The following is a 57,245-nucleotide window of genomic DNA, read 5'->3' on the forward strand; positions in this document are numbered from 1 at the left end:
CCCTCGAAGGCGGGATCGACCTCGGTGTGCGTGAACCGGATCTCGCCGGGACGGCGGTCGAACTCGGCGAAACCGGCGAGCGTGCCGTCGTGGTGGATCTCGTAGCGGGACGCGTCGTCGTTGCGGGTCACGGTGATGTCTGCCAAGGCGGCTCCTTCCGGCGTACGCGTCCAACCTACGCCCGCACACGGCGGCCCGGGCTGTGGAGAGCGGGTCCCGGCGTCGTCGGCGATGGTTAGGGTGGAGGGATGCCGCAGGCCTCCCGCGATCCGTACGAGGATCTGCCGTACGACGACGAGCCGTGGGGCGATCCCCTCCTTGATCCGTATCAGGGCGCGCCCGAGCCCATGGACTGGGTTCCGCCGGACGACGGATACGCGCCCCCGCTCGACTGGGGCGCGCCCCCGGCGCCCGCCGCCGCGGCGACCCGCGTCGTTGCCGCGCCCGCCCGCGACGTGCCGCAGACTCCGACGGCCGCACCCGCCCGGTACGCCACGCCGCTCGAGGCGCTGCGCACGGTGTTCGGGTACGACGAGTTCCGCGGCGACCAGGCCGCCATCGTGGACCAGGTCGTCGCCGGCGGCGACGCCGTCGTGCTCATGCCGACCGGCGGTGGCAAGAGCGTCACGTACCAGGTGCCCGCGCTGGTCCGGCCGGGCACCGGTCTCGTGATCAGCCCGTTGATCGCGCTCATGCACGACCAGGTCGACGCGCTACGCGCGAACGGCGTGAACGCGGCGTACCTGAACTCCACCCAGTCGCCGCAGGAACGGGCGGACACCGAGCGCGCCTATCTCGCCGGCGAGCTGGACCTGCTCTACGTCGCCCCCGAGCGTCTGTCCAGCCCGCAGACGACGCGCCTGCTGCAGCGCGGAGTGCTCAGCCTCATCGCCATCGACGAGGCGCACTGCGTGTCGCAGTGGGGGCACGACTTCCGCCCCGACTACCTCGCGCTCGGCGATCTCGCCGAGCGCTTCCCCGGGGTGCCGCGGATGGCGCTCACGGCGACGGCGACCAAGGCCACACACCGCGAGATCACCGAGCGCCTGCAGCTCGGCGACGCGAAGCATTTCGTGGCGAGCTTCGACCGGCCCAACATCCAGTACCGGATCGTGCCGAAGGTCGACCCCCGGCGTCAGCTGCTGTCGTTCATCCGGAGCGTGCCCGAACTGCTGCCCGACGCGCCGGCGGGGGCCGCGCCGTCCGGAATCGTCTACGCGCTCAGCCGCAAGTCGGTCGAGCAGACCGCCGATCACCTCGTCGCGCAGGGGGTCGACGCGCTGCCGTACCACGCCGGGCTCCCGGCCGAGGTGCGGGCGGCGAACCAGGCGCGGTTCCTCCGCGAGGACGGCGTGGTCATGGTCGCGACGATCGCCTTCGGCATGGGCATCGACAAACCCGACGTCCGGTTCGTCGCTCACATCGACCTGCCGAAGTCCGTCGAGGGCTACTACCAGGAGACCGGACGCGCCGGCCGCGACGGCGAGCCGTCCATCGCCTGGATGGCGTACGGCCTCGGCGACGTCGTGCAGCAGCGGCGGCTCATCGACCAGAGCCCGGGCGACCGCACCTTCAAGATGCGGATGGGCCAGCACCTGGACGCCATGCTCGCACTGTGCGAGACGGTGCAGTGCCGCCGGCAGAACCTGCTGAACTACTTCGGGCAGAGCCTGGACCGAACCCGATCCGCGGGCGAAGGCGCCGACGCCGTCGACCGCTGTGGGAACTGCGACACCTGCCTCGAGCCGCCGGAGACGTTCGACGGCCTCATCCCCGCCCAGAAGCTGCTCTCCACGATCGTGCGGCTCAAGCGCGAGCGCAATCAGGCCTTCGGCGCCGGCCACCTGATCGACATCCTGCGCGGCTCGTCCACCGACCGCATCCGCAAGATGGGGCACGAGCGGATCGCCACCTACGGCATCGGCGCCGACTTGTCCGAGCAGGACTGGCGCAGCGTCATCCGGCAGCTGCTCGCCCGCGGCATCCTCGTCGCGCAGGGAGAGTACGGCACGCTCGCGCCCGGCGAGGGCGCGGCCGGCGTGCTGCGCGGGGAGACGGCGGTGCCGCTGCGGCGCGACTCGATCGGCCGGGTGAGCGCGGGACGCGTGCGCGAGGCGTCGGCGGCGGACACGGTGGATGCGGCGGACCGCGGCGTGTTCGAGGCGCTGCGCGCCTGGCGTGCCGAGACCGCGCGCGAGCAGGGCGTCCCCGCGTACATCGTGTTCGGGGATGCCACGCTGCGCGCGCTCGCCGCGCACCGGCCGGCGTCCGTCGCCGAGCTCTCCGGGATCACGGGCATCGGCGAGAAGAAGCGCGAGGCCTACGGCGAGGCGGTGCTCGCCGTCATCGCCGGCGCGGGCGCCTGACCTGGCCGCATCCGCGGCAGGCTCCGCGCCGCCGAAGCGCTCCGGCATCCGTGTTTCGCGATGTGACATCCCGCGCGGCGAGATGTCATGACAGGCCGTAGTGTGGGCGCACATGAGCAACGCCGAGCCCATGAGTACCCGCGCGACCGTCACCGCGCCGACCGTCATCCGCACCTCCCGCGACGTGCACGCCCTGCTCGCCGAGAAGGGATCGCAGGGCACGCGGACCAAGGCGATCATCATCCTCGCCCTGGGCGGCATCTTCATGGACGCCTACGACTTCTCCTCCCTCGCCTTCGGCATCACGGCCGTCAAGGAGGAGTTCGGCCTCGACCCGCTGATGACCGGCTTCGTGAACGCCGCGATCATGGTCGGCTCCGTCGTCGGCGCGGTCTTCGGCGGGATGCTCGTGGACCGCTTCGGCTCGCGGCCGATCCTGACGAATGACCGGCCGGGTCACCGCGCGAGCGCGGCGGGGAGGAGCGGGGGTGCTCCCATGACGAGGCGACGGGACGCCGCGAGTCGGTGGCCGGACATCCGCGTCTCATGGACACGTGTGCGGCGAGGCCGGTTCGCTCCGTCGCGTAGCGAAAACCGTAGCAACTGCGGTCCGTCGCTCACAAGCGCGGGAGCACGTCGTCGAGGTGCGCGCGCAGGTGGGCGGCGACGTCCACGGCGTCCCGGTCGTACAGCCAGCGGTACTGCAGGCCGTCCCACAGCGCCACCAGCCACACCGCCTCCTGCTCCGGGTCGCGGTGCGAGGGCAGGTCGCCGTCCCGCTGGGCGAGCCGGAACAGCTCGGCGAAGTGCTCGATCGTGCGGGTGAACCGCCCGGCGAAGTAGTCGTGCGCCGGATGCCCGGCGGGCACCGCCTCACAGGACAGCACGGCGTACACCTCGATCAGCCCCGCCTCGCTCGCCGCGTTCTCCTCGGCGTCCGCGGGCAGCTCGCGCAGCGCGTCGGCGGCGCGGTCCGGATGCGCGCGCTCGGCCTGTTCGAGAATCCGTACGTGGACGAGGACGCCGCGGATGCGATCGTCGGGCGCGCCGACTTCCGCGCCGCCGGCGAGGCCGCGCAGCGCGCCTCGATCACGGTGCTCACCAACGACGGCGTGCTCCCCGCAGCTCGCGGGCGCCGCCTGTACGTCGAGGGGATCGAGCCCGAGGTGGCGGCCGCGTACGGCGAGGTCGTCTCCTCCCCGGCGGATGCCGACCTCGCGGTGATCCGGCTGCACGCGCCGTACGAGCAGCGTGCGACGGCGTTCGAGAACTTCTTCCACGCGGGCTCGCTGGACTTCCCCGAGGACGTCGTCGCCCACGTGCGCGCGGTGGCCGACCAGGTCGCCACCGTGGTCGACGTGCTGTGCGACCGCCCGGCGATCCTCACGCCGTTCGTCAGCTCCGCCTCCGCGATCACCGTCAACTGGGGGGCGTCCGGTGCGGCCCTGCTCGACGTGCTCACCGGCGCGGCCGAGGCGAAGGGACGACTGCCCTTCGACCTGCCGCGGTCCATGGCGGCGGTCGAAGAGTCCCGGCCCGACGTGCCGTTCGACACCGCCGACCCGCTGTTCCGGTTCGGGCACGGCCTGAGCATCTGACCCGGAGGGCTGTGGAGTCGCGACAATCGCGGCGGAGGAGGTCCCTCCCCGCGGTTGGCGCGACTCCACAGTCGACTTCGACGGCCGTTGTGGCAGTCCTACCATGAGGGTGTCCCGACATCCTTCGAGAGGAACCGCCATGGTCGACGCCGCCGTCCGCCCCGATCCGGCATCCGCCGAGTACGACGACATCCGCATCGACGTCGCTCAGGTCACCGAGCGCCTCCTCGGCACGTGGGCCGACACCCGCCGCAAGGCCCGCGAGATGATCAAGGACCCGGCGTTCTGGCGCGACGACGCGCTCGGCAAGGACGAGCACCGCGAGCGCGTGCTGTCGCAGCTGCACCTGCTGGTGCAGAACAACGCCGTGCACCGGGCCTTCCCGAAGGCGTTCGGCGGCGAGGAGGACAACGGCGGCAACATCGCCGGCTTCGAGGAGCTCGTCGTCGCCGACCCCAGCCTGCAGATCAAGTCCGGGGTGCAGTGGGGCCTGTTCGGCTCCGCCGTCCTGCAGCTGGGCACGGAGGAGCACCACCGGCGGTGGCTGCCGGGCATCATGGACCTCTCCATCCCCGGCGCGTTCGCGATGACCGAGATCGGGCACGGCTCGGACGTGGCATCCATCGGCACCACCGCGACCTACGACCCGGAGACGGAGGAGTTCGTCATCCACACGCCGTTCCGCGGCGCGACCAAGGAGTACCTCGGCAACGCGGCCCTGCATGGCGTGGCCGCCACGGTGTTCGCGCAGCTGATCACGAACGGCGTGAACCACGGCGTGCACTGCTTCTACGTGCCGCTGCGCGGTGAGGACGGCACGGACCTGCCCGGCATCGGCCGTGAGGATGACGGGCTCAAGGGCGGCCTGAACGGCATCGACAACGGCCGGCTCAGCTTCGACCACGTGCGCATCCCGCGCACCAACCTGCTGAACCGCTACGGCGACGTCGCCCCCGACGGCACCTACTCGAGCGCGATCGACAGCCCGGGCCGCCGCTTCTTCACCATGCTCGGCACGCTCGTGCAGGGCCGCGTATCGCTCGACGGCGCCGCGTCCTGGGCATCCGCTCTCGGCCTGCACATCGCGATCACCTACGCCACGCAGCGCCGCCAGTTCGACGGCGCCGACGGGCAGGAGACGGTGCTGCTCGACTACGGCAAGCACCAGCGGCGCCTGCTGCCGCGCCTCGCGACGACCTACGCGCAGATCTTCGCGCACGACGAGTTCCTGCAGAAGTTCGACGGCGTGTTCTCCGGCCGCACCGACACCCCCGACGACCGCGAGGACCTCGAGACGCTCGCCGCCGCGCTCAAGCCGCTGTCCACCTGGCATGCCCTCGACACGCTGCAGGAGTGCCGCGAGGCGTGCGGCGGCGCCGGGTTCATGTTCGAGAACCGGCTGGTCGGGTTGCGGCAGGACCTCGACATCTACGTCACCTTCGAGGGCGACAACAACGTGCTGCTGCAGCTGGTCGGCAAGCGGCTGCTCTCCGACTTCGCGGCGCAGTTCAAGGGGAAGGATGCCCGGGCGCTCGCCGCCTACGCGGTCGGGCAGACCGCCGGCAAGGTGTTCCACGGTGCCGGGCTCCGCGCGCTCGGCCAGGCCGTGGCGGACCTGGGCCAGGTGTCGCGCTCGGTGGAGCTCGGGCTGCGCGAGGAGCAGCAGCACGAGCTGCTCACCGAGCGCGTGCAGCAGATGGTCGCCGACATCGCCGGCCGGCTGCGCGCGGCCGGCAAGGACAGGGTGCTCGGCGAGAGGCTGTTCAACGAGAACCAGGCCGAGCTCATCGAGGCCGCCCGCGCGCACGGCGAGCTGCTGCAGTGGGAGGCGTTCACCGATGTCGTGCACCAGACGACGGATGCCGGCACGAAGCAGGTGCTGACCTGGCTGCGGGATCTGTTCGGGCTGCACGTCATCGAGAAGCACCTGGCCTGGTACCTCATCAACGGGCGGCTGTCGACGCAGCGGGCAGCCGCCGTGTCGCGGTACATCGACCGGCTGTGTGCCCGGCTGCGTCCGCACGCGCTGGATCTGGTGGCCGCGTTCGGCTACGAGCCCGAGCACGTCCGCGCCCCGATCGCGTCCGGCATCGAGGAGCAGCGGCAGGACGAGGCGCGCGCCCACTACGCCGCTCTCCGCGCCTCCGGCAACGCCCCGATCACCGAGAAGCAGCTGAAGAAGCGTCTTTCCGGTCGTTGAGCGAGGCGGCGAAGCCGACCGAGACGAAACGCACTGCTCCGTGGGGCGTTTCGTCTCGCTTCGCTCGCTCAACGACCGGGGGTGGCGCGCCCCTTCTCCGTCGGGGCGTTTCGTCTCGCTTCGCTCGCTCAACGACCGGGGGGCGCCGGCGCTAGCGTGGCGGGATGGAATCCCTCCGCACCGGCCCCGATGCCCGCGCCCGCTGCGCCTGGGTGGGCGACGACGCCGAGTACCGTCGGTACCACGACGAGGAGTGGGGCACCCCGCTGCACGGCGACCGGGCACTGTTCGAGAAGATGGCGCTCGAGGGCTTCCAGGCGGGGCTGTCCTGGATCACGATCCTCCGCAAGCGCCCGCGCTTCCGTGAGGCGTTCGCCGGTTTCGACCCGGTCGCCGTCGCCGCCTTCGGCGCGGACGACGTCGAACGGATGATGACGGATGCCGGCATCATCCGCAACCGGGCGAAGATCGAGGCCACCATCGCCAACGCCTCCCTCGTCGCCGGCATGGCGGAGGGGGAGCTCGACGCGCTGATGTGGTCGTTCGCCCCCGACCCCTCGGAGCGGCCGCGGCCGCGCACGCTCGCCGACGTGCCCGCCGTCACCCCGGCATCCGACGCCCTCAGCCGCGAGCTGCGCCGCCGCGGCTTCCGGTTCGTCGGCCCGACCACGATGTACGCCCTGATGCAGTCGGCCGGCATGGTCGACGACCACGTCGAAGGGTGCTGGCGGGCGGCCGCGGCCGGCTGACATCGGTGCACAGTTCCTCTTCACTGCACCCTTGCTTCACTGCACCGTTCCTTCACTGCACCGTTCCTTCACTGTGCCGTCACCGCGCGACGACCGGCCCCGGTGACTTCCGCGCGAACATCCGCGCGGGAAGTTGTCTGCACTTCTCACCGCCTCGCATGCTCGAAGGCGACGCATTCCCCTTCACTCCCAGGAAGAAGTGATGGCACCCAGACGCACCCTTGGCGCGATCTCCGCATCCGCCGCCCTGCTCGTCACCGCCGTGATCTCGCCCGCGGCCGCGGCGGCCGGCACCGATCCGACCGCCGCGTCCCGCGTCACGACCGAGCGGCTCGTCTGGTTCGACGGCTTCGACGGCGCCACCGACCCGTGGACGGTCGACGGCGCCTGGCAGCGCTCCACCCTCTCCGAGGTGGTCGCCGCTCACGGCACCGACCGCCGGCAGGCGTTCACCCGGGCATCCGGCACCATCGCGGTGGCCGAGGCGACGGATGCCGCGCTCGCCGGCTCGCTGACGAGCAGCCCCATCGCCGTCGAAGGCGGCGACGAGCTGGAGCTGCGCTTCGACAGCCACTACCGTGCCCGCGGCGCGGCGCAGACCGGCACGGTGACCGTCGCCTTCGACCGCGGTGCCCCGGTCGTGCTGCGCCAGTATGCCGGCAGCGACGAGGAGTCCGCGCAGCCGCGGCTCCGCGTCGTCGTCCCGGCCGGTGCGAAGTCGATGACGATCCGCTTCGAGCTGCGCACCGAGGGCGCCGCCGGGTCGTGGATGATCGACGACGTCCAGGTGGTCCGTCCCCTCCGGCCCCTGGCCGACGACGAGGCGCCGAAGGCGACCGTCGACGTGTTCAGCGACATCCAGGGCGCGACGACCCGGATGCGCGACCTCGTGCTTCCCGGGCTGCGGTCGCTGCCGCATCCGGCCGACACCCTCGTCGTGAACGGCGACCTCGTCAGCAACGGCGCGACCGCGAACTACGACGCCTATCTGAGCGCGTTCCGCGCGGGCGGTGGCGACGAGTACGGAACGGTCGTCTCGACCGCCGGGAACCACGAGTTCTACGGCTGGGAGGGGTCGGACGTATACCTCGACCGGTTCCTGGACCGCACCGGCATGCGCGGGGTAGGCGGCCAGGGCGGACTCTGGGGCGAGGTGCTCGTCGACGGCGAACTGCCGCTACTCTGGATCGGCAGCGAGTTCTACGACTACGCCGCCAAGACCGGCGCCGGGCCGTTCGTGGAGCTGTCCGACGAGCAGTTCGCCTGGCTCGAGGGTCGACTCGCGCACTGGCGCGAGCAGGGCAAGCCCGTGCTCCTCTTCTCCCATCACGTGCTGCCGTACTCGGTGTCGGGCACCTATGCCCGCTTCTACGCGAACGACTTCGGCGCCGACACCGAGCGGTTCGCGGCGCTGGTGGCGGAGAACCCGAACGTCGTCATGCTGAACAGCCACACGCACTGGTCCGCGCAGCTGAACGACTGGAGCGTCGAGCAGCGTCCCGACCCGGTGCTCGCGCGCGGCGCAACGATCGTGAACACCGCCGCCGTCACGACCATGTACGGACCGAGCGGGGATTGGGGCATATCTCCCCATCGGCGCCCGGCGAACGCCCCGGTTAGGATGTTCCGGTGCGTCGTGGGCCCATCCTCGGGGCGGCGTGAACTCCGATGAAGAGCGATCCCACAGGGGGAACCGGGAATGAAGGCGATGTCGTGGCTGCGGGCGCGCCCGAAGACGCTCGCGTCCGCCGCGGGCGTGACGGCGGGCGTGGTCGCGATCACGACGATGGCGTTCAGCTATGACGGGTTCCCGACGACGAAGGTGGATCTGCACGATGGCGGTGTGTGGATCACGAAGTCGTCGAGCCTGCTGGTGGGGCATTTCAACAACGAGTCGACGGTGCTCGACGGGGGTCTGCGGACCTCGGGTGAGGACTTCGACATCCTGCAGGACGGCACCAATGTGGTGGTCGTCGACAAGGGCAATGCCGCGATCACGGCCGTGGATCCGGCGCGGGTCGCGCTCGGTGACAGCACGGGGGTCCCCGGGTCTGCGGAGGTGGCGCTGGGCAACGAGACCGTGGCCGTGCTGGACCGCAGGTCGGGCGAGCTCTGGGTGGTGCCGGTGAAGGGCATCGCGGGCTTCGAGATCGAGGGCGCCGAGCCGGTGGCCGAGTTGGGCGAGGTTTCGGATGTCGTGGTGGCGCGGGATGGCACGGTGTTCGGGGTGTCGGGGTCGCGCGGTGAGGTCGTCACGGTGCCGGTGGATGCGGAGGGTGCTCCGTTGGAGCCGGCCGTGTCGTCGGTGGGGGAGCTTGAGGGCCCGGTGCAGGTGACGGCCGTGGGTCGGGTGCCGGTGGTGTTGGATGCGGCGGGTGTGGTGACCACGCCGGGTGGGTTCCGGACGGAGATCGGTGCGGCGGAGGATGCGGTGTTGCAGTACGCGTCGGCGCCGGGGGATGCGGTGGCGGTGGCGACGGGGTCGTCGTTGGTGCGGGTGCCGTTGGATGGCGGGGAGCCGCAGGTGACGGATGCCGGGGGGTCGGGGTCGCCGGCGGTGCCGGTGTCGTTGCGGGGCTGCGTGTATGGGGCGTGGGCCGGGTCGGCGATGTTCGTGCGGGAGTGCCCGGGGGAGTCCAGTGATGTGGTCGCGGGGATCGAGGGCGCGGAGGGGGCGTCGTCGCTGACGTTCCGGGTGAATCGGGATGTGATCATCCTGAACGATGCGGTCGGTGGTGCGGCGTGGACGGCGGATGAGAGTCTGCAGCGGGTCGACAACTGGAATGACATCACTCCGCCGGAGGGGGAGACGGAGAACGAGGAGGAGACCACCGAGGAGACGGTGGAGACCACTCTTCCTGAGCGCAGTGAGGTGAACACTCCGCCGGTGGCGGAGGATGATTCGTTCGGGGTGCGTCCGGGGGGCACGGCGGTGCTGCCGGTGCTGGATAACGACAACGATCCGGATGGTGACGTGCTGGTGGCGACGGTGACGGGGGAGGGGCCGTCGCTGGGGTCGGTGCAGCCGATCCATAACGGGGCGTCGTTGCAGATGGCGGTGGAGGAGGATGCGTCGGGGTCGGCGTCGTTCGGGTACGAGGCTGATGATGGTCGGGGTGGGAAGGACACCGCGACGGTGACGGTCTCGGTGCACGACTGGGATCAGAACGGTGCACCGGTTCCGAAGCGGAAGACCACGCTGGCGGTGGAGTCGGGTGGGACGGTGTCGTACAACATCCTTCCGGACTGGATCGATCCGGACGGCGACGACATCTATCTGAAGGAGGTCATCGCCGCTCCCGGCGACGAGGTCGACTTCACCACCGACGGCCAGATCACCTACCACGCCGTGGCCAGCCTGCAGGGCCGGAAGGATGTCCAGGTGACCGTGGCGGACGGTCTCGGCGAGACGGCCACCGGCACGATCGTCCTCGACGTCCGCCCGCCCGGGACGACCGACCCGAAGACGAACGCGGACCACGTGGTGACCCGCGTCGGCGAGCAGGTGACGATCTCGCCGCTCGCGAACGACACCAGCAGCGGCCGCGAACCCCTCCGCCTCGCCCGCGTCGACGAGGTCCCCGGTGCCACCGTGCAGGCCGACTTCGCCAACAAGACCTTCACCTTCAGCGCCCCCGCACCCGGCGTCTACTACGTGCAGTATCTCGTCACGGCGGGGGCGAAGAACGGCCGCGGCATCGTCCGGGTCGACGTCACCGAGGCCGCCGACAAGACCCAGCCCCCGGTCGCGGTGCGCGACGTGGCCCTGCTGCCCATCGGCGGCGACGTCCTCATCGGGGTGCTCGGCAACGACACCGACCCGGCGGGCGGCATCCTCGTCGTCCAGTCCGTGACGGTCGAACCGGGTAGCGGCATCTCGGTCTCGGTGCTGAACCACGAGACCCTGCGCATCACCGACCAGGGTGCGCTCGACGAGCAGGTGCGGCTGACCTACCGCATCTCGAACGGCGCCCAGTCGGCCGAGGGCGAGGTGGTGGTCATCCCGATCCCCGCGCCCGACGAGATCCTGCCGCCGGTCGCCAACGACGACCAGGTCGTCGTCCGTGCCGGGGACGTCGTGACGATCCCCGTGCTCGACAACGACACCCACCCGAACGACGACGCGATGCACGTCGCCCCCGAGCTGATCGAACCGCTCGTCGACCCGGAGGACGGCGAGGCGTTCGTCTCGCAGGACACCGTGCGATTCAAGGCGGGCCCCGAGGCGAAGACGGTCTACGCCACGTACGAGGTCGTCGACTCGCGGCAGCAGAAGGATGCCGGCTACATCACCATCCAGATCCTCCCGGTGAACGAGGAGAAGAACGCCGCTCCCCGGCCGCGGGACATCACCGCGCGCGCCCTCGCCGGCACCGAGGTGAACATCGCCGTGCCGCTGGACGGCATCGATGAGGACGGCGACTCGGTCGAACTGCTCGGCCTGGCCTCCAGCCCCACCAAGGGCCGCATCACCGAGACCGCCCAGAACTACTTCAGCTACGAGGCCTTCGACGACTCCAGCGGCGTCGACACGTTCACCTACCGCGTCCGCGACCGGCTCGGCAAGGAGGGCACCGCGACCATCCGGGTCGGCATCGCTCCGGCCGAGCAGGCGAATCAGGCGCCGTACGCGGTGAAGGATGCCGTGGTGGTGCGCCCTGGCCGGGAGATCGCGGTGCCGGTGCTGGAGAACGACTCCGACCCCGAGGGCGATCAGGTCGCGCTCGTGAAGAACGGCCTGGAGACGCCGGAGGTCGGCGGCCTGTCGGCGCGCGTCTCGGGCGACCGGGTCCTGGTGCAGGCACCGGACCGCGCCGTCGAGACGTCGCTGCAGTACACGATCACCGACAGCCGGGGTGCCACCGCCACCGCCGTGCTGCAGATCACCGTCGACGAGGACGTGCCGCTGCAGGCGCCCATCGCCCGTGACGATCGCGTCCTGCCCACGGACATCGCCGAGGACTCACTCGTCGCCGAGATCGACATCCTCGGCAACGACGAGGACCCCGACGGCACCACCGAGGCGCTGGAACTCGAGGTGGGCGAGGGCGCGACGGTGCAGAAGAACGGCACGGTGCGCGTCACCGTCCGCGAGGAGATGCAGTTGATCCGCTACACCCTCACCGATCAGGACGGGCTGGCGGCATCCGCGTTCATCTTCGTCCCCGCGGTGGACGGGCTGCGTCCCACGCTCACCTCGACGAAGCCGGTGGAGGTGGTCAGCGGCGAGACGAAGGAGCTGCCGCTGGATGACTACGTCACCGTCGCCGGGGGCGGGTCCGTGGTGATCACCGAGCACGCGAAAGTGACCGCCGCGCACGCGGACGGCTCGAACCTCGTCAAAGACGAACGCACCCTCGTCTACACCTCCGCGCCCGGATACTTCGGCGAAGACGGTCTGACCTTCGAGGTGACCGACGGCACCGGGCCCGACGACCCCGAGGGGCGCAAGGCGACCCTGACCATCCCGATCACCGTGCTGCCGCCGGACAACCAGCAGCCGACGTTCGTCTCGGGCGAGGTGAACGTGTCGCCGGGCGAGGACGCCACCGTGCTCGACCTCGGCAAGCTCACCACCGACCCCGACCCGGAGGACGCCGGCAAGCACCGCTACACGCTGGTCGACGGCGAGGGCAGCGGCGTCTCGGCGAGCATCGACGGAGACAAGCTGTCGGTCCAGGCATCCTCGAACGCCCGCAAGGGCACCGGCGTCACCCTGACGCTGCGCATCAGCGACGGCGAGACCGAGCCGATCGAGGGCACCGTCACCGTGCGGGTGACAGCCTCGAACCGTGCCATGCCGGCGGCCAACACCGACACCATCGCCGAGGCCGACCAGGGGGAGTCCATCACCGTCCCCGTCCTCGCGAACGACTTCAACCCGTTCCCGGAGACGCCGCTGAAGATCCTGTCGGCCGCGACGGAATCCGGCGAGGGCCGGGTCGACGTGCGCGGTGACGAGGTTGTCGTCACGCCGGGCGCGAAGTTCGTGGGCACGCTGGTCGTCGCCTACCGCATCCAGGATGCGACCGAGGACCCCGACCGCGAGGCGAACGGCAAGATCGTGGTCACGGTGCAGGGCGTGCCGGAGGCTCCCGGCACCCCGTCGGTCACCAGCGTGCAGGACCGCACCGTGGTCGTCTCGTTCACGCCGCCGTCCAACAACGGCGCCGAGATCACCCACTACACGGTGCGCTCGGTGCAGGGGAACCCCTACTCGAAGCAGTGTTCCTCGACGACATGCACCCTGGACGGGCTCACCAACAACGTCGAGTACGCCTTCCAGGTGACGGCCACCAACCGCGTCGGCGAGTCGGAGCCGTCGGGCACATCCGAACCGGCCCGCCCGGATGCCCGGCCGGACACCCCGAACCCGCCCACCCTGGCGTTCGGCGACAAGTCGCTGAAGGTGGCCTGGACCACCCCGACCACTCCGGGGTCGCCGGTGGATCGGTACACGCTCGAGATCTCCCCGGTGCCGCCGTCCGGCATCGCGCAGAAGGAGACCACCGGCAACTCGCTGGTCTGGGAGGGTCTGGAGAACGGCACCAGCTACAAGGTGCGCGTGCAGGCGCACAACCGCGCCCCCGAGCCCTCCAGCTGGAGCGCCTGGTCGACCGCGGAGATCCCCGCGGGGCCGCCGCTGCAGCCCGCCGCGCCCACCACGCAGGAGCTCGCGCCGGTCGGCGACCGCGCCCAGATGCAGGTCAACTGGGTCGCTCCGAACAGCAACGGCGATGCGATCGACGGCTACCAGCTGGATGTGCTCCGCGGCGGCACCGTGGTGGACACGCTCTATCCGGCGGCCGGGGCGACCAGCCAGGCGGTCGTGGTCGACACCTCCGAGACGGCGTACACCTACCGCATCCGCGCGCAGAACAAGGCGGGCTGGGGCGAGTTCAGCCCGCCGTCCGCGGAGCGCCGCGGCGTGATCGCACCCGACCCGCCGAGGCTCACGGCCGTGCACGCCCGTGACCGCGCTCTCGGCATCGAATACACCCCCGGCGACCGCAACGGCGCCCGGACGACCGAGGTCAGCTACCAGTACCGCCTCAACGGCGGCGGCTGGGCGGGCCTGCCCGGGAACCAGGTGATCGGCGGCCTGACCAACGGCACCCGGTACACGGTTGAGCTGCGCGCGGTGTCGAACGTCGGCGGATCGGCGTACGCCAGCGGGCCCTCGAACGCCATCTCCGAGATCCCGTACGGTCCGCCGCACGCTCCGGTCGCCCGAGCCCGGAACCTCGGTACCAGCGTCGAACTGAGCTGGAACGCCCGGGTCTCCGACAACGGCCGTGCGATCGTGCTCACCCAGATCAACATCAACGGCAACGGCTGGCGCGACGCCGCGATCGAGGGGTCCGTCGTCCGCGGCAACGGCTACAACGAGACCCACAGCATCCAGGTGCGCGCGCAGGACGCCGCTGGCCAGTGGACGCCGGTCGCGTCGGCATCCGCCACCACCAATGCCCCGCCCGCCCCCGAGGTGTGGGTCACGCAGGGCGACCCCGCGCCCGAGAGCTGCGTGAACGGATGCCGGATGTTCGTCGTGAACTGGAAGAACCTGAACATCGGGTCCAAGCAGGTGTGGTGCAAGTCCAGCGCCTACGGCACCATCGGCAGCAGCTCGCACACCGTCAACTTCGACGGCAGCGGATCCACGCAGATCTCCTGCTGGCAGGGTCGCGACGGCGTGGACGTCTGGGTCGACATCGCCGGCTGGGGGGACGACGTCGACACCGAGAAGAGATTCTGGCCACGGCCCTAGCCGTGCCCAGCAGACGGACGGAACACACAAGAGGAATGAACCGATGACGATGACACCCGAACAGGCCGCCTGGTTCCAGGGGACCTTCCACCGCCTCGTCGACAACGTCGACAAGGCCGTGCAGGGCAAGCGCGACGTGGTGAGCCTGGTGCTCGCGTCGATGCTCGCCGAGGGGCACGTGCTGCTCGAGGACGCCCCGGGCACCGGGAAGACGAGCCTGGCGAAGGCGCTGGCGGCCACCGTGCAGGGCACGAGCTCCCGCATCCAGTTCACGCCCGACCTGCTGCCGTCCGACGTCACCGGCGTCACGATCTACGACCAGCAGTCGCACCGCTTCCAGTTCCACAAGGGCCCGATCTTCGCGTCGATCGTGCTCGCCGACGAGATCAACCGCGCCTCGCCGAAGACCCAGTCGGCGCTGCTCGAGGTGATGGAGGAATCCCGCGTCACCGTCGACGGCGTCACCCACGAGACCGGACGTCCGTTCCTGGTGATCGCCACGCAGAACCCCATCGAGCAGGCCGGCACGTACAAGCTGCCGGAGGCTCAGCTGGACCGCTTCCTCATCAAGACCTCGATCGGCTACCCCGACCTCGAGGTGACCGAGAGCATCCTTCGGGGCGCGTCGCACCGCAACCCGTCCGCATCCCTGTCGGCGATCATCACCACCAGCGCCGTCGCCGACATGGCCGACCTCGGCGCCACCACACACGTCGAGGCAGCGGTGCTGCGGTACGTCGCCGAGCTCGCCGAGGCCACCCGCACCGATCCCGCCATCCGCCTGGGCGTCTCCGTCCGCGGGGCGATCGCGATGATCCGCATCGCGAAGGTGTGGGCCGCCGCGCACGGACGGCACTATGTGCTGCCCGACGACATCAAGGCCCTCGCCCGCCCGGTCTGGCAGCACCGCCTGCTGCTGGACGCTGAGGCGGAGTTCGCCGGCACGACGGCCGACGCCGTCATCGCCCGTGTGCTCGACGGCGTCGCCGCACCGCAGGCCCGAGCGGCGGCCTGATGACGGCGGAGACGCTTCCGGCGGCTCCCGCGACCACGGAGCGAGACGCCGGGTGGCGTGACATCGCGGCCGTCATCGGGGTGCGCGTCCTCGAGCGTCTCCGCCGCATCGCCGCGGTGATCCGTCCGCTGGCGTGGGTGCTGATCGGCACCACGGCGCTGTTCTGGATCACCGGGCAGCTGCTCGGATGGGTCGAGCTCACCGTCGCCGCGGCCGTCATGGCCATCGTCCTCGTGCTGTGCTCCTTGTTCCTCATCGGGCGCACCGAGTACGACGTGTCCCTCGACCTCGCGCGCACCCGCGTCGTGGTGGGGGAGCGCGCCGTCGGCGCCCTGACCCTCGCCAACCGCGGCACCCGGGCGATCCTGCCCTCCCGCGTCGTGCTGCCCGTCGGGTCGGGACGCGGCGAGTTCGGCATCGGCCGCCTCGCCCCCGGCGAGGAGGCCGAGGAGCTGTTCGCCATCCCGACGCAGAGGCGCGGCGTGGTCAAGGTCGGGCCGGTGAGCGTCGTGCGCGGCGATCCGCTCGGCCTCTTCGAACGCGCCCACCGCCGCGACGATCCGGTCGACCTGTACGTGCACCCGCGGACGATCCTGTTCGAGGGGCAGTCCCTCGGCTACCTGCGCGATCTGGAGGGGCTGCCGGCCACCGACCTGTCCCGCGACGACGTGTCCTTCCACGCGCTCAACGAATACCAGCCGGGCGATGACCTCCGCCATGTGCACTGGCGCTCGACGGCGCGCACCGGCGTGATGATGGTGCGCCAGTTCGAGGAGACCCGGCGCTCGCACTTCGTGATCGGCCTGTCCCGCTCCACCGGCGACTACGCCTCCGATGACGACTTCGAGCTCGGCATCTCGGCCGCCGGGTCGATCGGCCTGCGCGCCCTCCGCGACTCCCAGCGCGTGGACCTGCGCGTGCAGGGCCGGGAGCTGCCCGCTCGCACCGGCAAGCAGATGCTCGACTCGCTCTCCGCGCTGGAGAGCAGCAGGCCGCGCGAGGGCGGTGTCGCCGAGCTGGCCGGCGTCGTCGCCGCGACGATGCCCCTGGCCAGCGTGGTGGTGCTCGTCTGCGGGTCGAAGGTGTCCCCGGACGACCTCCGCCTCGCCTGCTCGCGGCTGCCGTTCGGCGCCCGCGTGATGGTCGTCGTCGCCGACACGTCGGTCGACCTGCCCGCCCTGCGCCGCATCGGCGATGCCGACGTCGTCTCCGTCGGTGCGCTCGAGCAGATCCCGCTCGCCCTGCGGAAGGTGCTCGCATGACTCTCGCCCCGCGCCGCTGGATCCTCGATCTCGGCATGACCGCGCTGCTCATCGGCGTCGCGATGGTCGGCTTCCTGCCCACGTTCGCGGGGCCGTCCTACCTGCCGGCCGCGGTCGGCGGCATCCTGCTCGGCCTCGCCATCGCCGCCGTCTGCACCCTCCGCCGATGGGGCGTGCTCATCGTCACCGGGCTGGTCATCGCCGCCTACTTCGTGTTCGGCGGCGCGCTCGCCCTGCCGCACACCGCCCTCCTCGGGTTCCTCCCCAGCCTGGAGACGCTGCGGCTGCTGGCGCTCGGCGTGGTGACCTCCTGGAAGCAGCTCCTCACCACGGTGGCTCCGGTGTCGGCCGCCGACGGTCACCTCATCGTGCCGTTCCTGCTCGCGCTCGTCGCGAGCTCCGTCACCGCGTCCCTCGCGCTGCGCCTGGAGCGCGTCGTGTGGGCCCTCCTGCCCGTCGCGGCGACGCTCGCGCTGGTCATCGCCCTCGGCACCCCGGAGCCGGCGATGCCGGTGGCGCAGGGGCTCCTCGTGGCCGTCCTCTCCATCGTCTGGCTCGCCGTGCGGCAGATCTGGGCGCCGCGCAACGCCGCCGTGTCGGTGGGCGAGGTCGACCCGGCGCGCGCCGCGCACATGCGGATGCGGCGGATCGTCGCCGGCGCCGCGGTGCTCGTCATCGCCGGCGGCGCCGGCGTCGCCACGAGCGCGTTCGCGACCCCGCAGCAGCCCCGGCACGTGTTCCGGGACGTGATCATCCCGCCGTTCGACATCCGCGACTACCCCAGCCCGCTGCAGTCGTTCCGCAAGCACGTCCGCGACCACAAGAACAAGACGCTGTTCACCGTGCGCGGACTCCCCGAGGACGCCCGCATCCGCATCGGCACCATGGATCAGTTCGACGGCATGGTCTACAACGTCACCGACGGGGGACCGGGATCCTCGAGCGCGTTCACGCCGCTGCGCTCGAACATGGCGCCGGATGCGGAGGGCGTGCCCGCCACGCTGAAGATCGAGATCGCGGAGTACAACGCCGTGTGGGTGCCGGATGCCGGGCACGTCTCGGCGATCCGCTTCCAGGGCGACCGCGCCGAGGAGCTGCGCCGCAGCACCTACTACAACCCCGCCACCGGCACCGCGGTGGCCACCTCGAAGCTCGCCCGCGGCGACGCCTACACGGTGGAGACGATCATCCCGGCCACTCCCGACGACGACCGGCTGGGCGACGCGGACTTCGGCAAGGTGCCGATGCCCAAGCAGAGCAACGTCCCGCAGGAGCTCTCCGCCCTGGCATCCGAGATCGTCGCCGGCGCCGAGACGCCCATCGAGCAGGTGCGGGCGCTGGAGACCTTCCTCGCCGAGGGTGGCTTCTTCAGCCACGGCCTCGAGGGTGAGGTGATCTCGCGGGCCGGCCACACCTCCGAGCGCATCTCCACCCTCCTCGGCGGGGACCAGATGATCGGCGACGACGAGCAGTACGCCGTCGCGATGGCGCTGCTCGCGCGCGAGGTCGGCATCCCGGCGCGCGTCGTGATGGGCTTCTACCCGGACGAGGAGCAGAAGGACCAGGCTGTCTTCGAAGCCACCGGCGACACCCTGCACGCCTGGACCGAGATCAACTTCGCCGGCTTCGGATGGCTCACCTTCAACCCGACGCCGCCCGAGGACAAGGTGCCCAACGACCAGAACACCAAGCCTCGGGTGGACCCGAAGCCGCAGGTGCTGCAGCCGCCGCCCCCGCCGCAGGAGCCGGTCGACCTGCCGCCCACGCTGCCGGACGACCGCGAGTCCGAGGACGAGTCGCTGAACATCCTCGGCATCATCGGCACCATCCTGGCGATCACCGGGATCTCCTTCGCGATCCTCGCGCTGCTGGCATCCCCGTTCATCGTGATCGGCGCCTGGAAGGCGGCGAAGCGGCGCGCCCGCCGTGCGGCCGAGCGTACCGCCGACCGGATCAGCGGCGGCTGGGACGAGCTCACCGACCGCGCCATCGACTACGGCGCGCGCCTGCCTGCCGGCGCCACCCGCACCGAGGAGGCGGCCCGCGTCGCCGAGACATTCACCGTACCCGCCGTCACCGCGCTGGCCGACCGCGCCGACGCCGAGGTGTTCGGACCCGCCGAGCCCACGCCGGAGGAGGTCGACGCGTTCTGGAACGAGGTCGACGGAATCGTCGCCGGCCTTGGCGCGCAGGCCGGCTTCTGGAAGCGCACCAAGGCGCGGCTGAACCTGCGCTCGGTGCTCGGCGGCAGCGCGATCAGCGGGCGCCTGCAGGAGCTCAAGGACGCCGCGGCCGCGCGCGTGCGCGGCGGACGTGCCAGCATCGAGACCACCACATCCACCCCAGCGGAGAGCGAGACGACGTCATGACACAGGTTGCGTTCGGGCAGGTCGCCCCGGTTTCACGGCGCGCCGTGGCCTACGTCATCGACGCCCTGATCGCCGCCGGTCTCGGCATCGTCCTGGGGACGGTGCTGGTGGTCGCGGCCACGCTCTCCGGTTCGCCCGAGGGGATGCTGGCCACGCTCGCGCTCGGCGCCCCCCTGATCAGCCTGCTGATGCTCGGCTGGTTCGTCGTGTACACGCTGATGCAGTCCCGCTCGGGGTCGATCGGGATGCGGGCGCAGGGTCTGCGCCTGGTGCGCGCCGACGACGGCGGACCGCTGGGGTTCGGCCGTACGCTGCTGCGGAACGTCATCTTCGGCCTGGCGGCCTCGATCGTGGTCGGCTATTTCACGCCGCTGTTCGACGGCTCGGGCCGATTCCAGGGCTGGCACGACAAGGTGGCGGGCTCCCTCATGCTCGACGCCAGGACCGCGCGGACGCCCGACGCGATGACCGCGCCCGCGTCGCCGGCCCTTCCCCAGCCCGCGTTCGAGCGGACGCCCCCGCCCGGGTTCCCGACGCCGCCCTCCGCCGTACCGGCCCGCCCGGACCTGGCGAGCCCGGCCTCCCGGCAGCCCGCCGATCCGGCCCCGTCGGCGCTGGCGTTCCCGCAGCCGGCGTTCCCGCAGCCGGCGTTCCCCGCGCCGCCGCGCCCGCCGCTGCCAGAGCCGGCAGCCCCGGCCGCCGCAGCGCCGGTGAGCGACATCGAGGAGACGCAGCTGCAGCACCGTCCCGCGCCGAGCGCGGCGCCGGATGCCGGGCTGATCGCGTTCGTCCCCGGCGTCACCCAGGACGGCCCGCCGCAGCGCGCGGACGCCCCGCCGGCACCGCAGACACCCACCGGTCCTGCCGTGCCGCCGCCCGCCGCCCCGGCCGCCCCGGGGCCGGACCTGCCCGCCGTTCCGGCGCCCGCGCCGCCGGCATCCCCGGTGCCGGAACCCGCCACCCCGGCCGAGCCGGCGCCCGCGGTCGAGCCGCCCGCCGTGCCCGCGCCGGCCGTCGAACCTCCCGCGGTCCCGGCTCCGGCGGCCCCGGCATCCGCGGCGGATGCCGCCGACGACATCGAGGAGACGCGGATCAGCGTCCCCGGCCATCGCCTCGTCTTCACCTGGGACGACGGCACCCGCGTCACCGTCTCGCGGCGCACGGTGTTCGGCCGCAACCCGAACGCGGAGCCGGGGGCGCTGGCCGTCGCCGTCCGCGACGAGACCCTGTCGCTGTCGAAGACGCACTTCGAGGCGGCGGCCGAGGCATCCGGCGGGTGGGTGCGCGACCTGCACTCCACGAACGGCATGACGATCGTCCGCGACGGTCAGCGCATCGCCTGTCCGGCCGGGCAGCAGGTGCCGGTGCGGCTCGGCGACGCGATCGAGATCGGCGATCGCGTGGTGACGATCGGCGGTTACGCATGACACTTCCCCTCGTCGCCGCGCCCGGATCGGCGACCCACCCCGGCGTCCGCCGCTCCGTGAACGAGGATGCGCACCTGGCCAGCGCGCCGGTGTTCCTCGTCGCCGACGGCATGGGCGGACACGAGGCGGGCGCGCGTGCGAGCGCCACCGCGATCGCCGAGTTCCTCCCGTTCATCGGGCGCACCGCGCTCGAGCTCGACGACGTGCGGCTCGCCGTCGCCCGCGCGCACGCCGCCGTCGACAGCCTCTCCAGCGCCCTCGACGGCCGGGCCGGCACCACGCTGAGCGGAGTGGTGATCGCCTCCGTCGACGGGATGGGGTACTGGCTCGCGCTGAACATCGGCGACTCGCGCACCTACCGCCTCGCGGACGGCGAGCTCGAGCAGATCACGGTCGACCACTCCGTCGTGCAGGAGCTCATCGAGGCGGGCGAGATCACCGCCGAGGAGGCGCTCACCGACCGCCGCCGCAACATCATCACGCGGGCGATCGGCGCCAGCAGCACCGGCGAGGCGGACTACTGGCTGTTCCCCGCCGAGCTCGGCGACCGGATGCTGATCTGCTCGGACGGACTGTCGTCCGAGGTGCCGATCGCGAGGATCCGTGAGATCCTCTACGACGAGCCGGATCCTCAGGCCGCCGCACAGGCGCTGGTGGACGAGGCCCTGCGCGCGGGGGGACGGGACAACATCACCGTCGTGGTGGTGGACGCCGTCGCGGTCGCGTCGCGACCGGGAACGCCGATGCAGGCGGACGACGAGACGGACATCGACGCGGACACGCACCGGCGTGAGATCGCAGCAGGAGGGACCCGCTGATGCAGACGACCTACCGACCGGGATCGTGGTACCTGATCGCCATGCCGGGCGTGCTCGTGACCGTGCCCGCCGAGGCGGAGGGCGAGATCGTCCGCGCGCTGTGGGACCGGCTCGCCGAGAAGCCGAGCCTGGCGACCGCGATCGACGTGCTGGCGGGCGGCGCCGGATCGTTCACCGGCATGCCCTCGTTCGCCGCCGCGATCGCCGAGGGTGAGGATGTGCGCGTCGCCGTGCGCGGCGAGGTCGCGGTGACGGTCACCGCGGATGCCGGCAGCGAGACCGTGTCGGGAGCGGACGTCACCACCTGGAGCGAGCGCTTCGCCGCGAACGCGACGCGGGTCGAGATCGCCGCCGAGGAGCCCGCCTCGCCGGCCGCACTCCCGCTGCAGAGCGGCATCGTGCTCGCCGCCTCCGCCGAGGCGGACCTCCGCGCCGACTCCGACCCGCTCGCCCCGCCCGTCTTCCCCGCGACGGGCGCCGAGCCCCAGACGGACGCTGAGCCCGTCGAAGCGTCCCACCTTTCGACAAGCTCAGGGTCCGAGTCCCAGCCGGACGCTGAGCCCGTCGAAGCGTCCCCTGTTTCCCCGGAGCCTTCGACGAGCTCAGAGTCCGAGCCTGCGGCGCCCGCAGCCGACAACGGCGTGACCCTGCTGCCCACCGAGGTCACCTACGCCCCGGCGGAGGACGACTTCGACCAGCTCTTCGGCGCCACCGTGCACACCCCGCCGAAGCCGCCGGCGCCGCCCGCTCCCGTCTCGCCGGCTCCGGCACCGCCGGTCTTCGGCGACCACGACGGCGCCACCATCGCGGCATCCGAGCTCCGCAATCTGCGTCAGGCTCCGCCGGCCGCGCCGCCGGAGGCGCCCACCGCCGTCATCCCGGTCGCGCCGTCGGGCCGCATCCGGGTGTCCACCGGACAGGTCGTCACGCTCGACCGCACCGTGATCATCGGCCGCCGCCCGCGCTCCACCCGCGCGAGCGGGGCGAACATGCCGCACCTGGTGGCCGTGGAGAGCCCGCAGCAGGACATCTCCCGCAGCCACCTGGAGATCCGGCCCGAGGGCGACACGGTCGTGGTGGTCGACCTGCACACCACGAACGGCTCCACTCTGCTGCGCGCCGGCGCCGATCCGGTGCGTCTGCACCCGGGTGAGCCCACCATCGTGGTGTCCGGCGACGTGGTCGACCTCGGGGACGGCGTGACAGTCGCCTTCGAGGATCTGCCGTGAACCGGCCGCCCTCTCCGCCGCCGGACCTGCCCGGCTTCACCTACCTCGAGCCGCTCGGCACCGGCGGGTTCGCCGACGTCTTCCTGTACGAGCAGCACATGCCCCGCCGCCGCGTGGCGGTGAAGGTGCTGCTCGCCGAGCGGATCTCCAGCGGAGCCGCGCAGGAGTTCACCGACGAGGCGAACGTGATGGCCATGCTCTCCACGCATCCGGCCATCGTCACGATCTACCAGGCGGGCGTCGCGGCGGACGGCCGGCCGTACCTGGTGATGGAGTACTGCCCGCGCCCGAACCTGCAGATCCGTGCCCGTCGGGAGCCGTTCTCGGTGGCCGAGGCGCTGCGCGTGGGCATCCAGGTCGCGGGTGCCGTGGAGACGGCGCACCGCGCCGGGGTGCTGCACCGCGACATCAAGCCGGCCAACATCCTCGTCACCGAGTACAACCGGCCCGCGCTGACCGACTTCGGGATCGCCTCGACCACGGGCGCGACCGGCGAGGCATCCGGCATGTCCATCCCGTGGTCGCCGCCAGAGTCGTTCGCCGACCCGCCCACCAGCGGCCCGCGCACCGACGTCTGGGCGCTCGGCGCCACCCTGTACACCCTCCTCGCGGGACGCTCGCCGTTCGAGCGCCCCGGTGAGCGCAACACCAGCGCCGACCTCATCGAGCGCATCGAGCGCGCCGCGCTGCCGCGGCTGAACCGGGCCGACTCTCCGGACAGTCTGCAGGCCGTGCTCGAACGGTCGATGGCGAAGAATCCCGACGACCGCTATCCGAGCGCGGTCGCGTTCGCGCGGGCGCTGCAGAAGGTGCAGATCGAGCTGGCGCATTCGGTCACGCCGATCGACATCGTCGACGAGCATCCGCACCCGGACGAGGTCGAGGACGACGGCGACGGACTGACGCGGGTGCGGCAGGTGCAGTCGATCAGCCCGGAGGCGCAGACGGCGACGCGACCGTCCGCCGCGACGGAGCGGAAGCGGCCGGATGCCGGCCCCGGCGGCATTCCGCGCTTCGACGCGCCGCCGGCGTCCCCGCCGGCCGCCCCGCCGCCGTCGGATGCCCCGAGCCAGGCTCCCGCGCCGGCGGCCGAGGACGACCGCACCCTCCTGCGCCCGCCGACGATCCTCGCCCCCGAGGCCCCGGCGGCGCAGGCCGCGGCGGCCGCGACCGAGGCCGCGCCGGCGTCGGCATCCGTCGAGCACAAGCGCTCGAGGGGGATGCCCTGGTGGGGCTGGCTGATCACCGCCCTCGGCGTGCTGATGCTCGTCCTGGTGCTCTGGTTCAGCAGCTCCCTCGCCGACATGCTCGTGCCGGAACCGGCGGAGACCTCTGCCGAGCCGGTCGACCCGCAGGATCCGATCTCCGCGATCGTGCCCCCGGTGACCGAGCTGACCGGCAGCCGGAGCGGCGAGACCGTGAGCTTCCGCTGGACCAACCCCGATCCGCAGGAGGGCGACTCCTACATCTGGTACCAGGTGACGCTGGACGGGCCGGGGGATCCCGCGAACACCACCGAGAACACCGTCACGCTCCCCGGCGCGCACCCGGAGCGCACGTGCATCGAGGTCATCCTCAAGCGCGCCGACGGGCGGGCCTCACCGGAGAGCAGGGGATGCGTCGAGTGACTCAGGAGATCTGGGAGATCGACGAGAAGAAGCCGACGATCGAGGGCGTCGACGCGGCGGGACGACCCGACCCCGCGTACGCGGCTGCGCTCGGACTGCGGCGCGCGCCGTTCGGCCGCCGTGCCCTCGCCGCCGCCTGCGACGGCGCGATCTGGCTGCTGCTGCAGCTGCCGCTGTGGCTCGGCGGGGTCCCGCTGCTGCTCAAGCTCGCTACCGGAGCGGTCTCGCCGTACGGGTTCCTGAACCACCCGGACTTCACGCTCGCGGTCGTGATGGCCGCCATCACGGTGCTGCTCACCCTCGTCTTCGGCGTCGTGCAGCTGATCCTGCACGGCCGCAAGGGCGTGACCGTGGGCAAGGCCGTCGCCGGCATCCGGACGGTGAACGTGCGCACGCTGGAGCGTCCCGGCGTCGGCCCCGTGCTGCTGCGCTTCCTCATGGTCTCCGCGGCCGGGCTCATCCCGCTGCTGGCCCCCGCCTTCCTGATCTCGCCCACGTTCGATCCGCAGGGCCGCGGACGCGGCTGGCACGACAAGGCCACGAACGTGTGGCTCGTGGACGTGCGCAAGGGGCTGCACCCGTACGACGAGAAGCGGATGCGGGTGGCCCGCAAAGCCGTGAAGGCCGAACCGGTGCCGGAGCGCGCCCCGCTGCCCTCGCTCGCGACGCCGGTGGACCCGGGAGCGCAGCCCGAGTACCGGCCGGGCAGCCGGCTGAGCGCCGGGGTCGTCGGCGTGGCCCGGCCACATGACCCGCGCGCACGGGAGGCGTCCGACCGGCCGTCGGCTCCCGTGCCGTCGTCGTCCCCAGCATCGCCCGTGGTGCCGGTGGTGCCCGCCGCCCCGGCATCCGCGCCGGCGGCCGCACCCGTCGCCGCGCTGGCGCCGGCGCCGCAGCCGGCTCCCGCCGCCCAGCCCGCACCGGCAGCCCAGCCCGCCGTGGTACAGAGTCCCGCGTCGGCGCCCGCCCCCGCCCCGCAGCCGGCGCCCGCCCCCGCCCCGCAGCCGGCGCAGGCCCCCGCCCCGCAGCCGGCGCAGACTCCCGCCCCGCAAGGCGCGCCGGCCGTGCGCTTCGGGCTGCGGTTCGACACCGGCGACAGCATCCCGATCGCCGAGCCGGTCCTGCTCGGGCGCAACCCCGATGCGGCGCAGCACCCCGGCGCGCGCCCGATCCCGCTGCCCGACGAGACCCGCTCGCTCTCCAAGACGCACCTGCTGGTGCGGCCGGTGGAGGGCGGGCTCGAGGTCGTCGACTGCCGGTCCACGAACGGCTCGGGGCTCATCCGCGGCGGCACCGAGTACGGCATCGCGGCCGGCCGGCCGATCGTGACCACCGAGGGCGACATGATCCGCCTCGGCGACCGGGTCGCGGCGGTCGTGCGCATGAGCGCGGATGCGAGCGGCGGACGATGACGACGACGGACGAACAGAGCGTGACTGAGGACAACGGATGAGGCTGAAGCTGACCCTGCATCGCCAGGCGGGCGACCCTGTCGACATCGTGATCACGACCGACTCCACCGCCACGGCGGGGGATGTGGCGCGACACATCGCCGAGGCCGACCCGACGCGGTCGACGCCGGTGGCCGAGGGCGATGTCCTCACGCTCGCGGTGGCGCCGCCCACCGGCGATCGTCTGGTGCCGCTGCAGCCCGACGTCCCGATCGGCGAAGCGCCGATCGGCTCCGGCTTTGCGGCATCCGTTCTCAACTACGGGCCGGACTACGCGTCCGTCGGACAGCGCCAGATCGTCGGCGTGCTCCGCGCGGTGGGCGGGACGCTCGCCGGGCAGGAGTTCCCGATCGCGTCCGGGCACGTGTTCCTCGGCCGCGACGCCTCCAACGACGTCGTCCTTTCCGACCCGATGGTCTCCAAGCGGCACGCGCGCCTGGAGGTCGGCACGCACATCGAAGTCGTGGACCTGAACTCCGCCAACGGCGTGCTGGTGGACGGCATCGCGGTGCAGCGTGTCCGCATCGAGGAGGGCGAGCCGTTCGTCATCGGCGGCACCACGCTCGTGCTCCGCCTGGCCCGCTCCTTCGACGGCTCGGCCGCCGAGGAGCCGATCATCGAGCGCGGCGGGGGGCTGCTGTTCAACCGCAGCCCCCGGGTCGAGGTGCGCTACCCGGGCACGCTGTTCAAGCCGCCGCGGCTGCCCACCGAGAAGATCGGCAAGATGTTCCCCTGGCCGATCCTGGTCGCGCCGATCCTGATGGGCATGGCGCTGTACGCCATGAACGGCAACCCCCGCTCTCTGCTGTTGATCGTGATGACGCCGCTGATGGCGTTCGGCAACCTGATCAACCAGTCGGTGCAGAGCAAGAAGAGCCAGAACCACGAGTTCCTGCTCTTCGAGCGGCAGTTCGAGCAGCTCGAGGAGGACCTCTTCCACGGCAAGCCGGAGGAGGAGCAGGCCCGCAACGCCGAGGCGCCCCCCGTCGCGGAGGTCTTCGACCACGCGATGCGTCTGGGGCCGATGCTGTGGACGCGCCGCCCCGAGCACTGGAACTTCCTCGGCGTGCGGCTCGGCAGCTGCCGGCTCCCGGCGCGCAACCGGATCGACGACGCCGACGTCCCGGACGGGCTGCCCGAGTTCATCGAACGCGTCGACCGGCTGCGCGAGCGCTACGAGTTCGTCGACGACGTGCCGGTGTTCGACACGCTCCCGGATGCCGGTTCCGTGGGCGTCGCCGGACCCCACGCTCCGGTCGCGGACGCCATGCGCGGGCTCGCGGTGCAGCTGTTCGGGATGCACGCGCCGAACGACGTCGTCGCCGTCGCGTTCGCGGATTCGGCGTGGACGCCGGAGCTGGACTGGCTGAAGTGGATGCCGCACACCTCCAGCGAGCGCAGCCCGTTCCGCGACATGGCCCTCGCCGACTCGGCCCCGACCGCCGCCGCGCTGCTGAGCAGCCTCGAGGAGTACGTCCTGCGGGCGGGGCCGGAGGGCGGCGGTGAGCCGCGCGGCCCGTTCAAGGAGGACTGGAATCCGCTGCTGTACGGCACGGACGTCGCCCGCGCGGCCGGCGAGCACAAGAACACCCCGCCGGTCTCGGTGATCGTGTTCGTCACCAGCGACGCCCCCGTCGACCGCGGGCGGCTCACCGACGTGCTGGAGCGCGGCGCGGATCGCGGTGTGCACGCGGTCTTCATCTCCCCGACCGTGGAGTCGCTGCCGGCCGTCTGCCGCAGCTACATCGACGTCACCGGGGGCCTCGAGGACGCCGAGGTCGGCCTGGTCCGCAACGGCGAGAAGTTCGAGCACGTCAAGGTCGAGGGCGTCTCCAACGCCTACATGCAGATGCTCGCCCGCCGCCTCGCGCCGGTCGTGGACGCCAGCACCGTAGTGCACGACGCCTCGGACATCCCCGGCTCGGTGATGTTCCTGCAGCTGGTCGACCCCGCCATCGCGGAAGACCCGCAGGTGGTGATCGAGCGGTGGCGGCAGAACAACACCATCGTGGATCGGACGCCGGCGCCGCGGCCCCGGCTGAAGAAGGCGGGCACGCTCCGCGCCATCATCGGGCAGGGGGCGAGCGACGCGATGGCGCTGGACCTGCGCACGCACGGACCGCACGCCCTCGTCGGCGGCACCACCGGTGCCGGCAAGTCGGAGTTCCTGCAGGCGTGGGTGCTCGGCATGGCGGCCGCGCACAGCCCCGACCGGGTCACCTTCCTCTTCGTCGACTACAAGGGCGGCTCCGCCTTCGCCGACTGCGTCGAGCTGCCGCACTGCGTCGGCCTGGTGACGGACCTGAGCCCGCACCTGGTCCGCCGCGCGCTGACCAGCCTCCGCGCGGAGCTCCAGCACCGCGAGCACCTGCTCAACCGGAAGAAGGCGAAGGACCTCCTCGAGCTCGAGAAGCGCCAGGACCCGGAGTGCCCGCCGGCGCTGGTGCTGGTCATCGACGAGTTCGCCGCCCTGGCATCCGAGATGCCGGAGTTCGTGGACGGCGTCGTCGACATCGCCCAGCGAGGCCGGTCCCTCGGCATCCACCTCATCATGGCCACGCAGCGCCCCGCCGGCGTCATCAAGGACAACCTGCGCGCGAACACCAACCTCCGCATCGCGCTGCGCATGGCGGACGAGTCCGACTCCCGCGACGTCGTGGATGACGCCATCGCGGCGACGTTCCCGCCGTCCATCCCGGGCCGGGCGATCGCGAAGACCGGTCCCGGCCGTCTGGTGCCGTTCCAGTCCGCCTACACGGGCGGCTGGAGCACCGACGACGACGCGGCCGCGGCCGAGGTGCGCGTCGCCGAGCTGCGGTTCGGTGCGACCCGCGAATGGGAGCCGGATCGTCCGGCCGAGTCGGATGCCCACGAGGAGGACCTCGGCCCGAACGACCAGAAGCGCATCGTGTCGACCCTGATCCGGGCCGCGGATGCCGCGCGGCTGCAGCGGCCCCGCCGCCCCTGGCTGGACGACCTCTCGCCGCTGGTGGATCTGCGCGACCTGCCGAACGAGGGCGACACGCGCATCCCGATCGCCATGGTCGACGTGCCGGAGAGGCAGCTGCAGGAGCCGGCCGTGTTCGTGCCCGACCGGGACGGCTCGCTGGTGATCTACGGCACGTCCGGCTCGGGCAAGTCGACGCTGCTGAAGACCATCGGCACGGCCGCCGGCATGCGCCCCGACCTCGGCCGCGTGCACGTGTACTGCCTCGACTTCGCCTCCGGCTCACTGTCGGCGCTGTCCGCGCTGCCGCACGTCGGCTCGGTGGTCGACGGCGGCGACGTCGAGCGCATCCAGCGGCTGTTCCGCACCCTCGACCGCGAGATGGACCGCCGCTCCGCCGCCTTCGCAGCGGCCAGCGCCGCATCCGTGCAGGAGTACCGCGAACTGCGGGACCCGCGGATGCCGCGCATCCTGCTGCTGATCGACAACTACCCCGAGTTCAAGAAGGACTGGGAGGTCGCTCCGGGCCGCGGGCCGTTCTACCGCATCTTCATGCGGATCCTCGGTGAGGGGCGCACCCTGGGCCTGCACACCGTGATCACCGCCGACCGCGGCAACGCCGTGCCCAGCGCGGTCGCCTCGAACATCTCGCGCCGCGTGGTGCTGCGGATGGGGGATGCCAGCCAGTACATGCTCCTGGGCGTGCCCAGGGACGTCCTGGACGAGCAGTCCGTGCCCGGTCGCGCGGTCATCGACGGGCACGAGGCGCAGATCGCCGTGCTGGGCGGCACGTCGAACGCGGTGGAGCAGGCCAAGGCGCTCAGCGCGCTCGGCGATCGGCTCCGCGAGCAGGGCGTGCGGGACCTGCCCGAGATCGGCGCCCTGCCGACCATGGTGCCGGCCTCCGACATGCCCGCCCAGGTGGACGGGATGCCGGTGTTCGGCGTGGCCGACGAGACGCTCGCCCCGCACGGCTTCGAGCCGATCGGCTCGTTCGTCATCACCGGGCCGCCGGCCTCCGGCCGCACGAACACGCTGCGGGCGCTGATCGTGGCCATGGAGCGGTTCGACCCGAACGTGCGGATGTACCACTTCGGCAGCCGCCGTGCCGAGCTGAAGGACTTCCGCCAGTGGGTGCGAAGCGCCACCAGGCCCGAGGACGAGAAGGAGCTGGCCGCGGAGCTGGCCGAGCTCGTGGTCGCCGACAACCCCGGTGGGCGCATCATGATCGTCATCGAGGACATCCCGCACCTGGCCGACGGACCGGCCGACCGTCAGATGCGGGCGCTGCTGCAGGCGATGAACAACAGCGACCATGTGCTCATCGGCGAGGCGGAGATCAGCCGCGCCAGCGGCAGCATCGGCGTGCTCGGCGAGTGGAAGACCGGCCGGCAGGGGATCGTGCTCAAGCCCGACACCTACGACGGCGACGCGATCTTCAAGACCCCGTTCGGCCGTGTCAAGCGGACGGACTTCCCGGCCGGGCGCGGCATCTTCGTGCAGGCGGGCCGCGCCATCACGATGCAGGTGCCGTTCGTCCCCGCGACGCCGGCGAATGGGTAGAGGTGCATGGGTACCGCTCCCCGTTTGCGGGGTGGGGATGATTGGCTAACCTCGTCGTGAGAGAGGCCGAAGGGGCCTGAACAAGACGAACGCGGGAGGCGGTTCTCATGGCCGGACACGATTTCGGTGCAACGTACAGCGAGATGGAGGGCGCGGCTGCGCGACTCCGCGACGGTCGCAGCTCCATCGGCGACACCCTGAAGGAGCTCCAGGGCATCATCGACGAGCTCGTCCAGGACGGGTTCAAGACCGAGAACGCCTCGGACGCGTACAACACGGCCTACCAGGAGCTCACGTCGTCGCTCGACGACGCCGCCGAGGCCGTCAACGACATGGCGGACGCTCTGGACCGCATGGCCGACTCCATCCGCGACAAGGACTCGGAGCTCGCCGGCGGCTGAGCCATCGCATCGGCAGAGGTCGCGGCGTCGGTCACGGACCGGCGTCGCGACCTCTCCTTTTGCGGGGGCCGCGGGAGACGGCCATGGCGGGCGCTCGCCCGGGCCGTGATGGGCGCGGGGCGCGGAGGCCGGCGCATAGAATCGGGAAGATGATCGGAGCACGGGGCTGATGAGCGGGACGCAGAGCTACTACTGGTACAACCTCTCGACGCAGTCGGTGGTGCGCGCGGACGAGCGCCCCTCCGAGGACACGATCGGGCCGTTCTCGACCGCCGAGGAGGCGGAGGAGTCGCCGGCCATCCTGCTGGAGCACGCGCGCGCGTGGCTCGAGAGCGAGGAGAGCGAGCGGTTCCGCGAGATGGCGGCCGAGAGCGACGACGGCACCGACCTCGTCTGAAGCGACGCGATGAGAGCGCATCGCCGCATCGCGGCACCGCTGGTCGTGCTGCTGGCGGCGGGCCTGGCCGCCTGCGCGCCGGCGCTGCCGCAGACCGTGGTGCCCGGCACGGAGGTCGCCGTGGGGTGGAGCGGCGGGTTCACCTCCGTGAACGCCCTGGCGTCGCCGTCGCCCGGCAACATCGACATCGCCCAGGCGATCCGCGCCGACTTCGGCGACGTCGTCGACGGCGAGTTCGTCCCGGACGAGAGCTTCGGCACGGTCCGCATCGTGTCGGAGGACCCGTTCACGGTGCGGTACGACCTCGCCGAGCCCACCTGGTCGGATGGCATCCCCCTCGACGCGGCCGATCTGCTGTTGGGCTGGGCCGGGGCATCCGGTCTCTTCGAGCGGGACGAGGACGGTGCGGATGCCGGAGCGGACGCGCCTGAGATCGCCCTCGAGGTTCCGGAGGTCGACGAGTTCGCGCGCGCGATCGAGGTGACCTTCCCGCAGCCGTCGATCGACTGGCAGCAGGCGGTGACGGCTCCGGTGCCCGCGCACGTCGCCGGCAGGCGGGCGTTCGGGACGGACGACGCGATGGAGGCGAAGCAGGCGGTCATCCGCGCGATCCGGGAGGCGGACCCGGGGGCTCTCGACGATCTCGCCGCCGTGTGGAACGAGGGCTTCGCGCTGCCCGAGAAGAAGGCGTTCCCGGAGGACCTGCGGATCTCCAGCGGCCCTTACCTCGTCGACCGGGTGCGCGATGAGGAGACCGGTCAGAGCGTGACGCTGGTTCCCAACCCGTCCTATCGCGGGGCGGTCACCCCGCAGGTCGCGCGGATCGAGCTCGTCCCGCCGGGGAGCGATCCCGCCGGCGCGATCGGCGACCGGCTGGACATCGCCCAGGTGACCCCGGTGGCGTCCAACCGCGGGGTCATCCGCGAACTCGAACGCCGGGACTTCGCCGTGCAGACCACGCACGACGGCACCGTCTGGGCGGTGCTGCTGAACCCGGCCGGAGTGTTCGCGGACGAGCGGGCCCGCTCCGCCTTCCTCCGCGCCCTTCCGGTGCGGGCGCTCGCGGAAGCGGGTGGGGGTGAATGGGCCGCGGCCTACACCGCCACCACGTCGATGGTGTCCGCCCCGGGCTCCCGCGCCTACGACATCGTGAACGAGGACTCCGGCTTCGCCCAGACCCTCGGCACACAGAGCGACGACCCGGCGCTCGAGCGCCAGTCCGCCGGTGTGGGCCCGGGAACCCGGGTGTGCGTGCTGTACGACCGCGGCAGCGAGTTCGCCGCCGGGGCGTTCACCGCGCTGCGGGGTGCTGCGGCCGAGGCCGGGTGGGGCGTCGCCGACTGCGGCAGCGACGACGTCGACGGTGCGCTGGCGCAGCGCGGGTGGAACGCGGTGATCGCCCGGGTGCCGATCCCGGAATCTCCGGCCCAGATCGCCGCGCAGTGGGGCACGCAGGGCAGGGCATCCGTCACCGGGCATGCGGATGCCGAGCGCGACACGCTCATCGCGCAGCTCGCCCAGACGGTCGACGTCTACGAGGCGCGCGACATCCGCGCGCTGATCGAGTCCACGATCGTCCGCGCCGCACTGGCCCTGCCGATCGCGACGAACCCGCGGATCACGATCGTCGACCGTGACGTGACCGGCGTGACCGCCCGCAACGGCGCTCTGGCGCCCCTCACGTACGGCATCGTGCAGTGGGCGGCCGTGAAGTGACGCGGCGGATGTGGGCTGTTCTCCCCATCGCGACGGCATCCCGCCGGCGCATAGGGTCGTCGGCGGAGGTTTTCGCGTGGGAATGATGTTGCCGAACGAGCTCATCTGGGTGATGGAGAAGCTCGGGTTCGACTGGCCGGATGTCGATGAGGACGAGCTGCGCCGGGGTGCGGGGATGGTCAGCGACTTCCGCGACGACCTCGAGGCGAAGATCCAGGTGATGGACCGGAAGGTGAACGGCGACCTGGCCGCGGCGATGCGGGGCAAGGCGGGCCCGGCGTATGTGAGCGCGTGGAACACGAACCGGTCGCAGAACCTGCAGCGGCTGGTGGATCTGCTGGGTCCGGTGCCGCCGGCGATGGACATCGCGGCGGGCGCGGTGTTCGCGTTGAAGATCAAGGTGATCGCGGATGTCACGACGACGATGATCGCCCTGGTCGGGATGCTGACGAACCCGATCACGGCGGTGGGCGCCGGTCCGATGCTGATCCTGAAGAAGAAGCTGCTGAATGCGGCGGTGGATGTCGCGATCGAGCAGCTGCTGAATCAGCTCCTGCCGATGGCGATCGAGCCGCTGGCGGAGGAGCTGCCGGGTGTCGTGATGGCGGCGCTGGACTCGCCGATCGTGGAGGCGGTCGCGGGTGACCCGGACGAGTTCTTCGCGGATCTGCAGGCGCTGGAGCAGGCGGAGAGCGAGATGGAGATGCATGCGTCGGATGTCGAGACGCTGACCGAGCGGCTGCTCGCGGACCTTTCGAGCTTGAACATCACGGGGGACTGAGACATGGGCAGAAGCATCGGTGACGAAGCGATCAAGCCGCTGCTGCGCGCGCTGGATGACGCTCCGGTGCATGTGAAGCAGCTGGCGGAGATGTTCCGCAAGCACGGCAAGAAGCAGCACCGCAATACGAGCGAGGTGCAGAACCTCGACTCGCCGGACATCGTGCATCCGCTCAAGGACGGCTGGAAGAAGGACGGCAAGTGGGAGCCGAACGAGGTCGTCGCCTGGGGGAAAGGCAACCGACCCGACCCGCACGAGTATCTGGACGCCGACTACATCGCGAAGCACCTCGACCAGTTCGCGGACGGCGCTACGCGGATCTACAAGAAGGACAGCCTCGACAACTACGGGCCGGGGAACGACAACACCACGTACGTCTTTCCCACGGATCAGCTGAACACCCTGATGCAGCAGGTCAACAGCCCCGCTGAGCTTGCTGAGGCGCTGGGGCTGCCCGACGGGTTCTTCGAGGGTGCCGAGGTGGAACTGCGGGACTTCGCGCCCCACGAGTTGGACGGCCTGCGGATGCCGTCCGGCAATGAAGGCGGTACCGACACGGAGAAATGGATCCCCGGAGGATATCTCCCGACCGGCATCCCGGAGGCCGTGATCGACATCCCGGAGACGGCGAGAGGACTGCGCAACGGCGAGTACATGCCCTCGCAGTGGCCGGGAAGCCCGCGAGAGTTCAGCATCTAGGCAGGCGCGCGTGAACCTGGACATGGACCTGGAGAGAGACGATGCGGCAGCCTTCGGCCCCGCGTCTGTCACTGCGGGAGCGCTGCTTCCGTACGAGGGTCGTACGCTGATGCTGGGTCCGGACGGCCTGCCTTCGGCCGTTTTCGACGCCGAGGACGATGGCTGGATCGCGCCGAGCAACCCGATACTGGTGCGCGGTCAGGCCCGGATCCTGCCGCTGGCATGGCGAGGGGAAGCCGGCGGGGCGGGCGTCTCCACCGAGGAGATCGCCGCCTTCGCGTCCCAGGTGCAGTCCGCAGCGATGTACTGGGCGGGCAATTGGCGGGTTCTCGACGATCTCCGTGGGCATCGAGGGGACAGCATCGGCTCGTACACGGCGGCGCTCCATGCGGCCGGGGCGCAGCGCGTCAACTTCTGGACGTACTCGGAGACCGTCGGGCTGGCGCTGGTGTGGGCAGGGGTCGAGCAGGAGGGCACGATGTCGCTGGCCATGCATGTGGTGCCGGCCGGCTGGGTGACCGAACGACGGGCCGGGAAGGCGGTCCGTGGAATCGACGTGAACTGGTCCTGGGACGAGGTCGTGAACCTCTACGCGGCTCGGACCGGCATCGGGCCGGACGCGGCAGGAGCGGACGCCGATGCCGCCGGTAGTCTGGCGGCAGAGGAAGAGGAGCGGGACGCATGACAGGCACGTTCGGGAACCTGACCGTGGACGCGGTCGCGCGCGTCTACGGCGCGAGTGAGCTCGGAGTGCTCGCGATCACCGCCCCTGGCGACGCGCATCCGCGCGTCGAGTACGTCGGCGGCGAGCTGTTCGTGGGTCTTGACGAGCGCGACGGGTCCGCGGTGACGCAAGGGCAGGCCGAAGCCTGGTCGCAGCCGTTCGCCGAGATGGTCGCGGCGGCCGTGGCATCCGCCGGTTCCGTTCCGGACCCTGTGGACGGGGTGATCCTCATCGAGGACGAGCAGGTGGCGGCATCCGTGCTCGTCGAACCGTCCCGGATCGACGTCGGCGACGTGACCGGATCACCGGTCGTCTTCGCGCTCTCCCGGCAGCGGCTCGCGATCGTCGGCACGGACGACGAAACGGGGATCGCCCGTGTGCTGGACCTGGCGGAGCAGCTCTACGACGAGGGCGGGCGACTGGTGAGCGCGCATCCAGTGGTGCTCTCGGACGGCGCCTGGGCTCCGTACCCGTGGCGCGAGCGGCATCCGTCGCTGGAGATGCGTTTCGAGCGGGTGCTGAGGCTGTTCGCCGTTCGCGCGTACGAGGCACAGTCCGTCGCGCTGCAGCGACCGGACGTGCACCTGGCGGATCCGAAGATCCGGGTGCTGGACGGCGGGGTCACCACGACGTTCGCGGCATGGCCCAAGGGGACCGCGACGCTCCTCCCCGTCGTGGACAACGTGATCATCGCCGACCCGTCGGGCGCGCTCAGCGTCGCGACCATGGATCAGTTCCTGGATGCCGCAGGCGACGCCGTCGTGCGCACCGGGCTCTCTCCGCTGCGGTACTTCGTGCCGGGGGATCCTCCCCGGGCATCCGAGGACTGAGGCGTCTTCGACAGCGCGCGACCTCCCGGACCGCGGCCGCTGACGCTCGAGCCGCTCGCCGAGCAGGTCCCGGGACTGGTCGCGGCGATGCTCGACGCCCCGGTCGTCGAGGGGGCGGTGGGCGATGTGGACGAGTTCTACGCCGACCTCATGGCACTCGACCAGGCCGCGTCGGATATGGATGCGCACGCCGCCGATGTCGAAGAGCTCACCGATCGGCTGCTCGCCGACCTTGCCAACCTGCAGATCTCGGGAGATTGACGCATGTCGATGAAGAAGCTCATCCGCGACGTCATCGACGCCGTCGACGGCGCCGGGCACGAGTTCAAACGCGGCTTCGCCGGCGCCTTCCGCAATCGCGGAGGCAAGCACAGAGCGGATGCCGACGCCATCCGCGCTCTCGACAGGCGCAACGCCGATTACGAGCCGAAGCATCGGGGAGACGGCAAGAAGCCGACCTCCCATGCCAAGGAGTACCACGTCCTGCGCGATGTCAGCCGAGGGGTCGACGCGCAGTTGCGCGGGTACCAGCCGCGGCACCGCAACCCCGACTACGACCTGGCGCGCGATCTCGGCCGCTCCGTCGGCAACGAGGTGAGGTCGCTGCCGGGCGACATCGCGGACGAGGTGAAGGGCACGCCGAAGAAGGTGCCCGGACAGCTCGTCGAAGAGCTCTATGAGGACGCGATCGGGCAGGACAGCCCGGACAAGTACGGGGCGAAGAGCGCGGGCGATATGAGCTTCCTCGCCCCCGCCGGCGAAGCGGATGCCCTGAGCGCGCTCAGCCAGGCCGAGCTCGAGACGCGATTCGACCTGCCGCCGGGCGCGCTGGACGGCGCGAAGGTCGAGATCAAGACCATCCCCGATTCGCGGTTCGTGAGCATCGAGTTCGACGTCCCCGGGGACTGATGGCGAGGGCCGGCGGAGCTGTGCGGGTGGGAAGTGCTACCCATGGTGGCCTCGATGACCGGAAAGTACCCTCGATTCAGGAGGTGGCGCCGTGGGAATGATGTTGCCGAACGAGCTCGTCTGGGTGATGGAGAAGCTCGGGTTCGAGTGGCCGGATGTGGATGAGGACGAGGTCCGCAAGGGTGCGACGCTGGTGCGCAATTTCGGGTCGGATCTGGAGGGTGTGATCCAGGCCGTCGACCGGAAGATGAACGGCGACATCGGCGCGGCGATGCGCGGGCAGACGGGGCCGGCGACGTTGAGCGCGTGGAATGCCAACCGGTCGCAGAATCTGCAGAAGCTGGTGGATATCATGCCGCCGGCGGCGACGGCGATGGACGTCGCCGCGGATGCGATTCTGGCGTTGAAGATCAAGGTCATCGTGGATGTGACGTCGACGATGATCACGCTGGTGGCGATGCTGACGAACCCGATCACGGCGGCGGGCGCCGGGCCGATGCTGTTGATCAAGAAGAAGCTGTTGAACGCGGCGGTGGACATCGCGGTGGAGCAGCTGATCAATCAGCTCGCGCCGATGGCGATCGAGCCGTTGGCGGAGGAGCTGCCGGCAGTGATCGACGCGATTCTGGATGCGCCGATGGTGGAGTCCACGGCCGGGGACTCGGATGAGTTCTACGCGGATCTGCAGGCGCTGGAGGAGGCGCAGTCGACGATGAAGGTGCATGGTGCGGACATCCAGACCTTGACGTCGACGTTCTTCGCGGAGTTCTCCGCCCTCGACTTCGGAGGGGACGACTGATGAGCGCGGTCAAACCCATCATCCGCGAACTCAAGCAGGCCGCGCTGAAGGGGTTCGCTCACGCAGACCACAAGCTGCACCAGCTCACCGCGAACCTCGACGGCCACCTCGACACTGTCGTGCGCCAGGTTCGCGACCTCGACAACTACGACGGCAAGGTCGATGTCAAGCTGAAGCGGTTCAAGAGGAACAGCAAGCACGACTCGGCGGAGTACCAGAGGCAGTACGACGAGCAGATGGACACGCTGCAGAGGATGCCGCTGTCCGACTGGCTGGCGAACCGGATCGAGTATCTCGAGAACGGGCGCACCTCGGACTCGCTCCGGGCGCAGCAGAACGCGCGCGATGACGCATTCCGAGACATGTATGACGACCTGCGAGACCAGGGTTTCAGCAAGGACGAAGCGACCAAGAAGGCGCAGGAATGGCTCAAGAGCCAGGCGGCGCTGCATCGGCTGGATGGAATCGCCGGCGGGGATGTCACCGACATCTCACGCGTCGGAGACGCCCGCATCAATTCCTCACTCGGTTCGCAGTGGCGAAGCCGCGTCGGCGACATCGATCGGGCCGTGATCGACTACCTCAACGCGAATCCGGGCGTGGATCTGGACAACACCTTCATCAACGTCATCCTTCGATAGGTTTGAACCATGGTTGAGATCGCTGACTTCGTTCCGCACGCGCCGGTTCCGGCCGAGATCGTCGAGGAGTACCGGGGACGCGTTCCGGACGAACTCGTCGAAGTCTGGCAGAAGTACGGCTACGGTACCTTCGCGGACGGTTTCCTGCGCATCATCGACCCCAAGCTCTACGAGACCGAGGTCGGCGACTGCATCGGCAAGACCCAGGGCGACGGGATCGCCATCCCGATCATGGTCACCGGGCTCGGCGACCTCATCACGTGGGAACCCAGCCGTCCGGGACTGACGGCCATCCTCTACCGCCTGGGCACCACCGTGGGACTCGGAAGCCGTTTCCGCAGTCTGTTCCGGCGGGTCGAGGACGAGCTGATCCTCGAAGATCTGAAGGCCGAGATCTTCCCGGAGGCTGTTGCGGCGCACGGTGAGTTGCCCTACGACCAGTCGTTCATCTTCGTGCCGCTGCTCTCGCTGGGCGGCGCCGCGAAGGTCGAGAACCTGCACAAGCGGGAGACCATCCCTGCGATCCAGGTCGCGGTCGACCTGCAGGGCGTCATCGGCCACTGACTCCGTCGACCGGGCCCCCGTGGCAGGATATGTGCCGAGGGGGTCGCGACGTGACTGATGTGAATTCCGGGACCGGGCTCGAGGGGGGCTCCGCGACGACGACGAAGCGGGTTCCGCCGCTTCGGCTCGAGTTCGCGGGCGAATGGTTCGACGTGCCCTCGGGGCATCCGTTCATCATCGGCCGCGAAGGCGACCTCGAGATCGACGACAACCCGTATCTGCACCGCCACTTCCTCGAACTGCAGCACCGCGACGGACTGTGGTGGCTGGCGAACATCGGCGTGCGCCTCGCGGCCACCATCTCGAGCGCAGGCGGAGCCGTGCAGTCGTGGCTGTCGCCGGGCGCGCGGATGCCGCTCGTGTTCGAGCGCAACGTCATCGTGTTCACGGCCGGCCCGATCACCTACGAGCTGAGCCTGCACACCGAGGAGGCGCCGTACGAGGTGTCCCACCAGGTGGAGGCGTCGATGAGCGGCGAGACCACGGTCATGCCGGTCAGCTTCACCCCGATGCAGAAGCAGCTGATGGTCGCCCTCGCCGAGCCGATGCTGCGCCGCGAGGGCGTGAGCATGAACGAGCTGCCGTCCTCGAGCGAGGCCGCCAAGCGCCTGGGCTGGACGATGAGCAAGTTCAACCGCAAGCTCGACAACGTCTGCGACAAGCTCGACCGCATGGGGGTGCAGGGTCTCCGCGGCGGCCCCGGCAAGCTCGCGACCAACCGCCGCGCCCGGCTGGTCGAATACGCGGTCACCTCGCAGGTGATCACCCGCGCGGACCTGCCGCTCCTCGACGACGAAGCGCTGCGCAGCCAGAGCGACGCCGACGGCGACTGAGGCCCGACCTCAGCGTCCGGCGTCCGCCAGGTGGCGCGCCTTGTGCCCGAGCACCTTCACCATGATGCCGCGGCGCCGCAGCTCCGCCACGGTGCGGGTCTCCTCGTCGAGGTCGCGGCCGAGCGCATGCACGTTCGCGACCACCAGTACGTCGCCGCGCTGCAGGGTGTCCATCAGCCGGGCGAGGCGGTCGCTCCAGCTCTCCAGGATCTCCGGCGCGGGATGCCGGAACCCTTCGATCGGCACGCCGAAGCGCGCCAGCTCGTCACGCTGCTCCACCACCGACGGCATGCCCTCACGGGCCACGACCAGACCCACGAGACGTGCGCCCTCCGGCCGGGCCGACCACCAGTCGTGCTCGGTGTTCGCAAGACACTGGGGGCATTCCGCCGCTGCATGCGGGAGATGCAGCGGACTCGTCAGCGCGGCGTCGACCTCGCCGGTCTCCGTCGTCGTCGCATCGCTCATCGTCGCACCTCCGGCATCCATTCTGCCTGAGTCCGGGGACGTCGGACGCCGCAGACGGATGCCGCAGGGCGCCGGCATCCGCGCTCACGCCCGGTCCGCGCGGGCGGACCCGTTCACAGCACGCCGAGTTCGCGGACCGCGTCGCGCTCCTCGATCAGCTCGGTCACCGACGCGTCGATGCGGGTGCGCGCCCACTCGTCGATCTCGAGACCTTCGACCACCTGCCACCGGCCGTCGACCGACCGCACCGGGAACGACGACACCAGCCCCTCGGGCACTCCGTACTCGCCGCGCGAGACGATCCCCGCGCTCGTCCAGTCGCCGTCGGCGGTGCCGTGCACCCAGTCGCGCACGTGGTCGATGGTCGCGCTCGCCGCGGATGCCACCGACGACGATCCGCGCACCTCGATGATCTCGGCGCCGCGCTTCGCGACCCGCGGGATGAAGGTCTCCTCCTGCCAAGCCCGCACGTCGCCGACGCGCTCCGCCAGCACCTCCGCCGCGGGGCGGCCGCCGACCGTGGCGTGCGAGATGTCGGGGAACTGCGTCGCCGAGTGGTTGCCCCAGATGGTCACGCGCCGCACCTCGGCGACCGGCACGCCGAGCGTCAGCGCCAGCTGCGCACGGGCGCGGTTCTCGTCGAGCCGGGTGAGCGCGGTGAACCGCTCCGCGGGGATGCCCTCGGCGGCGGAGGCCGCGATGAGAGCGTTCGTGTTCGCCGGGTTGCCGACGACGGCCACGCGCACTCCCGGGGCGGCGTTCTCGGCGATCGCCCTGCCCTGCGGGGCGAAGATCCCGGCGTTCGCGGTGAGCAGGTCGCTCCGCTCCATCCCCGGCCCCCGCGGGCGCGCGCCGACCAGCAGGGCGATGTCGCAGCCGTCGAAGCCGACGGCCGCGTCGTCGGTCACCTCCACGTCGTCCAGCAGCGGGAACGCGCCGTCCTGCAGCTCCAGGGCCGCGCCTTCGGCGGAGGCCAGGCCCTGCGGGATCTCCAGCAGCCGCAGCCGGACGGGCTCGCCGGGGCCGAGCATGTCGCCGGCCGCGATCCGGAACAGCAGCGCGTAGCCGATCTGCCCGCCCGCGCCGGTGATGGTGATCGTCGTCGTCATGGTTCGAGCGTACGTCGCGACCGGCGCCCTTCGACAGGCCCGGAGGGGCGGAGTACCGTTCCTACATGACCTTCAATCCGGATGCCGACATCTCAGGCCACTCGACGCGACGCCGCGGCCGCAACGCGGCCATCGCCGGCGGCGGGGTGGTCGGTCTGGGCGGCATCGCGGTGCTGCTGATCAGCATGTTCACCGGGGTCGACCTCACCGGACTGCTCGGGGGCGGCGGCGCGCCGGTGCCGGCGCCGACCTCGGAGGCGATCCTGGAGTGCAAGACCGGCGAGGACGCCAACACCCGCGACGACTGCCGCATGGCCGGAGCCCAGGTCGTGCTCGACGACTACTGGGCGCAGCACGTCGACGGCTACCGCGCCCCCACGATGACGGTGGTCGACGGCCAGACGCCGACGCAGTGCGGCACCGCGTCCAACGCGGTCGGACCGTTCTACTGCCCGCCCGAGGAGGGCGTGTACCTCGACCCGACGTTCTTCGACATCATGCGCGAGCAGTTCGGCGCGAGCGCCGGTGAGCTCGCGCAGCTCTACATCGTGGGGCACGAGTGGGGGCACCACATCCAGAACATCACCGGCGTCATGCAGCAGCATCCGAACAACGGCACCGGGCCCGACAGCAACGGCGTCCGCATGGAGCTGCAGGCCGACTGCTACGCCGGCGCGTGGCTCGGCGATGTCACCACGCTGACCGACGAGAACGGCGTGCCCTACCTCGAGACGCCCACCGAAGCCCAGCTCCAGGATGCCCTGAACGCGGCGTTCACGGTCGGCGACGACCACATCCAGGAGCAGTCCGGCTTCGTCAACCCGGAGAGCTTCACGCACGGCACGAGCGAGCAGCGTCAGTACTGGTTCGCGAACGGCTACAAGAACGGCCTCGGCGTGTGCGACACGTTCGCGGTCCCCGCCGACCAGCTCTAGGCCGTGTCGCCCGCGGGCCCGCGCCCGCCGCGCTACGGTGAGAGGTGGCCCAGCGGCACCGGGCCGGGGAGGGACACGAATGAACCTGGACGCCCTGTATCCGCCGATCGAACCGTACGAGACGGGCGAGCTGCTCGTCGGGGACGGCAATCGCGTCTACTGGGAGTGCAGCGGCAACCCCGACGGCAAGCCGGTCGTGTTCCTGCACGGCGGCCCCGGCGGCGGCACCTCGGACTGGCACCGGCGCTTCTTCGACCCGGAGAAGTACCGGATCGTGCTCTTCGACCAGCGCGGATGCGGCCGCAGCACCCCGCACGCCAGCGACCCCGCCGCGGACCTGCGCTACAACACGACCTGGCACCTCGTCGCCGACATCGAGCTGCTGCGCAAGAACCTCGGCATCCAGACCTGGCAGGTCTTCGGCGGCTCGTGGGGCAGCACGCTCGCGCTCGCGTATGCGCAGACGCACCCGGATGCCGTGAGCGACCTGGTCCTGCGCGGGATCTTCACGCTCCGCAAGCACGAGCTGGAGTGGTTCTACGAGGGCGGGGCATCCGCTCTCTTCCCCGACGCCTGGGCGGGGTACGAGGAGCAGATCCCGGTGCTCGAGCGGAGCCGGATGATCGAGGCCTACCATCGCCGGCTGTTCGACCCCGACCCGGCGGTGCACGTGCCGGCGGCGCAGGCGTGGACGCGCTGGGAGGCCACGGCGATCACGCTGCGGCCGGATGCGGAGCTCATCGAGCGGATGACGCAGCCGGCGGATGCCACCGCGTTCGCGCGGATCGAGAACCACTACTTCATGCACGGCGGCTGGCTGCGCGAGGGACAGCTCATCGAGGACGTCGACGCGATCCGCGGCATCCCGGCCGTCATCGTGCAGGGGCGCTACGACGTGTGCACGCCGATGATGACCGCGTGGGATCTGCACCGGGCGTGGCCCGAGGCGGAGCTGGTCATCGTGGACGACGCCGGGCACGCGGCATCCGAGCCCGGCATCGCGCGCGCCCTCCGCGAGGCGACCGACCGCTTCGCCGCGGCGGGCCGGCCCGTCAGATGAGCGACAGCTCGCGCAGCTTCGCCTCGACGTCCGCGTTCGAGGGCTCGACGTGGTGCGAGGCGTCCGGGTAGACCACCACCGGGATGTTCGTGCGGCCCGAGATCTCCTTCGCCACCTCCGCGGCGGCCGGGTCGGCGACCAGGTCGACGTAGGTGTACTCGATGCCGAGCTCGTCGAGCTGCTTCTTCGTGCGGATGCAGTCGCGGCACCAGTCGGCGCCGAACATCGTGATCGTGTCGGATGCGGGAGAAGTCATACATCCAGGGTAGGACGTGCCGGCAGGGAGGGCGCCGAGTGCGACGGACGCACAGACGGACGTGAAACGATGGATGCCGGACACGGCACGCGGATCGGGAGGGAAGCACGTGGGCGCACCCGTCACGGTGATCGTGCCGACCTTCAACGAGCGCGACAACGTCGCCGAGCTCGTCCGGCGGGTCACGGCGGCGCTCGAGGGCCGTGAGGCGGAGATCCTGTTCGTCGACGACAGCAGCGACGGCACCATCGGCGAGGTGACCCGGGTCGCGGCATCCGCACCGCTGCCCGTCCGCGGCATCCACCGCGACGTCAACACCGGCGGGCTGGGCGGAGCCGTGGTGGTCGGCCTGCGTGAGGCGGCGCACGACGTCTGCATCGTCATGGACGGCGACCTGCAGCATCCGCCCGAGCTCCTGCCCGAGCTGCTCGAGCGGTACGAGCGCGGCGATGCCGACGTCGTCGCCGCGTCGCGCTACGTCGGCGGCGGGAACGCCGCGGGCCTGGGCACGGCGCTCCGGTTCGGCGTCTCGCGTGCGGCGACCGGTCTGGCGCGGGCGATGTTCCCCCGCAGGCTGTGGCGCAGCACCGACCCGATGACCGGGTACTTCCTGGTCGACCGCTCCCGTCTCGACCTCGCCGCGCTGCGACCGCAGGGCTTCAAGATCCTGCTGGAGATCCTGGTGCGGTCGGACGTGCGCGTCGCCGAGGTGCCGATGGCGTTCGGGGAGCGCCGGCACGGCACCTCGAAGGCGAGCATCCGTCAAGGGGCGACGTTCGTCGCGCACCTGGCACGGCTGCGGTTCGGCAAGATGTCGCTGTTCGCGCTCATCGGCGGCATCGGGGCGATCGCGAACATCGGCATCATGTGGCTGCTCACCAGCCTGGGCGTGGACTACATCTGGGCCGCGATCGTCGGGGCCGAGGCCACCATCATCGGCAACTTCGTGCTGCAGGAGCGCTTCGTCTTCGACGACGTGCGGGCGGATGCCTCGCGGCTGTGGGTGCGGTTCGCGGCATCCTTCACCTTCAACAACGTCGAGGCGGCGCTGCGCATCCCGGTGATGGCGCTGATGGTGGAGTCCTGGCACATCTCGAGCGTGCTGGCGACCGCGCTGTCGCTCGTGGTGGCGTTCTTCGCGCGGTTCCTGTTCCACGCGCTGGTCGTGTACGCGCCGCGTCGACGGCGGGATGCCGGGGAGCCGCCGGTCGTCACGGCGGGCCAGCGGATCGTGCAGGCGATCGACGCCGAGGCGATGCGCCCGGGGGAGCTCTGACGCGGGTCGGATCGTGAGCGCAGACGCGGGAGGCGTCCGTGGACGCGCCCTCGCTATCCTTGCCCGTGACCGAGAACGCCGACACCGCGCGGTTCCGCCTGCTCCGGATGCGACCGCGTTACCCGCACGAGCCGCACCGCACCGCCAGCCCCCTGGAGCTGTTCTTCGACCTCGTGTTCGTCGTCGCCGTGAGCACCGCGGCCGGGCAGCTGCACCACGAGCTGGCAGCCGGGCATCCGGTCGAGGGCGTGTCGATGTACCTCATGGTGTTCTTCGGCATCTGGTGGGCCTGGATGAACTTCGCCTGGTTCGCCACGTCGTTCGGCACCGACGACTGGCTCTACCGCGTGCTCACCATCGTGCAGATGGGTGGCGTGCTGGTGCTTGCCGCCGGCATCGGCCCGGCCTTCCACCACCACGACTTCACCGTGCTCGTGCTCGCCTACGTGGTGATGCGGGTGGCGATGATCGTGCAGTGGCTGCGGGCCTCGGGCGCGTCGGATGCCACGCGGCGCACGGCCCGGCTGTACGCGCTGGGGATCGCGATCGCGCAGCTGCTCTGGATCGCATTCCTGTTCGTGCCCGCCGAGGCGCAGATGGTGGTGTTCATCGTGCTCGCTCTTGTCGAGATCGCGGTGCCGGTGGTGGCGGAGCTGCGGGGGCAGACGCCGTGGCATCCGCACCACATCACCGAGCGCTACGGGCTGTTCACCCTCATCGTGCTGGGCGAGAGCCTGCTGGCCTCGTCCAACGCGATCATCGGGGCGATCGAGAAGGTGGACGCTCTCGGGCCGCTCATCTCGATCGCCGTGCTCACGCTGGTGGCGACGGCGGCACTGTGGTGGATCTACTTCTGGCCGCCGCACCACCGGGCCATCTCCACCCTCCGGCGATCACTGCGGTACGGGTACACGCACTATCTGATCTTCGCCGCGGCCGCCGCGTTCTCCGCCGGTGTGGAGGTGGAGATCGAGCGGCTGACCGGCGCCTCCGAGCTCGACGGGGTCGCGGCGTCGTTCACGGTGTCGGTGCCGATCGCGGTGTTCCTGCTCGCGGTCTGGTTCGTCGCGATCCGAGACAACGCCGACCGGGTGGTGAACACGGTCGTGCCGCTCGGCGCGCTGCTGGTGCTGTTCGACCCGATCCTGCCGCTGCCGGTGACCCTCACGGCGCTGATCCTGGTGGCGATCGTCGTGGTGCTGGTGCTGCGGCCCCCGGTGGCCGCGCGGAGGTAGCGCACCGCGCCCCGGCGGCGGGGCGGCCGGCGAAACCTGCCGCACTGCGTGAGGAAACCTGCCGCACTGCGTGAGACAGTGTGCTGACAGCGCCGTCTCATGCGCAACGGCAAGTCTCGGGGGCGGGTGTCAAGCCCCTCCCTCCCCGGCCGCTTCTCGCGGATCGTGGGGAGTGCGGCGCCTGCAGGCGACTCGCGTCCCGGAAGGAGAACTCGTATGAGCATCGGCACCGGAATCGTCCTGTTCGTCATCGGCGCCATCCTCACCTTCGCGATCAACGTGCAGGTGGAGTGGGCAGACCTCGACCTCATCGGCTACATCCTGATGGGCGCGGGGGCCGTCGTCTTCCTGATCGGCATCATCATGCTGCTGGTCCGCCGCAACCGCAGGACCGTGGACGGCACCGTGGTGGACGACGACGTGGTCTGAACCGCGGCCCGGCGACGGGCGACCCCCGAGAATCAGTTCCCGGCGCGGGAATCAGCCCGGTGGACTGATTCTCGCGTGCGTCGCTGATTGTCGGCGCCTTACCGCCGCACGCGGGCGCGCGACTTGGCGACGCTGGAGAGGGTGGCCTGCACCGGCGTGCCCAGGAACAGCCCGAACGAGGCGCCGGCCGCGAGCGCGATGCCGATGGATGCCGCGAGCACGAGCGGTCCGACGCCCACCAGCATCCCCTCCGCCGTCCCGTCGGACTGCATCAGCCCGAGCAGCCCGCGGAAGACGGCGAGCCCGGGGACCAGCGGCACGATGGCGGCAGTCGTCACGGCGACCGAGGGTACGTGCATCCGTCGCGCGACGACGATGCCGGTGAAGCTGGCGAGCAGGGCGCCGATCGCGCTCGCCGCCGCCTCGTGCACCGCGAGCAGCAGCATCCCGTTGTAGCCGGCGATCGCGATCAGGCTGAGGGCCGCGCTGACGAGGATGATCCGCAGGCCCGCGCCGTTGAACAGGGCGACCGCGACGGCGACGATCGCGTCCTGCGCCGCCCCGACGACGGTGAGACCGGCGAGCATCAGCACGATCCCGGAGGCGACGATGATGGATGGACGGATGCCGGTGAACGGCTCGATCCCGGCGGTGCCGAGCGCGGAGACGATGAGCGCGACCACGGTCGTCACGAAGGCGCCCGCGATCTGGCTGAAGAACGACGGCACCTGCATCCGCGCCAGTCCGGCCTGCGTGAACGCCGCACACAGCGCCGCGATGAAGCTGAGCAGCACGATGACGGGCGCGGCGTCGAACATCAGGGCGACGCCGACCGCGAGCAGCGCGCGGGCGACGATCACGACCACCGGCCGGTACAGGAACGGGATGCGGCGGATGGCGCGGAAGGCCGTCCGTGCGGCATCCAGGTCGAGGCCGTCGTCGATCTCGACGAGCAGCGCCTGCACCCGCTGCAGCTTCGCGTGGTCGGGGGAGGCGACTCACACCACGCGCAGCAGGGTGGTGGGGCGGTCCTCGTCGCCGCGGTGGTACGACACCGTGATCGAGTTGTAGGTGACGTCGACCTGGACGCCGTGCAGGTGGTAGGCGTCGGCGACGCGCGTGATCGCGAACGCGACGTCGTGCGCGGATGCCCCGACGGCGAACAGCGATTCGCCGATGCGCATGGCCAGGTCGAGGATCTTCAGGATGCGGACGTCGTCGATCACCGGCAGCGCCTGGGTGGGGGCGACCTGCGACGGGTCGGTGCGGATCACCCGGTGCACGGAGGCGAGCAGTCGGCGGCGTTCGGTGGGCATGGCTCCTGGCGGGGACGGGGGGCGGCTCCCGGTACGGTACCAGGGCGGCCGGGAGCGTGTGTCTGCGGTCGTGCCTAGGGTGAGAGACGTGGCGATGGACGAGCTCGACGCGCGGCTGCACCGGATCGGGAAGCACCCGTTCCGTGCGAAGTTCCGGCTGTACGGGCGCGACCGCGCCATCGTCGATCTTCGCGGCATGGCGACGGTTCGCCGGCATGCCGCGGAGATCATCGAGACCAGGCTCGCGCCCGCGGCGCCCCGCAACGACGGCCGCCAGACGCCGTACCGCGGGCATCCGGTCTTCGTCGCTCAGCACGCCACCGCCACGTGCTGCCGCGCGTGCCTGAGCAGATGGCACGGCATCCCCGCCGGCCGGGACCTGGATGCCGCGGAGAAGGAGTACGTGGTCGAGGCGATCTGCCGCTGGATCGCCGGGCAGCACGGCGATAAGGGGGTGCCGGAGTGAGCAGGGTCACGGTCTCTACGTGCGCTCAACGACCGGGGGAGGACGGCCCCGGAACGAGGAAACCCCCGGCGGACCGGGGGTTTCAGGGTGTGGCTCCGACCGGCATCGATCCGGTGACCTTTCGATTTTCAGTCGAACGCTCTACCAACTGAGCTACAGAGCCGCGCGACGGGCGAGCCTGTCGCGTCCTAGACGAAAGGCCTCCTCGAAAGAAGGCCCGTCGCTCGGAGCGACCCTGACGGGACTTGAACCCGCGACCTCCGCCGTGACAGGGCGGCACGCTAACCAACTGCGCTACAGGGCCAGAACTATTGAATTGTATCGGATGAGTGACCCCAACGGGATTCGAACCCGTGCTACCGCCGTGAAAGGGCGGCGTCCTAGGCCGCTAAACGATGGGGCCGCAGGGTTCCCGGTGAAGGTTTCCCTTGCCGACGCTCAAGCATAAGGGATCCGTGCGGCGAAACGCGAATCGAGCGCACAGCTACTCGCATCCCGGGCGTTTCGGGCGCACCATGGAGGAGGCACGTGTGTCCGCGCGGCCGGGCAGGATCGTGCGCTTCCTGTTGCAAACGTGACGCTTGTTGTTACTGTTACGTGTGTGAAACCGGCGGAAGGGGCCGAGTGAACGACGAAGCGACGAAGGATGCTGCCCCGACGGCATCCGAGGAATGCGGCTGCGCGCCCAGCCCCGCCGAACGACGCGCCCTCTGGCACACCGCGAAGGTCAGCCGCCGCGGCGCCCTCGCCCTCGGCGCGCTGAGCGCCGTCGCGATCAGCGCCTTCGGCGTCTCGTCGGGCATCAGCGCCGCCCACGCGGCCACGTACCCGAGCTGGGACGAGGTGCAGGCGGCGATGCAGAACGAGGCCGCCAAGGCCGCTGAGATCTCCCGCATCCAGGGACTCATCCAGACCCTCACCGAGCAGGCCGCCGCCGCCGAGGAGGCCGCGCGCGTCGCCGGACAGGAGTTCTACGAGGCGCAGCAGGCCTACTTCGACCAGGCACGCAAGGCCGAGGAGCTCCAGGCGCAGGCCGACGAGCAGGCGAAGATCGCCGAGGAGAGCTCCCGCAAGGCCGGCCAGGTCGCCACGCAGCTCTACCGCAACGGCGGCGATGACGCCGCACTCGAGCTCTTCTTCTCCGGCTCGGCGAACAGCGCCGACGACCTGCTCACGCGGCTGGGCACGATGGACAAGTTCCTCGAGTTCAACCGCTCGGTCTACGACAACGCCGTCGCCGCGCGCGATTCCGCCCAGGCGCTCAGCGACCAGGCGGCGGCCGCCCGCGACGAGCGCGACCGGCTGCAGAAGATCGCCGAAGAGAAGATGATCAAGGCGCAGCAGGCAGCGGATGCCGCGCAGGCCGCGCTCGCCGAGAAGCAGGCGAACCTCGTCACCCTCGAGGCTCAGCTCGCCGCGCTCAAGGACACCACGGCGCAGACCGTCGCCGCCTACCAGGAGGGCGAGCGCATCCGCCGCGAGGAGGAGGCGCGCCGCAAGGCCGAAGAGGAGCGTCGTCGCCGTGAGGCCGAGGAGGCCGCCCGCAACAACGCCGGTGGCGGTGGCGGTGGCGGCGGCGGAGGCGGCGGTGGCGGCGGAGGAGGCGGCGGCGGAAGCGGCTGGGTCCGCCCGCATGGCGGCTGGATCTCCTCCGGATACGGTCCCCGCGCCTCGAACTGCTCGAACGGCTACTGCAGCTCGAGCTTCCATGAGGGCCTCGACTTCGCCAACGGATGCGGCGCGCCCATCTTCGCCGCGGCATCCGGCACCGTCACCTACGCCGGCTGGAACGGCGGCTACGGCAAATACGTGAGGATCAACCACGGCGACGTCTCGACCGGTTACGCCCACATCGACTCGATCGGCGTCGGCTACGGGCAGTGGGTCTCCGCCGGCCAGGTGATCGGCTGGGCGGGCAATACCGGCCGCTCCTACGGATGCCATCTGCACTTCGAGGTGTACCGCGGATGGGGCACCATCAACCCGTATCCGTTCCTCGCCGACCGCGGCGCGATCTGATCGCGTCCGAACGACGAAACCCCCGGCGGTGACCGGGGGTTTCGTGTGTGTATGACGCTTCGACAGGCTCAGCGTCCGGGGTTGAGGCGGACGCTTCGACAGGCTCAGCGTCCGGGGTTGAGGCGGACGCTTCGACAGGCTCAGCGTCCCGCGGGGTCAGTGGCCCTGCGAGCCGAAGCGCTCGATGGCCTCGTCGAGGATGCGCTGCGCCTCGGCGGCGTCGCCCCACGCGTCGACCTTGACCCACTTGCCGGGCTCGAGGTCCTTGTAGTGCTCGAAGAAGTGCTCGATCTCCTTCTTGGTGTACTCCGGGATGTCGGCGATGTCCTGGATGTGCTGCCAGCGCGGGTCCTTCGACAGCACCGCGACGAGCTTGTCGTCGCCGCCGGCCTCGTCGCTCATCTTCAGCACGGCGACCGGGCGGACGTTCACCACGACGCCCGGGAAGATCGTGTGGTCGAGCAGCACCAGCACGTCCAGCGGGTCGCCGTCCTCGCCGAGCGTGTTGTCGAAGTACCCGTAGTCGGCCGGGTAGCCGAACGTCGTGTACAGGACGCGGTCGAGGTGGACTCGCCCGGTCTCGTGGTCGACCTCGTACTTCACCCGGCTGCCGCGCGGGATCTCGATGACGGCGTCGTGTGCGCCCATGCGTGTGCTCCTCAGGGAAAGATCGGTCGGATGCCGGGGACCAGCCTACCGGCGACGTGCTGTCACACCCGTCCCCGCTGCTCAGTCGGCGTGAGCGCCGCGGCCGAGGAGCGCGTCCTGCACGGCGGCGGTGCGCCGGCGCAGGGCATCCGCCACCGCCGCGACCGCGGGCTGGCGCAGGGAATCCGGCCGCAGCACCATCCAGTACGGCAGCCGCTCCGCGAACTCCTCCGGCAGCAGGCGGACCAGGTCGGGATGACGGTCGGCCATGAAGCACGGCAGGAAGCCGATTCCGGCCCCCGCCCGGGTGGCCTCGACGTGCACGAACACGTTGGTGGAGCTGAGCGAGTCCATCATCCCGGGCACCAGCCGCCGCGGGGCGTCCAGGTCGTCGACTTGCAGCATCGAGTCGACGAAGTACACCAGCGGATGCCGGCTGAGCTCGCCGATGCCGGACGGCGTGCCGTACTCGGCGAGGTAGTCGCGCGAGGCGTACATGCCCAGCACGTAGTCGCCGAGCCGGATCGCCTCCGCGCGGTGCACCTGGGGCTGCCCGACCACGACCTCCAGGTCCAGTCCGGAGCGGTGCTGCAGGGCGCGGCGGGTCACGTTGACGATCTCCACACTGAGCCGCGGATGCCGTCGCCGCAGCTCCGCGACCGCCGGCACCACCACGAACGCGCTGAACCCGTCCGTCGCCGACATCCGCACGACGCCCGCGATCTGGTCGGCCTCCTCCTCGCCCTCGTGGATCGTCGCGACGGCCGCCTCGACGTCCTCCGCGGCGCGCACCGCGCGGCGCCCCAGGTCGGTCAGCTCCCAGCCGCCGGTGGCGCGGGCGAGGACGCGTCCGCCGAGGTCGTTCTCCAGGGCGGCGATACGTCGCGAGACGGTGGTGTGGTTCAGACCCAGGCTCTCGCCGGCGGTGGTGAAGCGGCCGGTGCGCGCGACGGCGAGGAGGATCAGCAGATCGTCCGGATGCGGAGAGGCGGCTCCAGGAACCATGTGTGCAATTCTGCACTCGATATGTGCCGCTCTGGTCATTGATGCACACGCGGCGTCGTGCCCATACTGACGGAGGCTGGCCCTCAGGAGGGCTGCCGGACCGCTCGGCGGATGCCGACGAGGGCATCCGCGCAATCACGAAAGAGTGCATCGATGAGCGTCAACAGGACGACCCCGCCCGAGACCGAGACCTCAGGGCTGAAGAAGATCGTGGCCGCCTCGATGGTGGGCACCGTCGTCGAGTGGTACGAGTTCTTCCTCTACGCCACCGCCGCCTCGCTGATCTTCGGCACCCTCTTCTTCCCGAACGCCGGCACCGAGCTGGACGGCATCATCGCCGCGTTCCTCACCTACGCCGTCGGCTTCATCGCGCGGCCGCTCGGCGGCATCGTGTTCGGACAGATCGGCGACCGGCTCGGCCGCAAGCACACGCTGCAGATCACGATCATCCTGGTCGGCGTCGCCACCTTCCTGATGGGCTGCCTGCCCGGCTTCAACGCCATCGGATACTGGGCGCCCGTGCTGCTGGTGATCCTGCGCTTCGTGCAGGGCTTCGCCGTCGGCGGCGAGTGGGGCGGCGCCGTGCTGCTGGTCGCCGAGCACAGCCCGGACCGCTCGCGCGCCTTCTGGTCCAGCTGGCCGCAGGCCGCGGTCCCGGTCGGCAACCTGCTGGCGACCCTCGTGCTGCTCGGCATGTCGTGGATCCTCCCCGCCGACCAGTTCCAGAGCTGGGGCTGGCGGGTCGCGTTCTGGGCATCCGCCATCGTCGTGGTCATCGGCTACTACATCCGCACCCACGTCAGCGAGGCGCCGATCTTCCTCGAGGCCCGCGCTCAGGTGGAGGCCGGCAAGGCCACCCGCTACGGTGTGCTCGAAGTGGTGCGCACGTACCCGCGCGGCATCTTCGGCGCCATGGGCCTGCGCTTCGCGGAGAACATCCTGTACTACATCATCGTGTCGTTCTCGATCGTGTACCTGAAGACCGTGCACGCGTACGACACCAGCCAGCTGCTGCTCGCGCTGCTCGTCGCGCACGTCATCCACTTCCTGGTGATCCCGCAGGTCGGCCGGTTGTCGGATGCCCTGGGCCGCCGTCCGGTCTACCTCGCCGGTGCGGTGCTCGGCGCCTCGTGGGCCTTCTTCGCCTTCCCGATGTTCGACACCCTGAACCCGTTCGTCATCATCGCCGCGGTCACCATCGGCCTCTGCTTCCACGCGCTGATGTACGCGGGTCAGCCCGCCATCATGGCCGAATTGTTCCCCACCCGGATGCGGTACTCGGGCGTCTCGCTGGGCTACCAGGTCACCTCCATCGTCGCCGGCTCGCTGGCGCCCATCATCGCGACCGCGCTGCTGCAGCAGTACGGCTCCGGGGTGCCGGTGGCGATCTACGTCGCGATCGCCTGCGCCATCACAGCCGTCGCCGTGATCACCCTGAAGGAGACCCGGGGCATCGCGCTGCAGGACGTCGACGACGCCGACGCCCGCGCGCACGGGCTCACCACCGCCAGGGTCGGCGATGGCATCCGCTGAGCCGGACGCAGGGGCGGGCGCGGTGCCCGTGTCGGGGAGGCCGCTCGCCGGACGACGCGCCCTCGTCACCGGCGGCGCGAGCGGCATCGGCCTCGCCGTCGCGCACGCGCTCGCAGCGCGCGGCGCCCACGTCGTCGTCGCCGACCGGGACCGCGACGGATGCCAGGCGGCCGCGGATGCCATCGGCGGTTCCGCCTGGACCGTCGACCTGCTCGACCCTGCGGCCGTCGCTGACGACCGGCTGGCGGAGGTGCTCGCCGACGTGGACATCCTGGTCAACAACGCCGGGATCCAGCGCGTCAGCCCGATCGAGGAGTTCGACCCGCAGGACTTCCGCCGCATCCTCAGGCTGATGGTCGAGGTGCCGTTCCTGCTCGTCCGCGCCGCGCTGCCCGGCATGTACGCCCGCGGGTTCGGCCGGATCGTCAACGTCTCCTCCGTGCACGGGCTGCGCGCCTCGCCGTACAAGTCCGCATACGTGACCGCCAAGCACGGGCTGGAGGGACTGTCCAAGGTCACCGCGCTGGAGGGCGGCGGGCGCGGAGTCACCAGCAACTGCGTCAACCCCGGCTACGTGCGCACGCCGCTGGTGGAGAAGCAGCTCGCTGACCAGGCGCGCATCCACGGCATCCCGGAGGCCGAGGTGCTCGACCGGATCATGCTGACCGAGAGTGCGATCAAGCGGCTGATCGAACCGGCCGAGGTCGCCTCGCTGGTGGCGTGGCTGGCGAGCGACGAGGCGGCCATGGTGACCGGCGCCAGCTACACGATGGACGGCGGCTGGTCGGCCCGGTGACCGGCGGCCGGGGCGGTGCGTGCCCTACCGTGGTGGGGTGCCGTCGCTGAATCCTGCCATCGCCGAGGTGCGCCGCGCCGTCCGCGGTCCGCTCCGCACGTTGCCGGCCGGCTCGACCGTGATCGTCGCGCTGTCCGGCGGCGCCGACTCGCTGGCGCTCGCCGCGGCGACCGCGTTCGAGGCGCGGGGTCTCGGTCTCGAGGTCGTGAGTGTCACGGTCGACCACGGGCTGCAGCCAGGGTCGGCGGATGCCGCGGCCACCGCCGCCCGGAACGCCGCCGCCCTCGGCATCCGTTCCCGCGTGGAGCGGGTCGAGGTCGTCGCGGGTGCGGACGGGCTCGAGGCTGCGGCACGGGATGCTCGGTATGCGGCGCTGCGGCGCGCGGCATCCGCGGACCGAGCCCCGGTGCTGCTCGGGCACACCCTCGACGACCAAGCGGAGACCGTGCTGCTCGGGCTGGCGCGCGGATCGGGTGCGGCGAGCCTGCAGGGGATGGCGCCGGTGCGCGAGGACGAGGACGGGGTGCGCTGGCTGCGTCCGCTGCTGTCGGTGCGCCGCGCGGTGACCCGGGCGTTCTGCGCGGCATCCGGACTCGAGTCGTGGGAGGACCCGCACAACGCCGATCCGCGCTTCGCGCGCGTGCGGGTGCGGGAGCGGGTGATGCCGGTGCTCGAGGCCGAGCTCGGGCCGGGGATCGCCGAGGCGCTCGCCCGCACCGCCGAGCAGCTGCGCGAGGACGCCGAGGCGTTCGACGAGATGATCCACGAGACGATCGAGGACATCGTCGAGCACGCCGAGGCGGGGATCTCGGTGAGCGCGGCGGCGCTGGCGGCCAACCCGGCGGCGCTGCGGAACCGCATCATCCGGCTCGTCGTGCACAGCGAGTTCGGGGTGAGCCTGACCCGGCGGCAGACGCTGGAGGTGGCCCGGCTCGTCACCGACTGGTCCGGTCAAGGGCCGATCGACCTGCCCGGCTGCGTCGCCGAGCGCCGCGGCGGGCGGGTGGTGTTCACGGCGCGCTGAGCGGCGGTGGGGGTGCTCCGCGGCGGTGCGGGGTGCTCAGCGGCGGCCGCCGAACAGGCCCCCGAGGATGTCGCCCACGACACCGCCGATGCCGCCCGAACTGCCGGACCCGGTCGATCCGGAGCCGCCGCCGAGCAGACCGCCGAGACCGCCCAGGATGTCGCCGAGCCCGCCGCCGCTGCCGGCCTCGGACGAAGAGCCGGCGGTGGAGCCGCCCTTGCCCTTGGTCGCGTTCGCGATCAGGCCGAGGATGATCGGTGCGAGGATCGGCAGCAGCTTGCCGAAGTCGATGCCGCCCGCGGTCTTCTCGGAGGTGGTGAGGGTCTCCTCGACGTCCTTCTTCTTGTCGCCGAAGACGTGCTTCACGATCTTCTCGCCGTCCTCGCGGTCGACGTCGTCGACGCTCGAGGCGCCGGAGAAGCCTTCGTGCCGGTTCAGCGCCTGCTCGATCGCCGAGGATCCCTCGGGCGTCTCGGCGTTCTTCTGCAGACCGCCGAGCAGGGCGGCGCTGCCCTCCGCCACGGCCTGGCGCGCCACGTCCTGGCTGACGCCGAACCGCTGGGCGATGTCGTCGATCGGGACCTGCTTCAGGATCTCGTCGAGGTTCATGGGCTCTCCCTCCGCGGGCACCCGCCCGCCTCTCCGCTCACAGTAGCGCGCAGGGGGTGCGCGGGGGAGGGGGACAGGGGGCATCCGTCTGTGGCATACCGTCACGGGCACGAGGGTCTGTCACGGGGGCATCCGGGCGCTCGCCTAAAATCGATCCATGCGCGCTGCGGACATCCAGGACGACATCGAGAAGATCCTCGTCACCGAGGAGGAGATCCGCGCCAAGCTCGACGAGCTCGCCCAGCGCGTCGCCGAAGATTACGCGGGCAAGGACCTGCTGCTGGTCGGCGTGCTCAAGGGCGCGGTGATGGTCATGGCGGACTTCGCGCGGGCGCTGCCGTTCCACGCGCCGATGGACTGGATGGCGGTGTCGAGCTACGGCGCGAGCACGAAGTCGAGCGGTGTCGTGCAGATCCGGAAGGACCTCGACACGGCGCTCGAGGGCAAGCACGTGCTCATCGTCGAGGACGTCATCGACTCGGGCCTGACCCTCAGCTGGCTGCTGGAGAACTTCGCCTCCCGCGGCGCCGAGTCGATCGAGGTTCTGGCGCTGCTGCGCAAGCCGGAGGCGGCGAAGGTCGAGATCGACTGCAAGTACGTGGGCTTCGACATCCCGACCGACTTCGTCGTCGGCTACGGCCTGGACTACGCCGAGCGCTACCGCAACCTCCGCGACGTCGCCGTCCTCGCCCCCCACGTCTACACCTGACGCCTCCGCCCGCCCGCCGGCGCCCGCGCCCGCCCCACAAACAGACGCCGGGGATCGGGGGGCAGAGAGCGGGGGCGGCCGGCGGAGCGGGGGCGGGAGGAGCGGGCGGGAGGGGCGGTACGCCGTGGGTGAACGCACAGGAGACGCCTCGGGACCGGGCGGTACGCTGAATGCATCATGGATGTCAAGAAGATCTCCCGGAATCCGCTGATCTATGTGGCGCTGATCGGGCTCCTGCTGTTCGGCGGCTTCCTGCTGATCTCGAACCTCGGTGCACCCAAGCAGGTCACCACTCAGGAGGGCCTGGAGCTGCTCGCCGGCGACACCGTGACCAAGGTCGTCACCACCGACGGCGACCAGCGCGTCGACATGGTGCTCTCCAAGGAGTTCGAGGGCGCGAAGGCCGTCCAGTTCTACTACGTCGAAGCCCGCGCCGACGAGGTCGTGCAGGCGATCGACGCCGCGAACCCGAAGGACGGCTTCAACGACAGCGTCCCGCGTCCCACCTGGTTCGACGGCTTCCTGTCGCTGCTGCTGCCGCTCGTCCTCCTCGGCCTGCTGTTCTGGTGGCTGCTGTCGTCCATGCAGGGCGGCGGCAGCAAGGTCATGCAGTTCGGCAAGTCCAAGGCGAAGCTCGTCAACAAGGAGACCCCGACGGTCACCTTCGC

At 71.0% G+C, this 57,245-nt stretch carries 48 protein-coding genes, 3 tRNA genes and 3 pseudogenes (2 of these 54 only partly in view); 41 read left to right on the top strand and 13 right to left on the bottom strand.

Annotated elements, in window-relative coordinates; genetic code table 11:
* A protein-coding gene (locus JRG78_RS12540) for a GNAT family N-acetyltransferase (RefSeq protein WP_336297696.1) crosses the window boundary here: on the bottom strand, positions 1-146 show its 5' end (the start). 148 nt of this gene lie to the left of the window's left edge; only the first 146 of its 294 coding nucleotides appear in the window; the start codon lies at positions 144-146; the stop codon falls past the left edge of the window.
* A 102-nt stretch (positions 147-248) separates the two neighbouring features.
* Here JRG78_RS12540 and recQ point away from each other — a divergent pair, with 102 nt between their 5' ends.
* Together recQ and JRG78_RS12545 are read left to right on the top strand one after the other, a co-directional pair.
* Complete coding sequence (gene recQ, locus JRG78_RS01110; protein ID WP_259607189.1) at positions 249-2,366, top strand: DNA helicase RecQ; 2,118 nt, start codon at positions 249-251, stop codon at positions 2,364-2,366.
* A gap of 265 nt (positions 2,367-2,631) precedes the next feature.
* A pseudogene (locus JRG78_RS12545) lies at positions 2,632-2,745 on the top strand (hypothetical protein); the annotation flags it as partial.
* A gap of 238 nt (positions 2,746-2,983) precedes the next feature.
* On the opposite strand, the gene JRG78_RS01120 reads toward JRG78_RS12545, so the two are convergent.
* Positions 2,984-3,253, bottom strand: a complete 270-nt coding sequence (locus JRG78_RS01120) for a TetR family transcriptional regulator C-terminal domain-containing protein (protein WP_259607191.1) — start codon at positions 3,251-3,253, stop codon at positions 2,984-2,986.
* Between the two features lie 99 nt (positions 3,254-3,352).
* Between JRG78_RS01120 and JRG78_RS01125 the strand changes: the two are divergent.
* The 27 genes and pseudogenes from JRG78_RS01125 to JRG78_RS01255 all read left to right on the top strand — a co-directional run.
* Positions 3,353-3,964: pseudogene (locus JRG78_RS01125) on the top strand (glycoside hydrolase family 3 C-terminal domain-containing protein); the annotation flags it as partial.
* A 139-nt stretch (positions 3,965-4,103) separates the two neighbouring features.
* Positions 4,104-6,164: an acyl-CoA dehydrogenase family protein gene (locus JRG78_RS01130; RefSeq protein ID WP_259607193.1), complete on the top strand. Its 2,061-nt coding sequence runs from the start codon at positions 4,104-4,106 to the stop codon at positions 6,162-6,164.
* A 164-nt stretch (positions 6,165-6,328) separates the two neighbouring features.
* Complete coding sequence (locus JRG78_RS01135) at positions 6,329-6,913, top strand: DNA-3-methyladenine glycosylase I (RefSeq protein WP_259607194.1); 585 nt, start codon at positions 6,329-6,331, stop codon at positions 6,911-6,913.
* A gap of 202 nt (positions 6,914-7,115) precedes the next feature.
* Positions 7,116-8,585, top strand: coding sequence for a metallophosphoesterase family protein (locus tag JRG78_RS01140; protein ID WP_259607195.1), 1,470 nt, complete (start codon positions 7,116-7,118; stop codon positions 8,583-8,585).
* Between the two features lie 27 nt (positions 8,586-8,612).
* Positions 8,613-14,681: an Ig-like domain-containing protein gene (locus tag JRG78_RS01145; RefSeq protein WP_272653502.1), complete on the top strand. Its 6,069-nt coding sequence runs from the start codon at positions 8,613-8,615 to the stop codon at positions 14,679-14,681.
* Positions 14,682-14,724: 43 nt separating this feature from the next.
* A complete protein-coding gene (locus JRG78_RS01150) occupies positions 14,725-15,696 on the top strand; it encodes an AAA family ATPase (RefSeq protein WP_259607197.1) in 972 nt (323 codons plus the stop codon).
* Entirely contained in the window at positions 15,696-16,958 is a 1,263-nt protein-coding gene (locus JRG78_RS01155; protein WP_272653503.1) for a DUF58 domain-containing protein, read from the top strand. The genes JRG78_RS01150 and JRG78_RS01155 overlap by 1 nt, the downstream gene beginning before the upstream one ends.
* Positions 16,955-19,327 (top strand): transglutaminase family protein, encoded by a 2,373-nt coding sequence (locus JRG78_RS01160; RefSeq protein WP_272653504.1) that lies wholly within the window; start codon positions 16,955-16,957, stop codon positions 19,325-19,327. The genes JRG78_RS01155 and JRG78_RS01160 overlap by 4 nt, the downstream gene beginning before the upstream one ends.
* Complete coding sequence (locus tag JRG78_RS01165) at positions 19,324-20,754, top strand: RDD family protein (protein WP_259607200.1); 1,431 nt, start codon at positions 19,324-19,326, stop codon at positions 20,752-20,754. The genes JRG78_RS01160 and JRG78_RS01165 overlap by 4 nt, the downstream gene beginning before the upstream one ends.
* Positions 20,751-21,572: a PP2C family protein-serine/threonine phosphatase gene (locus tag JRG78_RS01170; RefSeq protein ID WP_259607201.1), complete on the top strand. Its 822-nt coding sequence runs from the start codon at positions 20,751-20,753 to the stop codon at positions 21,570-21,572. The genes JRG78_RS01165 and JRG78_RS01170 overlap by 4 nt, the downstream gene beginning before the upstream one ends.
* Entirely contained in the window at positions 21,572-22,801 is a 1,230-nt protein-coding gene (locus JRG78_RS01175) for an FHA domain-containing protein (protein WP_272653505.1), read from the top strand. The genes JRG78_RS01170 and JRG78_RS01175 overlap by 1 nt, the downstream gene beginning before the upstream one ends.
* On the top strand, positions 22,798-24,429 hold the full coding sequence (locus JRG78_RS01180) for a serine/threonine-protein kinase (protein ID WP_272653506.1): 1,632 nt from the start codon (positions 22,798-22,800) through the stop codon (positions 24,427-24,429). The genes JRG78_RS01175 and JRG78_RS01180 overlap by 4 nt, the downstream gene beginning before the upstream one ends.
* Positions 24,426-25,841 carry an RDD family protein gene (locus JRG78_RS01185; protein ID WP_272653507.1) on the top strand — a complete coding sequence of 472 codons (1,416 nt, stop codon included), beginning with the start codon at positions 24,426-24,428 and terminating at the stop codon, positions 25,839-25,841. Before JRG78_RS01180 ends, JRG78_RS01185 begins: the two co-directional genes overlap by 4 nt.
* Positions 25,842-25,878: 37 nt before the next feature.
* Positions 25,879-30,390, top strand: coding sequence for an FtsK/SpoIIIE domain-containing protein (locus tag JRG78_RS01190; RefSeq protein WP_272653508.1), 4,512 nt, complete (start codon positions 25,879-25,881; stop codon positions 30,388-30,390).
* Between the two features lie 107 nt (positions 30,391-30,497).
* Positions 30,498-30,791 carry a WXG100 family type VII secretion target gene (locus JRG78_RS01195; RefSeq protein WP_259607206.1) on the top strand — a complete coding sequence of 98 codons (294 nt, stop codon included), beginning with the start codon at positions 30,498-30,500 and terminating at the stop codon, positions 30,789-30,791.
* A gap of 169 nt (positions 30,792-30,960) precedes the next feature.
* Entirely contained in the window at positions 30,961-31,188 is a 228-nt protein-coding gene (locus JRG78_RS01200; RefSeq protein ID WP_259607207.1) for a hypothetical protein, read from the top strand.
* 9 nt (positions 31,189-31,197) lie between these two features.
* A complete protein-coding gene (locus JRG78_RS01205) occupies positions 31,198-32,904 on the top strand; it encodes an ABC transporter substrate-binding protein (RefSeq protein ID WP_272653509.1) in 1,707 nt (568 codons plus the stop codon).
* 82 nt (positions 32,905-32,986) lie between these two features.
* Positions 32,987-33,685 (top strand): WXG100 family type VII secretion target, encoded by a 699-nt coding sequence (locus tag JRG78_RS01210; protein ID WP_259608230.1) that lies wholly within the window; start codon positions 32,987-32,989, stop codon positions 33,683-33,685.
* A gap of 3 nt (positions 33,686-33,688) precedes the next feature.
* Positions 33,689-34,384, top strand: a complete 696-nt coding sequence (locus tag JRG78_RS01215) for a hypothetical protein (RefSeq protein ID WP_259607209.1) — start codon at positions 33,689-33,691, stop codon at positions 34,382-34,384.
* A 10-nt stretch (positions 34,385-34,394) separates the two neighbouring features.
* Positions 34,395-35,069 (top strand): hypothetical protein, encoded by a 675-nt coding sequence (locus tag JRG78_RS01220; RefSeq protein ID WP_259607210.1) that lies wholly within the window; start codon positions 34,395-34,397, stop codon positions 35,067-35,069.
* The gene (locus JRG78_RS01225) at positions 35,066-35,938 is read left to right on the top strand and encodes a hypothetical protein (protein ID WP_259607211.1); all 873 of its coding nucleotides are present in this window, start codon (positions 35,066-35,068) and stop codon (positions 35,936-35,938) included. Before JRG78_RS01220 ends, JRG78_RS01225 begins: the two co-directional genes overlap by 4 nt.
* A gap of 87 nt (positions 35,939-36,025) precedes the next feature.
* Complete coding sequence (locus tag JRG78_RS01230; RefSeq protein WP_272653510.1) at positions 36,026-36,199, top strand: hypothetical protein; 174 nt, start codon at positions 36,026-36,028, stop codon at positions 36,197-36,199.
* A 3-nt stretch (positions 36,200-36,202) separates the two neighbouring features.
* Positions 36,203-36,847, top strand: coding sequence for a hypothetical protein (locus JRG78_RS01235; RefSeq protein ID WP_272653511.1), 645 nt, complete (start codon positions 36,203-36,205; stop codon positions 36,845-36,847).
* Between the two features lie 127 nt (positions 36,848-36,974).
* On the top strand, positions 36,975-37,646 hold the full coding sequence (locus JRG78_RS01240) for a WXG100-like domain-containing protein (protein WP_272653813.1): 672 nt from the start codon (positions 36,975-36,977) through the stop codon (positions 37,644-37,646).
* Positions 37,646-38,287, top strand: coding sequence for a polymorphic toxin type 15 domain-containing protein (locus JRG78_RS01245; protein WP_272653512.1), 642 nt, complete (start codon positions 37,646-37,648; stop codon positions 38,285-38,287). The genes JRG78_RS01240 and JRG78_RS01245 overlap by 1 nt, the downstream gene beginning before the upstream one ends.
* A 9-nt stretch (positions 38,288-38,296) precedes the next feature.
* Positions 38,297-38,851 (top strand): GAD-like domain-containing protein, encoded by a 555-nt coding sequence (locus JRG78_RS01250; protein ID WP_272653513.1) that lies wholly within the window; start codon positions 38,297-38,299, stop codon positions 38,849-38,851.
* A 50-nt stretch (positions 38,852-38,901) separates the two neighbouring features.
* Positions 38,902-39,684, top strand: coding sequence for a hypothetical protein (locus JRG78_RS01255; RefSeq protein WP_432806425.1), 783 nt, complete (start codon positions 38,902-38,904; stop codon positions 39,682-39,684).
* Positions 39,685-39,693: 9 nt separating this feature from the next.
* Here the strand turns inward: JRG78_RS01255 and JRG78_RS01260 are convergent, their stop codons facing one another.
* Together JRG78_RS01260 and JRG78_RS01265 are read right to left on the bottom strand one after the other, a co-directional pair.
* On the bottom strand, positions 39,694-40,152 hold the full coding sequence (locus tag JRG78_RS01260; protein ID WP_259607215.1) for a recombinase family protein: 459 nt from the start codon (positions 40,150-40,152) through the stop codon (positions 39,694-39,696).
* A gap of 113 nt (positions 40,153-40,265) precedes the next feature.
* A complete protein-coding gene (locus tag JRG78_RS01265; RefSeq protein WP_259607216.1) occupies positions 40,266-41,261 on the bottom strand; it encodes a malate dehydrogenase in 996 nt (331 codons plus the stop codon).
* 65 nt (positions 41,262-41,326) lie between these two features.
* On the opposite strand from JRG78_RS01265, the gene ypfJ reads away from it, so the two are divergent.
* Both ypfJ and pip read left to right on the top strand, forming a co-directional pair.
* Entirely contained in the window at positions 41,327-42,196 is an 870-nt protein-coding gene (ypfJ, locus tag JRG78_RS01270; protein WP_259607217.1) for a KPN_02809 family neutral zinc metallopeptidase, read from the top strand.
* A gap of 79 nt (positions 42,197-42,275) precedes the next feature.
* A complete protein-coding gene (gene pip, locus JRG78_RS01275; protein WP_272653514.1) occupies positions 42,276-43,256 on the top strand; it encodes a prolyl aminopeptidase in 981 nt (326 codons plus the stop codon).
* Here pip and JRG78_RS01280 read toward each other — a convergent pair.
* Entirely contained in the window at positions 43,249-43,512 is a 264-nt protein-coding gene (locus JRG78_RS01280) for a glutaredoxin family protein (protein ID WP_259607219.1), read from the bottom strand. The two genes, pip and JRG78_RS01280, sit on opposite strands and share 8 nt — an antisense overlap.
* 73 nt (positions 43,513-43,585) lie before the next feature.
* Between JRG78_RS01280 and JRG78_RS01285 the strand changes: the two genes are divergently transcribed.
* The 3 genes from JRG78_RS01285 to JRG78_RS01295 all read left to right on the top strand — a co-directional run bounded on the left by JRG78_RS01285 (position 43,586) and on the right by JRG78_RS01295 (position 46,452).
* The gene (locus JRG78_RS01285) at positions 43,586-44,788 is read left to right on the top strand and encodes a glycosyltransferase (protein ID WP_259607220.1); all 1,203 of its coding nucleotides are present in this window, start codon (positions 43,586-43,588) and stop codon (positions 44,786-44,788) included.
* Positions 44,789-44,895: 107 nt separating this feature from the next.
* The gene (locus JRG78_RS01290; protein WP_442927380.1) at positions 44,896-46,023 is read left to right on the top strand and encodes a low temperature requirement protein A; all 1,128 of its coding nucleotides are present in this window, start codon (positions 44,896-44,898) and stop codon (positions 46,021-46,023) included.
* 216 nt (positions 46,024-46,239) lie between these two features.
* A complete protein-coding gene (locus JRG78_RS01295) occupies positions 46,240-46,452 on the top strand; it encodes a DUF6458 family protein (RefSeq protein WP_259607222.1) in 213 nt (70 codons plus the stop codon).
* A 98-nt stretch (positions 46,453-46,550) separates the two neighbouring features.
* Here the strand turns inward: JRG78_RS01295 and JRG78_RS01300 are convergent, their stop codons facing one another.
* Together JRG78_RS01300 and JRG78_RS01305 are read right to left on the bottom strand one after the other, a co-directional pair.
* Positions 46,551-46,997, bottom strand: a complete 447-nt coding sequence (locus JRG78_RS01300) for a threonine/serine exporter family protein (RefSeq protein ID WP_272653814.1) — start codon at positions 46,995-46,997, stop codon at positions 46,551-46,553.
* A gap of 9 nt (positions 46,998-47,006) precedes the next feature.
* Positions 47,007-47,966 (bottom strand): annotated as a pseudogene (locus tag JRG78_RS01305) (threonine/serine ThrE exporter family protein); the annotation flags it as partial.
* Here JRG78_RS01305 and JRG78_RS01310 point away from each other — a divergent pair.
* Positions 47,863-48,234, top strand: a complete 372-nt coding sequence (locus JRG78_RS01310) for a DUF4186 domain-containing protein (RefSeq protein ID WP_272653815.1) — start codon at positions 47,863-47,865, stop codon at positions 48,232-48,234. The pseudogene JRG78_RS01305 and the gene JRG78_RS01310 overlap by 104 nt on opposite strands.
* 90 nt (positions 48,235-48,324) lie before the next feature.
* Here the strand turns inward: JRG78_RS01310 and JRG78_RS01315 are convergent.
* From JRG78_RS01315 to JRG78_RS01325, 3 genes are all read right to left on the bottom strand, one after another.
* Positions 48,325-48,397, bottom strand: a tRNA-Phe gene (locus JRG78_RS01315).
* 67 nt (positions 48,398-48,464) lie between these two features.
* Positions 48,465-48,538, bottom strand: a tRNA-Asp gene (locus JRG78_RS01320).
* Between the two features lie 26 nt (positions 48,539-48,564).
* Positions 48,565-48,637: transfer RNA gene (locus tag JRG78_RS01325), tRNA-Glu, on the bottom strand.
* Between the two features lie 221 nt (positions 48,638-48,858).
* Between JRG78_RS01325 and JRG78_RS01330 the strand changes: the two genes are divergently transcribed.
* Positions 48,859-50,253, top strand: a complete 1,395-nt coding sequence (locus tag JRG78_RS01330; protein WP_272653516.1) for a peptidoglycan DD-metalloendopeptidase family protein — start codon at positions 48,859-48,861, stop codon at positions 50,251-50,253.
* A gap of 156 nt (positions 50,254-50,409) precedes the next feature.
* On the opposite strand, the gene ppa is transcribed toward JRG78_RS01330, so the two are convergent.
* Together ppa and JRG78_RS01340 are read right to left on the bottom strand one after the other, a co-directional pair.
* The gene (ppa, locus tag JRG78_RS01335) at positions 50,410-50,901 is read right to left on the bottom strand and encodes an inorganic diphosphatase (protein ID WP_259607229.1); all 492 of its coding nucleotides are present in this window, start codon (positions 50,899-50,901) and stop codon (positions 50,410-50,412) included.
* Positions 50,902-50,982: 81 nt separating this feature from the next.
* Complete coding sequence (locus tag JRG78_RS01340) at positions 50,983-51,906, bottom strand: LysR family transcriptional regulator (protein WP_259607230.1); 924 nt, start codon at positions 51,904-51,906, stop codon at positions 50,983-50,985.
* A 153-nt stretch (positions 51,907-52,059) separates the two neighbouring features.
* On the opposite strand from JRG78_RS01340, the gene JRG78_RS01345 reads away from it, so the two are divergent.
* The 3 genes from JRG78_RS01345 to tilS are packed head-to-tail and all read left to right on the top strand — an operon-like array spanning position 52,060 to position 55,259.
* Positions 52,060-53,439: an MFS transporter gene (locus tag JRG78_RS01345; RefSeq protein ID WP_259607231.1), complete on the top strand. Its 1,380-nt coding sequence runs from the start codon at positions 52,060-52,062 to the stop codon at positions 53,437-53,439.
* Positions 53,426-54,235 (top strand): 3-hydroxybutyrate dehydrogenase, encoded by an 810-nt coding sequence (locus JRG78_RS01350; RefSeq protein ID WP_272653517.1) that lies wholly within the window; start codon positions 53,426-53,428, stop codon positions 54,233-54,235. The genes JRG78_RS01345 and JRG78_RS01350 overlap by 14 nt, the downstream gene beginning before the upstream one ends.
* A 37-nt stretch (positions 54,236-54,272) precedes the next feature.
* Positions 54,273-55,259 carry a tRNA lysidine(34) synthetase TilS gene (gene tilS / locus JRG78_RS01355; RefSeq protein WP_259607234.1) on the top strand — a complete coding sequence of 329 codons (987 nt, stop codon included), beginning with the start codon at positions 54,273-54,275 and terminating at the stop codon, positions 55,257-55,259.
* Between the two features lie 36 nt (positions 55,260-55,295).
* Here tilS and JRG78_RS01360 read toward each other — a convergent pair whose 3' ends face one another.
* Positions 55,296-55,868 (bottom strand): DUF937 domain-containing protein, encoded by a 573-nt coding sequence (locus JRG78_RS01360; protein ID WP_259607235.1) that lies wholly within the window; start codon positions 55,866-55,868, stop codon positions 55,296-55,298.
* Positions 55,869-56,025: 157 nt separating this feature from the next.
* Here JRG78_RS01360 and hpt point away from each other — a divergent pair, with 157 nt between their 5' ends.
* Positions 56,026-56,577, top strand: a complete 552-nt coding sequence (gene hpt, locus JRG78_RS01365; RefSeq protein ID WP_272653518.1) for a hypoxanthine phosphoribosyltransferase — start codon at positions 56,026-56,028, stop codon at positions 56,575-56,577.
* Between the two features lie 177 nt (positions 56,578-56,754).
* On the top strand, positions 56,755-57,245 hold the beginning of the coding sequence (gene ftsH, locus JRG78_RS01370; RefSeq protein ID WP_272653519.1) for an ATP-dependent zinc metalloprotease FtsH. 1,525 nt of this gene lie beyond the right edge of the window; 491 of the gene's 2,016 nt are visible here — the first part of the coding sequence; the start codon lies at positions 56,755-56,757; the stop codon falls past the right edge of the window.

Source organism: Microbacterium sp. EF45047 (genome assembly GCF_028472845.1).
Taxonomy (GTDB): Bacteria; Actinomycetota; Actinomycetes; order Actinomycetales; family Microbacteriaceae; genus Microbacterium; species Microbacterium neungamense.

Excerpts from the sequence above, each read along its gene's own strand:
- recQ (WP_259607189.1), top strand. The coding sequence starts at position 249 with ATGCCGCAGGCCTCCCGCGATCCGTACGAGGATCTGCCGTACGACGAC.
- JRG78_RS01130 (WP_259607193.1), top strand. The coding sequence starts at position 4,104 with ATGGTCGACGCCGCCGTCCGCCCCGATCCGGCATCCGCCGAGTACGAC.
- JRG78_RS01135 (WP_259607194.1), top strand. The coding sequence starts at position 6,329 with ATGGAATCCCTCCGCACCGGCCCCGATGCCCGCGCCCGCTGCGCCTGG.
- JRG78_RS01140 (WP_259607195.1), top strand. The coding sequence starts at position 7,116 with ATGGCACCCAGACGCACCCTTGGCGCGATCTCCGCATCCGCCGCCCTG.
- JRG78_RS01145 (WP_272653502.1), top strand. The coding sequence starts at position 8,613 with ATGAAGGCGATGTCGTGGCTGCGGGCGCGCCCGAAGACGCTCGCGTCC.
- JRG78_RS01150 (WP_259607197.1), top strand. The coding sequence starts at position 14,725 with ATGACGATGACACCCGAACAGGCCGCCTGGTTCCAGGGGACCTTCCAC.
- JRG78_RS01155 (WP_272653503.1), top strand. The coding sequence starts at position 15,696 with ATGACGGCGGAGACGCTTCCGGCGGCTCCCGCGACCACGGAGCGAGAC.
- JRG78_RS01160 (WP_272653504.1), top strand. The coding sequence starts at position 16,955 with ATGACTCTCGCCCCGCGCCGCTGGATCCTCGATCTCGGCATGACCGCG.
- JRG78_RS01165 (WP_259607200.1), top strand. The coding sequence starts at position 19,324 with ATGACACAGGTTGCGTTCGGGCAGGTCGCCCCGGTTTCACGGCGCGCC.
- JRG78_RS01170 (WP_259607201.1), top strand. The coding sequence starts at position 20,751 with ATGACACTTCCCCTCGTCGCCGCGCCCGGATCGGCGACCCACCCCGGC.
- JRG78_RS01175 (WP_272653505.1), top strand. The coding sequence starts at position 21,572 with ATGCAGACGACCTACCGACCGGGATCGTGGTACCTGATCGCCATGCCG.
- JRG78_RS01190 (WP_272653508.1), top strand. The coding sequence starts at position 25,879 with ATGAGGCTGAAGCTGACCCTGCATCGCCAGGCGGGCGACCCTGTCGAC.
- JRG78_RS01195 (WP_259607206.1), top strand. The coding sequence starts at position 30,498 with ATGGCCGGACACGATTTCGGTGCAACGTACAGCGAGATGGAGGGCGCG.
- JRG78_RS01200 (WP_259607207.1), top strand. The coding sequence starts at position 30,961 with ATGAGCGGGACGCAGAGCTACTACTGGTACAACCTCTCGACGCAGTCG.
- JRG78_RS01205 (WP_272653509.1), top strand. The coding sequence starts at position 31,198 with ATGAGAGCGCATCGCCGCATCGCGGCACCGCTGGTCGTGCTGCTGGCG.
- JRG78_RS01210 (WP_259608230.1), top strand. The coding sequence starts at position 32,987 with ATGATGTTGCCGAACGAGCTCATCTGGGTGATGGAGAAGCTCGGGTTC.
- JRG78_RS01215 (WP_259607209.1), top strand. The coding sequence starts at position 33,689 with ATGGGCAGAAGCATCGGTGACGAAGCGATCAAGCCGCTGCTGCGCGCG.
- JRG78_RS01225 (WP_259607211.1), top strand. The coding sequence starts at position 35,066 with ATGACAGGCACGTTCGGGAACCTGACCGTGGACGCGGTCGCGCGCGTC.
- JRG78_RS01230 (WP_272653510.1), top strand. The coding sequence starts at position 36,026 with ATGCTCGACGCCCCGGTCGTCGAGGGGGCGGTGGGCGATGTGGACGAG.
- JRG78_RS01235 (WP_272653511.1), top strand. The coding sequence starts at position 36,203 with ATGTCGATGAAGAAGCTCATCCGCGACGTCATCGACGCCGTCGACGGC.
- JRG78_RS01240 (WP_272653813.1), top strand. The coding sequence starts at position 36,975 with ATGGAGAAGCTCGGGTTCGAGTGGCCGGATGTGGATGAGGACGAGGTC.
- JRG78_RS01245 (WP_272653512.1), top strand. The coding sequence starts at position 37,646 with ATGAGCGCGGTCAAACCCATCATCCGCGAACTCAAGCAGGCCGCGCTG.
- JRG78_RS01250 (WP_272653513.1), top strand. The coding sequence starts at position 38,297 with ATGGTTGAGATCGCTGACTTCGTTCCGCACGCGCCGGTTCCGGCCGAG.
- JRG78_RS01260 (WP_259607215.1), bottom strand. The coding sequence starts at position 40,152 with ATGAGCGATGCGACGACGACGGAGACCGGCGAGGTCGACGCCGCGCTG.
- JRG78_RS01265 (WP_259607216.1), bottom strand. The coding sequence starts at position 41,261 with ATGACGACGACGATCACCATCACCGGCGCGGGCGGGCAGATCGGCTAC.
- ypfJ (WP_259607217.1), top strand. The coding sequence starts at position 41,327 with ATGACCTTCAATCCGGATGCCGACATCTCAGGCCACTCGACGCGACGC.
- pip (WP_272653514.1), top strand. The coding sequence starts at position 42,276 with ATGAACCTGGACGCCCTGTATCCGCCGATCGAACCGTACGAGACGGGC.
- JRG78_RS01280 (WP_259607219.1), bottom strand. The coding sequence starts at position 43,512 with ATGACTTCTCCCGCATCCGACACGATCACGATGTTCGGCGCCGACTGG.
- JRG78_RS01285 (WP_259607220.1), top strand. The coding sequence starts at position 43,586 with ATGCCGGACACGGCACGCGGATCGGGAGGGAAGCACGTGGGCGCACCC.
- JRG78_RS01290 (WP_442927380.1), top strand. The coding sequence starts at position 44,896 with ATGCGACCGCGTTACCCGCACGAGCCGCACCGCACCGCCAGCCCCCTG.
- JRG78_RS01295 (WP_259607222.1), top strand. The coding sequence starts at position 46,240 with ATGAGCATCGGCACCGGAATCGTCCTGTTCGTCATCGGCGCCATCCTC.
- JRG78_RS01310 (WP_272653815.1), top strand. The coding sequence starts at position 47,863 with ATGGACGAGCTCGACGCGCGGCTGCACCGGATCGGGAAGCACCCGTTC.
- ppa (WP_259607229.1), bottom strand. The coding sequence starts at position 50,901 with ATGGGCGCACACGACGCCGTCATCGAGATCCCGCGCGGCAGCCGGGTG.
- JRG78_RS01340 (WP_259607230.1), bottom strand. The coding sequence starts at position 51,906 with ATGGTTCCTGGAGCCGCCTCTCCGCATCCGGACGATCTGCTGATCCTC.
- JRG78_RS01345 (WP_259607231.1), top strand. The coding sequence starts at position 52,060 with ATGAGCGTCAACAGGACGACCCCGCCCGAGACCGAGACCTCAGGGCTG.
- JRG78_RS01350 (WP_272653517.1), top strand. The coding sequence starts at position 53,426 with ATGGCATCCGCTGAGCCGGACGCAGGGGCGGGCGCGGTGCCCGTGTCG.
- JRG78_RS01360 (WP_259607235.1), bottom strand. The coding sequence starts at position 55,868 with ATGAACCTCGACGAGATCCTGAAGCAGGTCCCGATCGACGACATCGCC.
- hpt (WP_272653518.1), top strand. The coding sequence starts at position 56,026 with ATGCGCGCTGCGGACATCCAGGACGACATCGAGAAGATCCTCGTCACC.